The 55415-nt window shown below is 69.7% G+C and carries 53 protein-coding genes (1 of these 53 running past the window's edge); 27 read left to right on the top strand and 26 right to left on the bottom strand.

The genetic code is table 11. The features are described from left to right. Together AB4112_RS21445 and AB4112_RS21440 are read left to right on the top strand one after the other, a co-directional pair. Positions 1-59: the final stretch of a YciI family protein gene (locus tag AB4112_RS21445; protein ID WP_309801240.1), read on the top strand. 304 nt of this gene lie to the left of the window's left edge; 59 of the gene's 363 nt are visible here — the last part of the coding sequence; its start codon lies off the left edge, out of view; it ends in the stop codon at positions 57-59. A gap of 31 nt (positions 60-90) precedes the next feature. After that, on the top strand, positions 91-1365 hold the full coding sequence (locus AB4112_RS21440; RefSeq protein WP_309801242.1) for an RNA polymerase sigma factor: 1275 nt from the start codon (positions 91-93) through the stop codon (positions 1363-1365). A gap of 11 nt (positions 1366-1376) precedes the next feature. On the opposite strand, the gene AB4112_RS21435 is transcribed toward AB4112_RS21440, so the two are convergent. Further along, positions 1377-1598 carry a DUF1127 domain-containing protein gene (locus tag AB4112_RS21435; RefSeq protein WP_309801243.1) on the bottom strand — a complete coding sequence of 74 codons (222 nt, stop codon included), beginning with the start codon at positions 1596-1598 and terminating at the stop codon, positions 1377-1379. A 131-nt stretch (positions 1599-1729) separates the two neighbouring features. Here AB4112_RS21435 and gcvA point away from each other — a divergent pair, with 131 nt between their 5' ends. Both gcvA and AB4112_RS21425 read left to right on the top strand, forming a co-directional pair. Further along, a complete protein-coding gene (gene gcvA / locus AB4112_RS21430; RefSeq protein WP_309801245.1) occupies positions 1730-2662 on the top strand; it encodes a transcriptional regulator GcvA in 933 nt (310 codons plus the stop codon). Positions 2663-2737: 75 nt separating this feature from the next. Continuing rightward, the gene (locus AB4112_RS21425) at positions 2738-3448 is read left to right on the top strand and encodes a tellurite resistance TerB family protein (protein WP_309801247.1); all 711 of its coding nucleotides are present in this window, start codon (positions 2738-2740) and stop codon (positions 3446-3448) included. 126 nt (positions 3449-3574) lie between these two features. Here AB4112_RS21425 and purS read toward each other — a convergent pair whose 3' ends face one another. Further along, positions 3575-3817 (bottom strand): phosphoribosylformylglycinamidine synthase subunit PurS, encoded by a 243-nt coding sequence (gene purS, locus AB4112_RS21420; RefSeq protein WP_309801249.1) that lies wholly within the window; start codon positions 3815-3817, stop codon positions 3575-3577. A gap of 14 nt (positions 3818-3831) precedes the next feature. Then, the gene (gene purC, locus AB4112_RS21415) at positions 3832-4599 is read right to left on the bottom strand and encodes a phosphoribosylaminoimidazolesuccinocarboxamide synthase (protein ID WP_309801251.1); all 768 of its coding nucleotides are present in this window, start codon (positions 4597-4599) and stop codon (positions 3832-3834) included. Positions 4600-4815: 216 nt separating this feature from the next. Here purC and AB4112_RS21410 point away from each other — a divergent pair, with 216 nt between their 5' ends. Together AB4112_RS21410 and AB4112_RS21405 are read left to right on the top strand one after the other, a co-directional pair. Then, positions 4816-5145: a DUF1476 domain-containing protein gene (locus AB4112_RS21410; RefSeq protein ID WP_309801253.1), complete on the top strand. Its 330-nt coding sequence runs from the start codon at positions 4816-4818 to the stop codon at positions 5143-5145. 236 nt (positions 5146-5381) lie between these two features. Next, a complete protein-coding gene (locus AB4112_RS21405) occupies positions 5382-6080 on the top strand; it encodes a carbonic anhydrase (RefSeq protein ID WP_309801255.1) in 699 nt (232 codons plus the stop codon). 75 nt (positions 6081-6155) lie between these two features. Here AB4112_RS21405 and AB4112_RS21400 read toward each other — a convergent pair whose 3' ends face one another. The 8 genes from AB4112_RS21400 to AB4112_RS21365 all read right to left on the bottom strand — a co-directional run bounded on the left by AB4112_RS21400 (position 6156) and on the right by AB4112_RS21365 (position 13952). Continuing rightward, complete coding sequence (locus tag AB4112_RS21400) at positions 6156-6992, bottom strand: carbohydrate ABC transporter permease (protein ID WP_309801257.1); 837 nt, start codon at positions 6990-6992, stop codon at positions 6156-6158. Beyond that, a complete protein-coding gene (locus AB4112_RS21395) occupies positions 6989-7867 on the bottom strand; it encodes a carbohydrate ABC transporter permease (protein ID WP_309801259.1) in 879 nt (292 codons plus the stop codon). Before AB4112_RS21395 ends, AB4112_RS21400 begins: the two co-directional genes overlap by 4 nt. 95 nt (positions 7868-7962) lie before the next feature. Next, positions 7963-9348 (bottom strand): ABC transporter substrate-binding protein, encoded by a 1386-nt coding sequence (locus AB4112_RS21390; RefSeq protein WP_441722909.1) that lies wholly within the window; start codon positions 9346-9348, stop codon positions 7963-7965. Between the two features lie 80 nt (positions 9349-9428). Then, positions 9429-10490: a LacI family DNA-binding transcriptional regulator gene (locus AB4112_RS21385; RefSeq protein ID WP_309801264.1), complete on the bottom strand. Its 1062-nt coding sequence runs from the start codon at positions 10488-10490 to the stop codon at positions 9429-9431. A 313-nt stretch (positions 10491-10803) separates the two neighbouring features. Beyond that, on the bottom strand, positions 10804-12036 hold the full coding sequence (gene arsK, locus AB4112_RS21380; RefSeq protein ID WP_309801265.1) for an arsenite efflux MFS transporter ArsK: 1233 nt from the start codon (positions 12034-12036) through the stop codon (positions 10804-10806). Beyond that, on the bottom strand, positions 12033-13133 hold the full coding sequence (arsB, locus tag AB4112_RS21375) for an ACR3 family arsenite efflux transporter (protein ID WP_309801267.1): 1101 nt from the start codon (positions 13131-13133) through the stop codon (positions 12033-12035). Before arsB ends, arsK begins: the two co-directional genes overlap by 4 nt. Before the next feature lie 8 nt (positions 13134-13141). Continuing rightward, positions 13142-13600, bottom strand: coding sequence for an arsenate reductase (glutaredoxin) (arsC, locus tag AB4112_RS21370; protein ID WP_441722907.1), 459 nt, complete (start codon positions 13598-13600; stop codon positions 13142-13144). Further along, positions 13593-13952: an ArsR/SmtB family transcription factor gene (locus AB4112_RS21365; protein ID WP_309801269.1), complete on the bottom strand. Its 360-nt coding sequence runs from the start codon at positions 13950-13952 to the stop codon at positions 13593-13595. Before AB4112_RS21365 ends, arsC begins: the two co-directional genes overlap by 8 nt. A 47-nt stretch (positions 13953-13999) precedes the next feature. Here AB4112_RS21365 and AB4112_RS21360 point away from each other — a divergent pair, with 47 nt between their 5' ends. Then, positions 14000-14527: a DUF6428 family protein gene (locus AB4112_RS21360; RefSeq protein ID WP_309801271.1), complete on the top strand. Its 528-nt coding sequence runs from the start codon at positions 14000-14002 to the stop codon at positions 14525-14527. Positions 14528-14537: 10 nt separating this feature from the next. Here the strand turns inward: AB4112_RS21360 and AB4112_RS21355 are convergent, their stop codons facing one another. Then, positions 14538-15689, bottom strand: a complete 1152-nt coding sequence (locus tag AB4112_RS21355) for a trans-sulfuration enzyme family protein (protein ID WP_441722904.1) — start codon at positions 15687-15689, stop codon at positions 14538-14540. Between the two features lie 27 nt (positions 15690-15716). Continuing rightward, on the bottom strand, positions 15717-17015 hold the full coding sequence (purB, locus tag AB4112_RS21350; protein ID WP_309801275.1) for an adenylosuccinate lyase: 1299 nt from the start codon (positions 17013-17015) through the stop codon (positions 15717-15719). Between the two features lie 337 nt (positions 17016-17352). Here purB and AB4112_RS21345 point away from each other — a divergent pair, with 337 nt between their 5' ends. From AB4112_RS21345 to AB4112_RS21335, 3 genes are all read left to right on the top strand, one after another. Beyond that, the gene (locus AB4112_RS21345; protein ID WP_441722901.1) at positions 17353-17973 is read left to right on the top strand and encodes an FMN-binding negative transcriptional regulator; all 621 of its coding nucleotides are present in this window, start codon (positions 17353-17355) and stop codon (positions 17971-17973) included. 129 nt (positions 17974-18102) lie between these two features. Further along, positions 18103-18735: a LysE family translocator gene (locus AB4112_RS21340; RefSeq protein ID WP_441722900.1), complete on the top strand. Its 633-nt coding sequence runs from the start codon at positions 18103-18105 to the stop codon at positions 18733-18735. A gap of 92 nt (positions 18736-18827) precedes the next feature. After that, positions 18828-20096: an NAD(P)/FAD-dependent oxidoreductase gene (locus tag AB4112_RS21335; RefSeq protein ID WP_309801280.1), complete on the top strand. Its 1269-nt coding sequence runs from the start codon at positions 18828-18830 to the stop codon at positions 20094-20096. 2 nt (positions 20097-20098) lie between these two features. Here AB4112_RS21335 and AB4112_RS21330 read toward each other — a convergent pair whose 3' ends face one another. Further along, on the bottom strand, positions 20099-21094 hold the full coding sequence (locus AB4112_RS21330) for an aldo/keto reductase (RefSeq protein ID WP_441722897.1): 996 nt from the start codon (positions 21092-21094) through the stop codon (positions 20099-20101). 193 nt (positions 21095-21287) lie between these two features. On the opposite strand from AB4112_RS21330, the gene AB4112_RS21325 reads away from it, so the two are divergent. Beyond that, on the top strand, positions 21288-22259 hold the full coding sequence (locus AB4112_RS21325) for an arginase family protein (RefSeq protein ID WP_441722896.1): 972 nt from the start codon (positions 21288-21290) through the stop codon (positions 22257-22259). On the opposite strand, the gene AB4112_RS21320 is transcribed toward AB4112_RS21325, so the two are convergent. Together AB4112_RS21320 and AB4112_RS21315 are read right to left on the bottom strand one after the other, a co-directional pair. Next, on the bottom strand, positions 22253-23764 hold the full coding sequence (locus AB4112_RS21320) for an aminoacyl--tRNA ligase-related protein (protein WP_441722894.1): 1512 nt from the start codon (positions 23762-23764) through the stop codon (positions 22253-22255). The two genes, AB4112_RS21325 and AB4112_RS21320, sit on opposite strands and share 7 nt — an antisense overlap. 514 nt (positions 23765-24278) lie before the next feature. Next, positions 24279-25106: a universal stress protein gene (locus AB4112_RS21315; protein ID WP_441722892.1), complete on the bottom strand. Its 828-nt coding sequence runs from the start codon at positions 25104-25106 to the stop codon at positions 24279-24281. Between the two features lie 209 nt (positions 25107-25315). Between AB4112_RS21315 and AB4112_RS21310 the strand changes: the two genes are divergently transcribed. Further along, a complete protein-coding gene (locus tag AB4112_RS21310; protein ID WP_441722890.1) occupies positions 25316-25837 on the top strand; it encodes an aromatic amino acid lyase in 522 nt (173 codons plus the stop codon). 17 nt (positions 25838-25854) lie between these two features. Beyond that, positions 25855-27144 (top strand): aromatic amino acid ammonia-lyase, encoded by a 1290-nt coding sequence (locus AB4112_RS21305; protein WP_441722888.1) that lies wholly within the window; start codon positions 25855-25857, stop codon positions 27142-27144. A 180-nt stretch (positions 27145-27324) separates the two neighbouring features. Here the strand turns inward: AB4112_RS21305 and AB4112_RS21300 are convergent, their stop codons facing one another. Together AB4112_RS21300 and AB4112_RS21295 are read right to left on the bottom strand one after the other, a co-directional pair. Next, positions 27325-27642 carry a hypothetical protein gene (locus tag AB4112_RS21300; protein ID WP_309801292.1) on the bottom strand — a complete coding sequence of 106 codons (318 nt, stop codon included), beginning with the start codon at positions 27640-27642 and terminating at the stop codon, positions 27325-27327. 5 nt (positions 27643-27647) lie between these two features. After that, positions 27648-29000: an ABC1 kinase family protein gene (locus tag AB4112_RS21295; protein ID WP_309801295.1), complete on the bottom strand. Its 1353-nt coding sequence runs from the start codon at positions 28998-29000 to the stop codon at positions 27648-27650. A gap of 281 nt (positions 29001-29281) precedes the next feature. Here AB4112_RS21295 and AB4112_RS21290 point away from each other — a divergent pair, with 281 nt between their 5' ends. Together AB4112_RS21290 and AB4112_RS21285 are read left to right on the top strand one after the other, a co-directional pair. Next, complete coding sequence (locus tag AB4112_RS21290; RefSeq protein WP_309801297.1) at positions 29282-32776, top strand: indolepyruvate ferredoxin oxidoreductase family protein; 3495 nt, start codon at positions 29282-29284, stop codon at positions 32774-32776. A gap of 105 nt (positions 32777-32881) precedes the next feature. After that, on the top strand, positions 32882-33628 hold the full coding sequence (locus tag AB4112_RS21285) for a helix-turn-helix transcriptional regulator (RefSeq protein ID WP_441722886.1): 747 nt from the start codon (positions 32882-32884) through the stop codon (positions 33626-33628). Between the two features lie 99 nt (positions 33629-33727). Here AB4112_RS21285 and AB4112_RS21280 read toward each other — a convergent pair whose 3' ends face one another. Beyond that, positions 33728-34381: a TetR/AcrR family transcriptional regulator gene (locus tag AB4112_RS21280; RefSeq protein ID WP_309801300.1), complete on the bottom strand. Its 654-nt coding sequence runs from the start codon at positions 34379-34381 to the stop codon at positions 33728-33730. Positions 34382-34601: 220 nt separating this feature from the next. Here AB4112_RS21280 and mddA point away from each other — a divergent pair, with 220 nt between their 5' ends. Continuing rightward, a complete protein-coding gene (gene mddA / locus AB4112_RS21275; protein ID WP_441722883.1) occupies positions 34602-35360 on the top strand; it encodes a methanethiol S-methyltransferase in 759 nt (252 codons plus the stop codon). A 36-nt stretch (positions 35361-35396) separates the two neighbouring features. On the opposite strand, the gene AB4112_RS21270 is transcribed toward mddA, so the two are convergent. After that, positions 35397-35972, bottom strand: coding sequence for a manganese efflux pump MntP (locus AB4112_RS21270; protein WP_441722881.1), 576 nt, complete (start codon positions 35970-35972; stop codon positions 35397-35399). Between the two features lie 212 nt (positions 35973-36184). On the opposite strand from AB4112_RS21270, the gene chrA reads away from it, so the two are divergent. Next, positions 36185-37387 carry a chromate efflux transporter gene (chrA, locus tag AB4112_RS21265; protein ID WP_441722879.1) on the top strand — a complete coding sequence of 401 codons (1203 nt, stop codon included), beginning with the start codon at positions 36185-36187 and terminating at the stop codon, positions 37385-37387. A gap of 15 nt (positions 37388-37402) precedes the next feature. Here chrA and AB4112_RS21260 read toward each other — a convergent pair whose 3' ends face one another. After that, on the bottom strand, positions 37403-38314 hold the full coding sequence (locus AB4112_RS21260) for a LysR substrate-binding domain-containing protein (RefSeq protein WP_309801304.1): 912 nt from the start codon (positions 38312-38314) through the stop codon (positions 37403-37405). Positions 38315-38457: 143 nt separating this feature from the next. Here AB4112_RS21260 and AB4112_RS21255 point away from each other — a divergent pair, with 143 nt between their 5' ends. Both AB4112_RS21255 and AB4112_RS21250 read left to right on the top strand, forming a co-directional pair. Then, entirely contained in the window at positions 38458-39570 is a 1113-nt protein-coding gene (locus AB4112_RS21255) for a branched-chain amino acid ABC transporter substrate-binding protein (protein ID WP_441722876.1), read from the top strand. A gap of 29 nt (positions 39571-39599) precedes the next feature. Continuing rightward, the gene (locus AB4112_RS21250; protein ID WP_441722874.1) at positions 39600-40583 is read left to right on the top strand and encodes an agmatinase family protein; all 984 of its coding nucleotides are present in this window, start codon (positions 39600-39602) and stop codon (positions 40581-40583) included. Positions 40584-40711: 128 nt separating this feature from the next. Here the strand turns inward: AB4112_RS21250 and AB4112_RS21245 are convergent, their stop codons facing one another. The 5 genes from AB4112_RS21245 to AB4112_RS21225 form a co-directional block, all read right to left on the bottom strand. Beyond that, complete coding sequence (locus AB4112_RS21245) at positions 40712-41440, bottom strand: helix-turn-helix transcriptional regulator (RefSeq protein ID WP_309801308.1); 729 nt, start codon at positions 41438-41440, stop codon at positions 40712-40714. Between the two features lie 12 nt (positions 41441-41452). Further along, positions 41453-41695: a hypothetical protein gene (locus AB4112_RS21240; protein WP_309801310.1), complete on the bottom strand. Its 243-nt coding sequence runs from the start codon at positions 41693-41695 to the stop codon at positions 41453-41455. Between the two features lie 140 nt (positions 41696-41835). Then, a complete protein-coding gene (locus AB4112_RS21235) occupies positions 41836-43902 on the bottom strand; it encodes a DUF4139 domain-containing protein (RefSeq protein ID WP_309801313.1) in 2067 nt (688 codons plus the stop codon). A 98-nt stretch (positions 43903-44000) separates the two neighbouring features. After that, positions 44001-44468 (bottom strand): hypothetical protein, encoded by a 468-nt coding sequence (locus AB4112_RS21230; protein WP_309801314.1) that lies wholly within the window; start codon positions 44466-44468, stop codon positions 44001-44003. Positions 44469-44694: 226 nt separating this feature from the next. Next, a complete protein-coding gene (locus AB4112_RS21225; protein ID WP_309801316.1) occupies positions 44695-45141 on the bottom strand; it encodes a hypothetical protein in 447 nt (148 codons plus the stop codon). A gap of 218 nt (positions 45142-45359) precedes the next feature. Between AB4112_RS21225 and AB4112_RS21220 the strand changes: the two genes are divergently transcribed. From AB4112_RS21220 to AB4112_RS21185, 8 genes are all read left to right on the top strand, one after another. Continuing rightward, complete coding sequence (locus AB4112_RS21220) at positions 45360-46526, top strand: Re/Si-specific NAD(P)(+) transhydrogenase subunit alpha (protein ID WP_441722870.1); 1167 nt, start codon at positions 45360-45362, stop codon at positions 46524-46526. Between the two features lie 14 nt (positions 46527-46540). Continuing rightward, on the top strand, positions 46541-46948 hold the full coding sequence (locus AB4112_RS21215; RefSeq protein ID WP_441722868.1) for an NAD(P) transhydrogenase subunit alpha: 408 nt from the start codon (positions 46541-46543) through the stop codon (positions 46946-46948). A 63-nt stretch (positions 46949-47011) separates the two neighbouring features. Continuing rightward, positions 47012-48409 (top strand): NAD(P)(+) transhydrogenase (Re/Si-specific) subunit beta, encoded by a 1398-nt coding sequence (locus tag AB4112_RS21210; RefSeq protein ID WP_441722866.1) that lies wholly within the window; start codon positions 47012-47014, stop codon positions 48407-48409. Positions 48410-48780: 371 nt separating this feature from the next. Beyond that, the gene (locus AB4112_RS21205; RefSeq protein WP_441722864.1) at positions 48781-49470 is read left to right on the top strand and encodes a GntR family transcriptional regulator; all 690 of its coding nucleotides are present in this window, start codon (positions 48781-48783) and stop codon (positions 49468-49470) included. Between the two features lie 58 nt (positions 49471-49528). Continuing rightward, positions 49529-51232 (top strand): thiamine pyrophosphate-binding protein, encoded by a 1704-nt coding sequence (locus AB4112_RS21200; RefSeq protein WP_309801842.1) that lies wholly within the window; start codon positions 49529-49531, stop codon positions 51230-51232. A 75-nt stretch (positions 51233-51307) separates the two neighbouring features. Then, positions 51308-52537, top strand: a complete 1230-nt coding sequence (gene frc / locus AB4112_RS21195; protein ID WP_309801841.1) for a formyl-CoA transferase — start codon at positions 51308-51310, stop codon at positions 52535-52537. 271 nt (positions 52538-52808) lie between these two features. After that, complete coding sequence (locus tag AB4112_RS21190; protein ID WP_309801839.1) at positions 52809-54959, top strand: acetate--CoA ligase family protein; 2151 nt, start codon at positions 52809-52811, stop codon at positions 54957-54959. 61 nt (positions 54960-55020) lie between these two features. Beyond that, a partial coding sequence (locus AB4112_RS21185) for an ATP-grasp domain-containing protein (RefSeq protein WP_441722861.1) occupies positions 55021-55415 on the top strand: 395 nt, incomplete at its 3' end.

Genomic DNA, 55415 nt, shown 5'->3' with positions numbered 1-55415 from the left:
CGGGCTGGGAAGGGACCTGCGAGATCCGCGTCCTGGCCGAGGCGGCCGACTGCGCTTGACGCGACGGTCCGGCAGACGGTGTCGGCGGCCATGACGGCCGCCGACACCCATCGCGCGATCCTGGCCGTGTGGCGGATCGAGCAGCCCCGGCTGATCACCAGCCTGGCGCGGATGCTGCGCGACGTGCCGCTGGCCGAGGAGTCGACCCAGGACGCCCTGGTGGCGGCGCTGGAGCGGTGGCCCGAGACCGGCGTGCCGGAGCGGCCCGGCGCCTGGCTGATGGCGGCCGCCAAGCGCCGGGCGCTGGACCATCTGCGCCGCCGCCAGATGCTGGCGCGCAAGCACGATGTCATCACCCGGGATTTGGAGGAGGAGCAGCAGGCGATGCCCGATCTCGACTCCGCCCTGGACGACGACATCGGCGACGAGATGCTGCGTCTGGTCTTCACCGCCTGCCATCCGCTGCTGTCGCGCGAGGCCCGGGCGGCGCTGGCGCTGCGGATGATCTGCGGCCTGACTACCGACGAGATCGCCCGGGCCTTCCTGCTGCCGGAGGCGACGATCGCCCAGCGCATCGTGCGCGCCAAGCGGACGCTGTCGGAGTCCGGGCTGGCCTATGAGACGCCGCGCGGCGAGGAATTGTCCCAGCGGCTGTCCTCGGTGCTGGAGGTCGTCTACCTCATCTTCAACGAGGGCTACACCGCGGCGCGCGGCGCGGACTGGATGCGCCCCCAGCTGTGCCACGAGGCGCTGCGCATGGGCCGGGTGCTGACCGCCGTCGCGCCGCAGGAGCCCGAGGCCTTAGGGCTGCTGGCGCTGATGGAGCTGAACGCCTCGCGCACCGCGGCGCGCACCGATGCGGCGGGCGACCCGATCCTGATGCTCGACCAGAACCGCGCGCTGTGGGACCAGCTGCAGATCCGGCGGGGCCTGCGGGCGCTGGGGCGGGCGCGCGACCTGGGCGGGGCCGGCGGCTTCTATGCCCTGCAGGCCGCCATCATCGCCTGCCATGCCCGGGCGCGGACGGCCGACGAGACCGACTGGCCGCGCATTGCCGGGCTCTATGCCGAGATGGCGGCGCTGGTGCCCTCGCCGGTGGTCGAGCTCAACCGCGCGGTGGCCGTCGGCATGGCCGAGGGGCCGGGGGCAGGGCTGGCCATCGTCGACCGCCTGATGGGCGAGCCCGCGCTCAAGGCCTACCACCTGCTGCAGGGCGTCCGCGGCGACCTGCTGCACAAGCTCGGCCGCCATGCCGAGGCGCAGGCCGCCTTCGAGGCCGCTGCGGCGCTGGCCGGAAACCGGCGCGAGCAGGACTTCCTGAAACGACGCGCCACCGAGGCGGCCGACGCGGCGCCGCCGCCCTAGTCCCACGCCGGTCATTCGCGCCAGAACGGCTTGCGCTGCAGGGTCTCGACCTGGTCGCGGCGCAGGCCGAGGTCGCTCAGCGCGGCATCGTTCAGGCGCTGCATCCGGCTGCGCGCCACGATCCGGGCGCGCCACAGGGCGGGCAGGGCGGTGAGGCGGCGGAGCAGGGCGAAAGCGAGGTTCGGCCGCGCCGCCGGCGTGCGGCGGCGGTCGTCCATGCAGAAGCTTGTCATGTCCTGAAGTCCTGATCGGGGTGAAGGATCAGGGTCGACCCTTGCCCCTAAGATCGGTGCTGGCGGCCGCGGCGGCAAACGGGATAGTCTGGGCCTAGCCCAATAAAAACTTGGTCTGTAGGGAGTCGGGGATGGCGTGGCGTCTGCCGCCGCTGAACGGCGTGCGGGCTTTCGAGGCGGCGGCCCGGCACCGCAGCTTCACCCGGGCGGCGGCCGAGCTGTCGGTGACCCAGGCCGCGGTCAGCCAGCAGGTGCGCCGGCTGGAGGGCTGGCTGGACGTCCGGCTGTTCGACCGCCGCGAGAACAGCCTGGACCTGACCGAGGCGGGGCGCGCCTACCTGCCGCTGGTCAGCGCCGCGCTGGCCGGCATCGCCGACGCCACGGCCCAGATCGCGCCGGGCCGCTCGACCGGCATCCTGACCGTCAGCACCACCACCTCCTTCGTCGCGAAATGGCTGGGGGCCCGCCTGTCGGGGTTCATCGCCGCCCATCCCGATGTCGACGTCAACGTCACCGCGTCGCTGGCCCAGGTCGATCTCGATGGCGGCGAGGCGGATTGCGCCATTCGGTGGGGACGGGGCGGCTGGGATGGGCTGGTGGTCGACCGGCTGTTCGCGGATGACAGCTTTCCGGTCTGCAGCCCGGCGCTGCGCGACGGCTCGCCCGGCTTGCGCACGCTCGACGACCTGCGCCGGCACACGCTGCTGCACGACCAGTCCCTGGCGCCCTGGCGCGACTGGCTGCGCGCCGTCGGGATGGCCGATGTCGACTGGGTGCGCGGGCCGCGCATGAGCGATTCCTCCATGGCGATCCAGGCCGCGATCGGCGGCCAGGGCGTCGCCCTGGTGGTGAACTCCCTGGCGGCCGACGACCTGGCCGCCGGCCGCCTGGTCCGGCCGTTCGACCTCTCGCTCGCCAGCGACGCCGGCTACCACTTCGTGGCCCCCGCTCGGGCGCTGCGCCGGCCGATGGTGCGGGCGTTCCGGGACTGGATCCTGGCCGCCGCGGCGGAAACCGCGCTGGCGCCGCGGGAGCCGGTCATGGCGTCGCGCCCGGACGATTGAGGCCTGTCCGCGACTTGTCGACAGGTACCGGCCGGGCCATTTGCCTCCCAACGCAACCATCGGGAGGAGAGGCGCGTGATCGATCCGAAGAAGCTGTTCGAGGATTTCCTGGGCGGCGGCGCGAACAAATCCGGTGGCCCCGCTGCTGGTGGTAAAGGCTCCGGCTGGACGGACAATCTCGGCACGCTGGCGACCGGCGCGCTCGGCGGCGGCGTGATCGGCCTGCTGCTCGGTTCGAAGAAGGTGCGGAAGTTCGGCGGCTCGGCGCTGGGCTATGGCGGCGCGGCGGTGCTCGGCGGCCTGGCCTTCAAGGCGTGGCAGGACTGGCAGGCCAAGCGGGCACCGGCGCCGGCCCAGGCGCCGGTGCAGCAGCCTTTGGCGCTGCCGCCGCCGAGCAGCCCGTTCGACCTGGAGACGCAGAGCGCGGCGGGCGGCGGCGACGCGCGCATCGCCGTGGTGCGGGCGATGATCGCCGCGGCCAAGGCCGACGGCCATATCGACGCGACCGAGCAGCGGGCGCTGTTCGACCGGATCGGCCAGCTCGGCCTCGACACCGAGCAGAAGGCGTTCGTGATGGACGAACTGGCCAAGCCGCTCGATGTCGCGGCGATCGCGGCCCTGGCGGCGACGCCGGAGCAGGCGGCGGAAATCTGGCTGGCGTCGCGCCTGGCGGTCGACCCGGACGATCCGCGCGAAAAGGCCTATCTCGACGACCTCGCAGCCCGGCTCAAACTGCCGGACGGGCTGGCGGCCCATCTCGAGGCGCAGGCGTCGACGGTGGGGTAAGGACACTGCCATACCCACTTGGTGTCATTGCCCGGCTTGGCCGGGCAATCCAGGGCCGTCGAGAGCCGCTCTGGCCGCCCCTGGATGCCACGGTCAGGCCGTGGCATGACAGGAGAGGCAGCCGCCTCAGGCGACCAGTTCGATCGCGTAGCTCTCGGTCACCGGGTTGGCGAGCAGCTTCTTGCACATCTCGTCCAGCCGGGCCCGCGCCTGGGCGGCGTCGGCGGCGGCGATCTCGACCTCGATCACCTTGCCCTGGCGGACTTCGCCGACCTCGCCGAAGCCGAGGCCCTGCAGGGAATGGCCGATCGCCTTGCCCTGGGTGTCCAGGACGCCGGGCTTCAGCATGACGTGGATGCGGGCTTTCATGTCGGTGCCAGTCTTCAAGTGGGGGCCTGGGTCTCGCGGATGTCGACGACGCTTCCTTCCGGCAGGATGCCGAGGCGCCGGGCCACCTCCTGGTAGGCCTCGATGACGCCGCCCAGATCCTGGCGGAAGCGATCCTTATCGAATTTCTCGTTGGTCTGCACGTCCCACAGGCGGCAGTTGTCCGGGCTGATCTCGTCGGCCAGCACGATCCGCATCTCGTCGTTCTCGTCGTAGAGGCGGCCGAATTCGAGCTTGAAGTCGACGAGCTTGAGGCCGATGCCGAGGAACAGGCCGGTGAGGTAGTCGTTCACCCGCAGCGACAGCGAGACCATGTCGTCGAGGTCCTGGGCGTTGGCCCAGCCGAAGGCGGTGATGTGCTCTTCCGACACCATCGGGTCGTTGAGCTCGTCCGACTTCAGGTAGTACTCGATGATCGAGCGCGGCAGCGGCGTGCCCTCGGGCACGTTGAAGCGCTTCGAGAACGATCCGGCGGCGATGTTGCGCACCACGACCTCGAGCGGGATGATCTCGACCTCGTGGATCAGCTGCTCGCGCATGTTCAGCCGGCGCATGAAATGCGTGGGAACGCCGATCTCGGACAGCCGGGTCATGAGGTATTCGGAGATGCGGTTGTTCAGCACCCCCTTGCCCTGGATCACCGCCTTCTTCTGCCCGTTCTGCGCCGTCGCATCGTCCTTGAAGTACTGGACGATGGTGCCCGGCTCCGGCCCTTCGTACAGGACCTTGGCCTTGCCTTCGTAGATGCGCCTGCGGCGGCTCATATCGAAACGTCCATTGAACGGTGAAGCCAACAAAAAAGGATCGGGACGTCCCGGGAGGGACGTCCGCGTCCGGCAGCTTATAGCAAGCGCACATCCACTAAACAATTGCACGCTCCCAGTTGCCTCGGGGCGTGACCGCAGCGGCGAGAGACGCTATATCCTCGGCATGATGCGAATTGCGCCCGCGGCGGCGGGCAGGTGGAAGGAAGCGACAGGATGACGATCGAATCGCGGGGGCAGGCTTTCGAGGCGGAGTTCCAGCACGACCAGGAGCTTCTGTTCCGGATCCAGAACCGGCGCAACAAGCTGCTCGGCCTGTGGGCGGCCGAGCTGTTGGGCCTGACCGGCGATGCCGTCGATGCCTATGCGAAGGAGGTCATCATGTCCGACTTCGAGAAGCAGACCGACGAGGACGTGCACGACAAGGTCTATGCCGACCTCAAGATCCACGACGTCGACCTGTCGGACCACCGGCTGCGCAAGAAGATGGATGCGCTGCTGGCCGTGGCGCGGCAGCAGATCATGACCGAGGCGACGCCGAAGTAAGCGGCCGGTCCTCCGGCGAGCGGAAAGGGCGGCTTCGGCCGCCCTTCTGCGTTGTGCGGGAGAGCGAAATATCCATGCAAAATCTCGGCTTTTAATTTCTGCGACATATCAGAAAACTGTCCTCCAGGCCGAATCCCAGCGGAGTCAGCCTGCTTTTTTGAGTTCGACAATTTCTGAAGGGAAATTTCATGTGCGATCAGTGTTGCTCCGCCGGAGCGGAGCCATCGGTGCCGGCGATGTCACGCCGTGGCGTCCTGGCGGGCGCGGCGATGCTGCTGTCCGCCGCGGCGGCCTTGTCGAGATCCGGGGCCCGGGCGGCCGCCGCGCCCACCGCCGCGCCGCCGAACGCCATCTCCGGGGACGAGGCGCTGACGAAGCTGATGGACGGCAACGCCCGCTACGTCGCCAACACGCCGGAGCAGAAGGATTTCTCGGCCGGCCGAGCCGCGCGGACGCAGGCCCAGTATCCCCTCGCGTCCATCCTCAGCTGTTCCGATTCCCGGGTCTCGCCGGAACTGGCCTTCGACCAGGGGCCTGGTGATCTGTTCGTGGTCCGGGTCGCCGGCAATTTCCTGAACGACGACGGGCTCGCCAGCCTCGAATACGGGGCGCAGTTCCTGGGCGCGCCCCTGATCATGGTGCTGGGGCACTCCAATTGCGGTGCGGTCGACGCGGCGATCAAGGTGCTGAAGGACGGCGTCAAGCTGCCGGGTCATCTGCCGGGGCTGGTCAATTCGATCAAGCCGGCGGTGGAGGCGGCGAAGGCGAAGGGCGGGGCGGATCTCCTCGCCGACGCCATCACCGAGAACGTTCGCCGCAACGTCAGGCTCCTGGTCACCCGCGATCCGGTCGTCGCCGGGCTGGTCAAGGAGGGCAAGGTGAAGGTCGTCGGCGGGATCTACGATCTAGCGACCGGCCAGGTGGCGCTGGTCTGAGCGCTGAACGGGCGGGGTTTCGTGGGTTGGGTTCGCCCTTGCGAACCCAACCTACGCCCGGCAGCGGGGAGGGGCTCAGCCCTTCACCGCCCCCGCCGTCAGGCCGCTCGTCATGGTGTTGCGGAACAGGTAGTAGATCACGGCCGGCGGGATCGCGTAGATCAGCCCGGTCGCCATCAGCAGGTTCCACGGCGAATCATCGGCCGACAGGAACAGGCCGAGCCCGACCGACAGCGGCGCCGCCTTCTCGCTCGACAGCAGCAGGAAGGCGTAGAGGTACTCGTTCCAGGCCAAGAGCAGGGCGTAGATGCCGATCGCCACCAGCGACGGGCGCATCAGTGGCAGGTAGACCATGCGGAAGATCTGCATCGGCGTGGCGCCGTCCATCACCGCGGCCTCGTCCAGCTCGCGCGGCAGCTTGTCCGAGGCCTGCTTCAGCACCCAGATGGCGTAGGGCGAGGACAGGGCGACCATCGCCAGGATCAGCGCCAGCTGGGTGTTCAGCAGGCCGTAGGACCCCATCGTCTTGTACATCGGCACGGCCAGGAAGGCGGCCGGGATCAGATAGGTCGACAGCGCCAGGTTCATCACCGTGCGCCCGCCCGGCGCCCGCAGCCGGCTGATGGCGAAGGCGGCGCAGGTGGCGACGAACAAGGTCAGCACCCCGGTCGTCACCGCGATCACGAAGCTGTTGCCGAGCTGCAGCCAGAAGTTGCTGAGGTAGTAGTGCTGCTGCCGGAACACGGTGACGAAGTTGGACAGGGTCGGCTGGGCCGGCCACAGGTCGCCGGCCAGCACCGAATCCGGCGGCGAGATCGCCAGCACGAACAGATGGTACAGCGGCACCACGGTCCACAGCACCACCGGGATGGCGATCAGGACCAGCACCGCCTCGCCGAACCAGCGCTTCATGACTCGGTTCCCTTCGACAGCCGCTTGACCATGACGAACACCATCGGCAGGACCAGCGGCATGGCGACGATGATCGAGGCGACGCCGAGGTCGAGGCTGTTGTTGCGGAGGTAGCGGATGCCCAGCGTGGCCAGCACCTGGGTGCTGTCGGCCGGGCCGCCGCCGGTCAGGAGGTAGACGCTGTTGAAGTCGCCCAGGGTCCAGATCATCGACAGGAAGGTCGAGGTGACGTAGAGCGCGGCCACCGACGGCCAGGTGACGAAGCGGAAGCGCTGCCAGCGCGAGGCGCCGTCGACCGCCGCAGCCTCGTACAGGTCGCGGGCGATCGCCAGCCGGCCGGTCAGCAGGATCAGGGTCCAGAACGGCAGCGACTTCCAGATGTGGACGACGATGGCGCAGAAGAAGGCCAGCCAGGGGTCGGTCAGCCAGGGCGGGCCTTCGAAGATGCCGAACAGCCGGAACAGCTGCTGGTTGATCATGCCGTTCTCGGGGTTGAGCATGACCCGGAACGACAGGATGGTCGGGATCGACGGCACCGCCCAGGGCAGGATGAACAGCACCAGCAGCAGCCGGATCCAGCGGCGCGGCACGGCGAAGAAGCCGGACAGGCCGAGCGCGATCACCATCTTCACATTGACCGCGATCATCAGGAACAGGAGCGTGTTGACCACGGCGGTCAGGAAGATCGGGTCGGCGAACAGCCGCCGGTAGCTGGCCGGGTTGGCGCCGAGATACAGGCCGTAGCCGACCGGATAGGCCACCAGCACCAGCAGCACGGCGACATAGGGGGCCAGCAGGATCATGCCCCAGGCCGCCCAGGTCCGCCGGTGGCTGCTGCGGGCGGTCGGGATCGCGTCGATCGTGGTCGCTGTCATCGGCAGTGGTCCCGTCGAAAGGAAAGTCGATGCGGCCCGCCCGTTCCGGTCGGGGCGGGCCGCGGCTTTCTCAATGAGCCTGTTCTAGAATGGGCTCAGCCGGCGATCTCCTTGATCCGGGCGATCATCTCATCGACCGCCTGGTCGGGCGAGACCTTGTCCTGGACCACCCGGCTCATCGCCTTGGCCCAGACGTTCTCCGCATTCACCGTGGTGAAGTGGTAGTTGTAGACGAAGGGGAAGGGGATGGTGCCGTCGGTGAACTGCTTCGACACCACGGCGCGGTGCGGGTCCTTGCCGTCGGTCCAGAACGGCCGGGCGGCGCCGGATTTGGTCGCCGGATACCAGCGCCCGAGCGAGCCCTCGACGAACGGGGTCAGGTTCTCGTCCTTCAGCATGAAGGTCATGAACTCCTTGGCCCGAGGCTTGTTCTTGGCGTCGGCGAAGATCACCGCGGTCTTGGTCGCCGCCAGGTTCGGCAGGGTGCTGCCGTCCGGCTTCTTCGGGAAGTAGGCGGTGCGGATGTTCTCCTCGTAGTTCTTCTTGGCTTGGGCCCGCTGCTCCTCGGTCAGCGTCGGGTTGGTCGAATCGTCCAGGTGCTTGCCGGCGATCGAGATCGTGGCGTTGTGGGTCAGCACCGTGGTGCGGTTGTGGAAGTTGACGTTGTTGTCGGTGTCGAGCCAGTTGATCGACGATGGCGGGGTGCAGCCGCGGGTGAAGATCGAGGTGTAGCTCTTCAGCGCCGCGATCATCGCCGCCCGGTTCTCCGGCTGGTCGAGCACGATCTTGCCGCTGTCGTCGACGATCTTGACGTTGTAGGCGTTGGCGAAGGTCAGGAAGCTGAAGAAGGTGTCCGAGGCGGCGACGCTCATCGGGTTGCCGATGCCGTAGATCCGCTTGCCCTTGGCGCGCAGCCCGCCCTGGACCTTGTCGCACCAGAAGTCCCAATAGGCGTCCCAGGTGGTCGGAATGTCGGCCTCGGTGAAGCCGGCGTCCTGCAGCATGTCCTTCCAGTAGAAGATGTGCATGGTCTGGCGTTCGATCGGGAAGGCGTAGTAGGCCTTCTGCCCGGTCTTGCCGTTCATCAGGAAGGTGGTGGCCAGCGCGTCGGGCTGGAACCCGTCCTTGATCGGCGCGATGACGTCGGACACATCCTCCAGCCGGCCCTCGAAGGCCCATTGGCCGGTGGTGCGGAAGTCATAGGTGGTGCAGTAGCCGACATCGGGCGGCGTGCCGGCCTCGACCGCGGCGACCGACTTCACGATGCAGTCCTCGGTCGAATACAGCGACAGCTCGACCTTGACCCCGGTCGCCTGCTGGAACCGGTCGACCAGGGCCAGCAGGGCGTCGTCCTCGCCCTTGTAGAACCCCTTGGTGACCCAGACGGTGAGCGTTTCCTCTGCCTGGGCGGGCATGGTGAGCGCAAGGCCGAGGGCCAGGGCGCATCCCGCCGCGAGGGGGCGGAGACCGATTTTGGGCATGGGCTTCTCTCCCAGAGCTGATGTTGCGGATGACGGGGCGGCTTGTGCCGTCTTGCTGGTGGCGCCCGGTGGCCCGGGCGCTAGGTCGAAACGGGCCTTGGCGCGGTCGAGCCCCGCTCCACGATCTTGAAGCCGACATCGGTGACCGCGGTCGGCGTCGGGCCATGGTCGCCGGCGTCGCCGGGCAGCAGCCGCAGCAGCAGCTCGCCAACGCGGCGGCCGATGTCCTCGGCGTCGATGCCGATGGTCGACAGCGCCGGCACGCATTGGTCGCCGATCTCGAAATCGCCGAAGCCCAGGACCGACAGGGAGCCGGGCACCGCGATGCCGCGCCGCTGGCATTCCATCAGCGCGCCGAAGGCGGCGAGGTCGGAGATCGCGAACACGGCGTCGAGCGGCCCGGCGGTGTCGAGCAGATGGGCCATGGCCGCAGCGCCGCCGGCGAAGGACAGGGGCACGTCGCCGCGTTGGACGATGCGGTCGGTCGACAGCCCGGCCTCGCGCAGCACTTCGGTGAAGCCGGTCAGCCGGGCCTCGCCGCGGAAATCATGGGCGTCGTCGCCGATGGTCGGGCCGATCGCGCCGATGCGGCGGTGGCCCAGCGCGATCAGGTGCCGCGCCGCGGCCCGTCCGCTTTCGATGTTCGAGAAGCCGACGGCATAGCCGATCGGGTCGGCCTCGCCGCAATCCCAGATCTCGACCACGGGGATGCCGGCGCCGCGCAGCATCGTGCCGGCCGCCTCGGTGTGGCTCATCCCCGCCAGCACGATCGCCTCGGGCCGGCGCTCCAGCATCGTCCGGATCAGGGATTCTTCGTCGCTCATGCGGTAGCGGGTGTAGCCGATCAGCAGCTGGTAGCCGCTCCGGCGCAGTGCCTCGGTCAGGCCGTGCGCGGTGTCGGCGAAGGTCGAATTGGTCAGGGTCGGCACGATGGTGGCGATGAAGCCGGTGCGGCGCGACGACAGGCTGGCGGCGACCTTGTCCTCGACATAGCCCAGCGCGGCGATCGCGGCGTTGATGCGGTCCCGCGTCTCCGGCGCCACCAGCGCGCTGCCGGCCTGGACCCGCGACACGGTCATCGGCGAGACCCCGGCGAGGCGCGCGACATCGCGCATGGTCGGGCGCAGGGAACGTTTGGGCATGATGCGGTTCTCGCTCGGCGCGCCGGCGATCCGGCGACGCGCGCGGCATGGCGTCCGGCGGCAAAGTCTTGCAGCGGCGCGGCGAATGTTGGGTTGGGGTCGCGGATCCCCGTGTCGGGCCATGCGGCGCGGCATCGGTCAGGCCTGGGCGCGGCGTGCGGTCGGGCGGATGCGGTCGATGGCAAGCAAGACGGCGGCTCTCCCCATGGCCGAGACGATTTGTCCTTCTTATTTATGTGACCGGTAACATGAACAGCCCCGAAGAGGCAACATCCATGCATCGAGGACGAGGTGGCGAGGGGCGATGCGTCCGTCAGTCCTGCGCGCCCATGGCCAGGGGCTCGGGGTCGCCATGGCCCCGTCGATGCGACAGCTGGACAATCCCCAGGAAGGCCAGCACGGCAACGCTGCCGAAGATGGCTGTGACGAGGAGCGCCCAGCCGGTCCCGACGGTGTGCATCAGGAAGGCGAACGCGAACGGGGCGGCCGAGGAAACGACAAGCCGTACGGAGGTCACCCGGCCGAGGCGTTCGCCATACCCGTCGCTGCCGAACAGCTCCAGCGGCAGCGTGCCCTGGACGATGCTGTTCAGGCCGGAGCCGAGGCCGAACACGACGGCGAAGGCCAGGGCGCCGATGAGCCAGGGGGCGGTGCCGAGCAGAAGCAGGGCCGCGGCCGGCATCAGCGTGGCCGAGATCACCGCGAGCGTGACCTGGGGCAGCCCGCCGCCGAAGACCATGTTGGTCAAGCGGCTCAGCACCTGCGCCGGGCCGAACAGCGTCCCGACCAGGACGCTGGCCGCACCCAGGCCCAAGGCAGCCAGGAGCGGCAGCATATGGACCAGGATCGCGGCGTTGACGAAGCTCTCGAGCGCAAAGCCGGTCACCATCAGCGCGAAGGCGATCGGCCGTCTGCTCGGATGAAGGCGGCCTTCGACCGGGGTAGCGGGCGTCGCGACCGCCGTGGCCGGTCCGGGCCCTCGCGGCCGTCGCATGGCGCGTGAAAGCCAGGCATGGGCCGGCAGGCAGATGGCCAGGTTCAGGACCGCGAAGACCAGATAGACCTGCTGCCACGTCAGATGGGCGTGAAGGGCGGCGGTGATCGGCCAGAACAGGGTCGAGGCGAAGCCGGCGATCAGCGTCAGATGGGTGATGCTGCGCTGCGCGGCCTGCGGCCGGAGCTGGACCAGCAGCGCGAAGGCTGCGCTGTACTGGACGAAGGTCGACGCGACCTCGATGGCGATCAGGCCGAAGACGAACGCGATCCGGCCCGGCGCCAGCGCGCAGGCGACCAGCGCGGCCGCGGCGAGGACCGACCCGACGCTCATCACGCGCCCGGCGCCGTGCCGGTCGATCCGGCGGCCGACCCACGGCGCGGCAAGGCCGCCGATCAGCAGTGCGGCGGAAAGTGCGCCGAAGGTCCATTCGGCCGACCAGGCGAAGTCCCTGGACATCGCCGGCGCCAGGATGCTGAAGCTGTAGTAGAGCGTGCCGTAGCCGATGATCTGCGTCAGCCCGAGCGCCGAGACCACCAGCCAGGGCTTCACCTCGGATCGCCTTGAGCCGGATGCGGGTCGCATGACGGGTCTGGGTTCGTCGGCACGGGCATCCGGCTCGCGGCATTGCCTCGCTCGTACCAGCCCTTGGACCGGTTCACGATCGAGACGACGGACAGCATCACCGGGACCTCGATCAGCACGCCGACCACGGTGGCGAGCGCGGCGCCGGAGTGGAAGCCGAACAGGCTGATGGCGGCGGCGACGGCCAGTTCGAAGAAATTGGACGCGCCGATCAGGGCCGAAGGGCCGGCGACGCAATGCTGCTCCCCGGCGACGCGGTTCAGCAGGTAGGCCAGCCCGGCGTTGAAGTAGACCTGGATCAGGATCGGCACGGCCAGCAGCACGATGACCAGCGGCTGCGCGATGATCTGCTCGCCCTGGAAGCCGAACAGCAGCACCAGAGTCGCGAGCAGCGCCACCAGCGAGACCGGCCCCAGGACCTGCAGCAACCGCCCCAGCGCCGACTCTCCTCCCGTGGCCAGCACCCAGCGGCGCAGGCCCTGCGCCAGCATCACCGGAATGACGATGTAGAGCACGACCGACAGCACGAGCGTGTCCCACGGCACGGTGATCGCGGACAGGCCGAGCAGCAGGCCGACGATCGGGGCGAAGGCCACCACCATGATCGCGTCGTTGAGCGCCACCTGGCTCAGCGTGAAATGCGGCTCGCCCCTGGTCAGGTTGGACCAGACGAAGACCATGGCCGTGCAGGGCGCGGCCGCCAGGATGATCAGGCCGGCGATGTAGCTGTCGATCTGGTCGGCCGGCAGCCAGGACCGGAATAGCCAGCCGACGAAGAGCCAGCCGAGCGCCGCCATCGAGAACGGCTTCACCGCCCAGTTGATGAACAGGGTCACGCCGATGCCGCGCCAGTGCCGACCGACCTCGCCGAGCGCGGCGAAATCGATCTTCAGCAGCATGGGGATGACCATCAGCCAGATCAGCACGGCGACCGGCAGGTTGACCCTGGCGACCTCCGCGGCGCCGACCGCCTGGAAGGCCCCCGGCACGGCATGGCCGAGGGCGATGCCGGCGACGATGCACAGGGCGACCCAGAGGGTGAGATAGCGTTCGAAGATGGACATGGATCCGCCTATGTCGTCGCGACCCGGCGGCCGTGCCCGTCCACCACGCGTTCGCCGTCTTCCTTGACGAATTCCCCCTGCTGCGGCGGCAGCAGGTCGATCACCGCTTCGGATGGCCGGCAGAGCCTCACGCCCTTGGGGCTGACCACGATCGGCCGGTTGATCAGGATCGGATGCGCCATCATGGCGTCGAGGATCTGGTCGTCCGTCAGGTTGGGATCGGCGAGGCCCAACTCGGCATAGGGGGTGCCCTTTTCGCGCAGGACGTCACGGACGGAGACCCCCATCCGTTCGATCAACTGGCGCAGCAGCGGCCGCGACGGCGGCGTCTTCAGATACTCCACGACATGCGGCTCGATCCCGGCATTGCGGATCAGCGCGAGGGTGTTGCGCGAGGTGCCGCAATCCGGGTTGTGGTAGATGACGATGTCCATGGCGGGCCCGGGCTGGTGGGTACGATCAGGCATGGGCGGGTTCCTCCCCGGGGGCGCAGCAGGCGGACATCGCGGCCACGGCGGGGGTGCACACCTCCGGGCGCCCCTGGCAGCAGTCGCGCATCAGGAACTGGATCAGGCCGGACAGGGCCGGATAGGCGGCGGTGTAGACGATCGAGCGGCCCTCGCGGCGGGACTGGACCAGCCCCGCCTGCTCCAGATGGCTCAGGTGGAACGACATCCGCGACGAGGTCGCGCCCATCTCCTCGCCGATCGCACCGGCCGGCAGCCCGGCCGGTCCGGCCGTCACCAGAAGGCGGATGATCCGCAGCCGGGTCTCCTGCGAGAGGGCCGCGAAAGCATCGAGGGCTTGCGGTTCATCCATCTTTGTCTCAATCTCTCAAGAGATGTTGAGATGAAAGGTAGGCGACAATGAGCGAGCAGGCAAGCCTCTCGGCCACCGATTTTCACGGCGCCGATTTCCACGGCGACGGCTCTCTCGGTGCGGTTCTCGACGCCCTCGCGCCGCACGCCGGCAAGGCCCTCGTGATCGAATATGGCGGACGGCGGATCCGGCCGGGCTACCACGTGACCGAGGTCAAGGCGGGATCCTTCGTCACGCTCGATTGCGGCGGCAACCCCGACCAATGGCGCGAAACGATCCTGCAGGTGGAGGACCGGGCGTCGGACGACGGGCGGGCCTTCATGCCGGTCGCCAAGTTCCGGGCGATCCTGGACCAGGTCGCGCGCCGGATCGCGCTCGATCCCGATGCCCGGCTGACCTTCGAGGTCGGCCCGCCGGAAGCCCCGATGCAGGTGTTCGATGCGGAAGCGCTGCTGGCCGACGACGAGAGCGTCGTGCTCCGTCTCGTGGCCCGTGCCGCGATCTGCAAGCCCCGGCATCGCGCAACCCAAGCGGCCGCATCGGCCTCATGCTGCGGATCGACGGCCGGATCCTGAGGTTGAAGCCTTACGCGGTCGCTGCCTTCAGCGCCTGCTCCAAATCGGCGATCAGCTCGGACGGGTCCTCGATGCCGGCGGACAGGCGCAGCAGGTCGTCCGGCACCGGGCTGGTCGGGCCCTCGATGCTGGAGCGGTGCTCGATCAGGCTTTCGACCCCGCCCAGCGACGTGGCGCGCTTCCACAGTTCGACCCGGGCGGCCGTGCCGATCGCCGCGGCGGCGCCGGCCTTGACCCGGATCGACAGCATGCCGCCGAAGCCGCCCTGCATCTGGCGCGCGGCGATGGCATGGCCGTCGGCCGAGGGCAGGCCGGGATACAGCACGGCGGAGACCAGCGGATGGCCGTGGAAGTGCTCGGCGATGGCCATGGCACTGGCCGAGGCCTGGCGCACCCGCGGCACCAGGGTGCGCATGCCGCGCAGCAGCAGCCAGGATTCGAACGGCCCCAGGATGCCGCCGAGCTGGGCCCGGATGCGCTTGATCCGCTGCCACTGCTCGTCGTCGCGGGCGGTGGCCAGGGCGCCGGCGATCACGTCGGAATGGCCGTTCAGGTATTTGGTCGCGGAATGCATCACCAGGTCGGCGCGCAGCGCCAGCGGTCGGGTGAGCACCGGCGTTGCCACGGTGGAATCGACCGCCACCCGGGCGCCGGCGGCATGCGCGGCCTCGGCCACCGCGGCGATGTCGGTCACGGTCCACATCGAGTTGGACGGGGTTTCCAGCCACACCAGTTTGGTCTCGCCCGGCCGCAGCGCGGCGCGGACGGCGGCAATGTCGCTGGTCTCGACCAGCTCGACCTTCAGGCCCCAGCGGGTCGCCTCGGTCAGCAGCCAGTTGCGCAGCGACCAGTACATCACCGTCGGCGCCACCACATGGTCGCCCGGGGACAGCGACAGGAACACCGCCGTCGCCGCCGCCATGCCGGAGGCGAAGACCGCTGCGCCGGCCGCGCCCTCCAGCGCCGCCAGCACCGCCTCGACCTGGTCGAAGCTCGGGTTGTTGTCCCGCGCGTAGATCCGGCCGGAGGTGTACTGGTTGTCCGGGTCGCGGATATAGGTGGAGGAGGGGTGGATCGCCGGGGTCACCGCCTTGGTGATCGGGTCGACCCAGCCCAGCGCCTGGGCCGCGATGCTGGCCTGTGAGAGCTTGCTCTTGTCCATGGTCGCGCGCCCCCCGGGCTGGTGGTGTCAGGCCGCGGCGAAGACGCGGGTGAAGATGTCGTCGACGTGCTTGGTGTAGAAATCATAGGTGAAGGCGTGCGCCAGCTGCTCGCGCGGGATCGCCTTGGCCACCTCCGGGTCGGCCGCCAGCCGGTCCAGGAAGCTGCCGCCCTCGTGCCACACCTTCATGGCGTTGCGCTGGACCATGGCGTAGGCGTCCTCGCGGCTGACACCCGCCTGGGTCAGGGCCAGCAGCACGCGCTGCGAGAACACCAGGCCGCCGAGCGAGTCGAGGTTGGCCTGCATCCGCTCGGGGTAGACCAGCAGCTTGTCGACCACGCCGGTCAGGCGCGACAGGGCGAAGTCCAGCGCGATGGTGGCGTCCGGCCCCTGCACCCGCTCGACCGAGGAATGGCTGATGTCGCGCTCATGCCACAGCGCGACATTCTCCAGCGCCGGCACCACGGCGCCGCGCACCAGCCGGGCGATGCCGGTCAGGTTCTCGGTCAAGACCGGGTTGCGCTTGTGCGGCATCGCCGACGAGCCCTTCTGGCCGGGATGGAAGAACTCCTCCGCCTCGCGCACTTCCGTCCGCTGCAAGTGACGGATCTCGATGGCCAGGTGCTCGATCGAGGAGGCGACGACGCCGAAGGTGGCGAACACCATGGCGTGGCGGTCGCGCGGGATCACCTGGGTCGACACCGGCTCGACCTGCAGCCCCAGCTTGTCGGCGACATAGCGTTCGACGAACGGGTCGACCGAGGCGAAGGTGCCGACCGGGCCGGAAATGGCGCAGGTCGCGATCTCGCGCCGCGCCGCCACCAGCCGGTCGCGGTTGCGGCGGAAGGCGGCCCAGTGGCCGGCCAGCTTCAGGCCGAAGGTGGTCGGCTCGGCATGGATGCCGTGGCTGCGGCCGACGGTCAGGGTGTGCCTGTGCTCCTCCGCCCGGCGCTGCAGCGCGGCCAGCAGGCCGTCGACATCGGCCAGCAGCAGGTCGATCGCCTGGGACAGCTGGATCGACAGCGTGGTGTCCAGCACGTCCGACGAGGTCATGCCCTGGTGCACGAAGCGCGCCTCGGGCCCGACATACTCGGCCAGGTTGGTCAGGAAGGCGATGACGTCGTGCCGGGTCTCGCGCTCGATCTCGTCGATCCGGGCGACGTCGAAATTGCCGCGCTCGCGCACCGCCTTGACCGCGCTCTCGGGCACGATGCCCAGCTGGGACATCGCCTCCAGCGCCGCGACCTCGATGTCCAGCCAGATCCGGTAGCGGTTCTCGGGCTCCCAGATCCGGGTCATCTCGGGGCGGCTGTAGCGCGGGATCATGGCGTGGGTCCGTACAGGGCAGAGGAGGGCGGTCGGGACCGGCCTCTCTTTCCATGTCATTGCCGGGCTTGACCCGGCAATCCAGAAGATGTCGACAGCCTCTGGATGCCCGGGTCGAGCCCGGGCATGACAGGTTGAGGGAAACCCGTCCTGATGTTCTGGGCCGGTATAGCAGCATGCTGCGGCATGGCGGAAGCGCAGGGCCTTGCCGAAACTGCATGCCGCCGGTGCGCCGCCGCGGGAATTGGATCGGCCGATCCGCACGGATTGGCCCTGGCGGCCGGTCCGATTGGCCGCCATCTGTACCAGCATCCACTTCGCTGCCCCGGACACCGCCATGTATGTTCCGCCCGCCTTCCGGGAAGACCGGATCGAGACCCTGCACGCCGCCATCCGCGAGGCCGGCCTGGCCACGCTGGTCAGCCTCGGGGCCGACGGTCTCGTCGCCAGCCATGTCCCGATGCTGCTGGATGCCGGGGCCGGGCTCAACGGCACGCTCTACGGCCATCTCGCCAAGGCCAACCCGCATGCCGCCGGCGGCGTCGCCGGCACTCAGGCGCTGGCGATCTTCCAAGGCCCGGACGCCTACATCACACCGTCCTGGTACGAGACCAAGCGCCAGACCGGCAAGGTGGTGCCGACCTGGAACTACGTCGCCATCCATGCCAGCGGCCCGCTGGAGATGTTCGACGATGCCGACCGGCTGCTGGAGCTGGTGACGCGGCTGACGCAGCGGCACGAGGGCGGACGGGCGGCACCCTGGGCCGTGGCCGACGCGCCGGCGGATTTCGTGCGCGGCCAGCTCAGGGGCATCGTCGGCTTCGCTTTGCCGATCGCGCGCCTCGAGGGCAAGTGGAAGATGAGCCAGAACCGCCCGGCGGCCGACCGCGCCGGCGTGGCCGAGGGGCTGGGCGGCGAGGGGCGGGACGAGGTCGCGGCGCTGGTGCCGCAAGGGTAGCCACGATCCCGCATCCGGCCGGCCGGCACCACCCCGGGCCGGCGCAGGGCGACCTTGCGCGCGCCGGCGTGGCGGCCCGCCCGGGCGATCGATAGGGTCCAGGTCCGGCCTGACCATGGAGATCGCCTCATGCCGGACCTCGCCACCCTGACCCTGTTCGCCGCCGCCTGCCTCGCTTTGACCGCGACGCCGGGTCCCGACATGCTGCTGATCGCCTCGCGCAGCGTCAGCCAGGGCCGTGCCGCCGGCTTCGCCTCGCTCGCCGGCATCCAGGCCGGCACCTACTGCCACGCCTTGGCCGCGGCGCTGGGTCTGTCGCAGCTGTTCGTGGTCGTCCCGGTCGCCTACGACATCGTCCGCTGGGCCGGCGCCGCCTATCTGCTGTACCTCGCCTGGAAGACGCTGCGCAGCGAGGGCACGCTGCTGGCGCCGACCGCGACGCTGGCCCGCCACCCGGTCGGCCGCATCTTCCGCCAGGGGCTGATCACCAACCTGCTGAACCCTAAGATGGCGCTGTTCGTGCTGGCGCTGTTCCCGCAGTTCATCCAGCCGGGTGCCGGGCCGGTGACGGTGCAGATCCTGGTGCTGGCGACGGTGCTGAACCTGATCGGGCTGGGGGTCAACGGGGTGGTGATCCTGACGGCCAGCCGGCTGGGCCGCCGCCTGGCTCGCGGCGGCCGCTGGCAGCGCCTGCCGCAAGTTCTGCTGGCGACGGTGTTCTTCGGCCTCGCCTGCCGCCTCGCCATCGCCGACCGTCGCTAGCGGCGGACGCTGGCCGGGGCGCGACGCTGCCGCCCTTGCATGCTGCACCGCGATACCACACGGTAAAGCCATGCAACCGGCGAGGGATCATCATGACCGAACCCGAAGCGCGTCATCGCGTGGTCGTCATCGGCGCCGGCTTCGGCGGGCTGCAGGCGGTGCTGCGCCTCAAGGGCGCACCGGTCGACATCACCCTGATCGACCGGCGCAACCACCACCTGTTCCAGCCGCTGCTGTACCAGGTTGCCACCGCGTCGCTGTCGCCGTCCGAGATCGCCTGGCCGATCCGCCACCTGGTGGCGGGGCGGCCGGAGGTGCGGACCATCCTGGGTGAGGTCACCGGGGTCGACGTCGCCGGCAAGGCGGTGCAGTTGAAGGGCGAGCCGCCAGTGCCCTACGACACGCTGCTGGTCGCCACCGGCGCCCGGCACGCCTATTTCGGCCATGACGACTGGGAGCCCTTCGCCCCCGGGCTGAAGGACATCGACGACGCCACCGACATCCGGCGGCGGGTGCTGATGTCCTTCGAACGGGCGGAGGTCGAGCCCGACCCGGCGGTGCGACAGGCGCTGCTGACCTTCGTCATCGTCGGCGCCGGGCCGACCGGGGTGGAGCTGGCGGGCACGATCGCCGAGCTGGCGCACCACACCATGGCCCAGGATTTCCGCGCCCTGAACCCGAAAGAAGCCCGTATCCTGCTGGTCGAGGCCGGGCCGCGCGTGCTGTCCGCCTTCCCCGAGGACCTCTCGAACTACGCCCGGCAGGCGCTGGAGCGGCTGGGGGCGGAGATCCGCACCGACCACGCCGTCACCGCCTGCGACGCCGACGGCGTGATGCTGGGCACCGACCGGATCCCGGCCAAGACCGTGATCTGGGCCGCCGGCGTCCAGGCCTCGCCCGCCGCCGCCTGGCTGGGGGCGGAGGCGGACCGCGCCGGCCGGGTCATGGTGGCGCCCGACCTGACCGTGCCGGGCCACCCCGAGATCTTCGTGGTCGGCGACACCGCCCGGCTCGACGCCTGGGACGGCAAGCCGCTGCCCGGCATCGCCCCGGCCGCCAAGCAGCAGGGCCAGCACGTCGCCGACACCATTCGGGCCCGGCTGGAGGGCAAGGCGGAGGCGCGGCCGTTCCGCTACAAGCATGCCGGCAGCCTGGCCACCATCGGCAAGCGCGCCGCGGTGATCGATTTCGGCTGGATCAAGCTGCGCGGCTGGCTGGCGTGGTGGATCTGGGGCTTTGCCCACATCTACTTCCTGATCGGCCTGCGCAACCGCCTGACCGTGGCGCTGAGCTGGCTGTGGATCTACACCACCGGCCAGCGCAGCGCCCGGCTGATCACCGGGCGCCACAAGGAGGAATAGCCTCAGCCCCGCGGCGTCGGCGCGTCCGGCGCGATCAGGCCGCGGTCGCGCAGCGCCTGCCAGAAGGCGGCGGGGATCGGCGCCGCCGCCAGCGCCAGATTCTCGGCGCTGCGGCCCGGCCGGCTGGCGCCGGGGATGATCGCGGCGACGGCGGGATGCGCCAGCGGGAACTGCAGCGCCGCGGCGCGCAGGTCGATGCCGAACTCGGCCGCCACCGCCTTCAGCCCGTCGACCCGGGCCTGCATCTCCGGCGTCGCCGCCTGGTACTCGTAATGCGCGCCGCCGGCCAGGATGCCGGAATTGTACGGCCCGCCGACCACGATGCCGGCGCCGCGCTTCTCGGCCTTCGGCATCAGCCCGGCCAGCGCCGTGCGGTGGTCCAGCAGGGTGTAGCGCCCCGCCAGCAGGAAGCCGTCGGGGTCGGCGCGGTCCAGCGCGACCTCGCAGGGCTCGACCTTGTTGACGCCGAGGCCCCAGCCCTTGATCACGCCCTCCTCGCGCAGCCGGGTCAGCGCCTTGCCGGCGCCGTCCAGCGCCTGGTCCAGCACCTCGCGCCACTGCGCGCCGTGGAAATCCTCGGCCACGTCATGGATCCAGACCAGGTCGATGCGGTCGGTGCCCATGCGCTTCAGGCTGTCCTCGATCGACCGCAGCGTGCCGTCGGCGGAATAGTCGTAGACCCATTTGTTCGGCAGGCCGGCCTCGAACAGCCCGCCCTTCTCACCCTGGTCGCGGGTGCCGGTCTCGATCTCGTCGAGGATCAGGCGGCCGACCTTGGTGCTGAGCACGTAGTCGCCGCGCGGCCTGTCCTTCAGCGCCGCGCCCATGCGGATCTCGGACAGGCCGGCGCCGTAGAACGGGGCGGTGTCGTAGTAGCGGATGCCGGCGTCCCAGGCATCCTGGACCGCGGCGATCGCCTCGGCCTCGGGGATGGCGCGGAACATGTTGCCCAGCGGCGCGCCGCCGAAGCCCTGTGCGTGGTGGAAGGGGAGACGCATGGCGATGTCCTCGATGTCGTACGGAAACCGCGGATATGGCGAGGTCGCGGCGGCGCAGTAGGCGGCGCGCCGGCCCATCACCTTGGAAGTTCCTTCACAGCTGGCCGGACCGGTGTCGGTTTCCGCGCCCGGACGGTGGCCTTGGCGGCCTCGCAGTTTCGCGCATACTGGGCCGGACTGCAAAGAGGAGGAGATGGCCATGGGGGACCCGGTGTTCGCCGGCGGCATCGCCGGCACCGCGCTGATCCGGGCGCCGTCGAATCTGGGCCTGCGGCCGCTGCATCAGGGGCATGAGCCCGGCACCTGGCGGGCGCCGCAGGCGCTGACCGAGGCCGGGCTGGAAACCCGGCTGCGGCCGAGCCGGGTGGTCGACCTGGGGCGGCCGGACTACAGCACCGATCCGCAGCCCGGCACCGTGCTGCGCAACGGCCCGGCGATCCGCCGCTTCAACCAGCAGGTCGCCGATGCGGTCGATGCGGCGCTGCGCGACCGGCTGTTCCCAGTGGTGGTCGGCGGCGACTGCTCGATCCTGATCGGCGCCCTGGCGGGGGCCCGGCGGCACAGCGAGCTGGCGCTGGTGCATCTCGACGGCCACAGCGACTTCCGCCATCCCGGCAATTACGAGCCGGACTTCGCCCTGTATTCCGCCGCCGGCATGGATCTGGCGCTGGCGATCGGCCTGGGCGACCCGCTGATGCTGCGCTGGCCCGGCGCGCCCGACCCGCTGGTGCCGGCGGAGCGGGCGATCCAGATCGGCGAGCGCGAAGGGCGCGAGCCGGACTGGGGCTGGGAGGACATCGCCGACACCGCCATCACCCGGATCGACATGTTCGAGCTGCTGGAGATGGGCCTGGCGGAGGGGCTGCGGCGCAGCTTCGCGGTGCTGGACCGGACGCCGGAGATCCCGTTCTGGGTCCATCTCGACGTCGACATCCTCGACCAGGCGGTGATGCCGGCGGTGGATTCGCCCGGCAGCCCGGGTCTCGACTACGCCGGCCTGGCGACGCTGCTGCGCGGCTTCCTGGCCTCGCCGCGCTGCCTCGGCCTCAACGTCACCATCTACGACCCCGACCTGGACCCGGACGGCGCTTACGCCCGGGGCCTGGTCGGAATGCTGGCGGACGGGCTGGCGCCGCTGGCGTCAGCCCGTCGGGACGGTCAGTAGGCGCGGGCCAGGATCGCGCGGTCGGTGGTCTGCACCCCGGTGGCGGCGCAGGGGGCGGGGCGATCGGCCGGGACCAGGCAGCGTACCGTCACCCCGATATCGGCCAGCGCGGCCTCCTCGTCCTCCGATCCGCTCCAGGGCAGCCGCACGAAGCCGGCGCCGCTGCGGTAGCCATCGGCGCCGCCATCGCCGAGCAGGGCGCGGGCCTCGTCCAGGGTCGCGGCGTCGCGCAGCCGGGCGTCGCGCCAGGTCCGGGCCTCGGCGGCCAGCGTGGCCTGGATTTCGGACAGCAGGCCGGGCAGGGCGGCGATGAATGCCCCCAGCCCGACCTCCGTCTTGCGGTCCTGCAACCGGTCGCGGCGCCAAGTGATGACCGTGCCGCCAGCCAGATCGCGGGCGCCGAGTTCGACGATCACGGGCACGCCCTTGCGCACCCAGTCCCAGCGCTTGGCGGAGCCGCTGCCGGGGCGCCGGTCAATCGTTACCCGGATGGGCTCGCCGCTCCAGGACTCGCGTCGCAGTCGCGCGGCGATCTCGTCGCAGCGGGCCAGGACGGCGGCATCCTCGGGTGTGCCGCGCAGCACCGGCAGGATCGCCACCTGGTCGGGTGCCACGGCGGGGGGCAGCCGCAGCCCGTCATCGTCGCTGTGGGTCATGATCAGCGCGCCGATCAGCCGGGTCGATGCGCCCCAGGAGGTGGTGTGGGGCAATTTCACCGTACCGTCGACATCGGTGAACCGGATGCCGGCGGCGCGGGCGAAGTTCTGGCCGAGGAAATGGGAGGTGCCGGATTGCAGCGCGCGGCCGTCCTGCATCATCGCCTCGATGCACAGGGTGGTGACGGCGCCGGGGAACTTCTCCCGCCGGGTCTTGCGCCCGGCGATCACGGGCAGGGCCAGCGCCTGTTCCGCCACCTCGCGGTAGATGCCCAGCATGCGCTCAGTCTCCTCCAGCGCCTCGGCTTCGGTGGCATGGGCGGTATGACCCTCCTGCCACAGCAACTCCGAGGTTCTCAGGAAGATGCGGGGCCGCTTCTCCCAGCGCACCACATTGGCCCATTGGTTGATCAGCACGGGCAGATCGCGGTGGGACTGGATCCAGCGCGAGAACGCCTCGCCGACGATGGTCTCCGAGGTGGGGCGGACCACCAGGGGTTCGTCGAGGGGGGCGTCGACCTGCAGCCGGCCGTCGACATTGGCCAGGCGGTGATGCGTGACCAGCGCCACCTCGGCGGCGAAGCCTTCGACATGCTCGGCCTCCCGCTGCATGTACTGCAGCGGGATGAACAGGGGGAAGTAGCAGTTGCGGTGTCCGGTTTCCTTGAAGCGGCGGTCGAGGATCGCCTGGATGCGCTCCCAGATGCCGTAGCCCCAGGGCTTGATCGTCATGCAGCCGCGCACGGGTGCGGCCTCGGCCAGGTCGGCGGTCCGCACCACGGCCTGGTACCAGCCGGCATAGTCCTCGGCACGGGTGGGGCTGACGGCGGTCTTCATCGTCTTCGTCATCGGAGATGTCCTGTCGAGGGAGGGTGCCTTCGTGGGAAGGCGCGAGGACGGACGGTCCGGACGCAACGACGCACGGGACCGCGGCGCGGACCGGGCCCGGGAGCGTGCGAGACTGAAGAATGAAGCCTGGCTGGACGGTCCGGACGCGGTCAGCGCGTCGGGAACGGTCGCCCGATGGAGGGAACGAGGGCAGGCACAATCCGTCCGCCGCCGAAGGCGGTGGGGGCGTCGTGCTGCTGGGTGCCAGCGATGGTCACCGGGAATCCTCGTTCGTCGATGCCGTCATGGCTGACGGCGGCGCGAGACTAAACGAAGGAGCCTGCGAGTGGAAAGGGGCTTTGTCCCGCCACGGCCAAGGGAAGCGGGGCCCAAGGAGGAAAGGGAGACTGGCCTCTCCCACCTCCCCGTCATTGCGAGCGCAGCGAAGCAATCCATGCCAGGCGGCGCCATGGATTGCTTCGTCGGCTTCGCCTCCTCGCAATGTCGAAGGAGGAAGGCGCTGGGGAAGGACCGCTCAGTGAGCCATCAGCACCGGGCAGGGGGCGTGGAACAGCATGTGTTCGGTCACCCCGCCCAGGATCATCTCGCGGAAGCGGCTGTGGCTGTAGCCGCCCATCACGATCAGCCCGGCATTGGCGCGCTGGGCGGCGGCCGGGATGGCGGCGTCGACCGACTGCTTGGGGTCGTCGTCGGTCACCCGGTTCGACGGCGCGCCGTGGCGGCTCAGATACTTGACCAGGTCGGCCGCGGTGCAGCGGTCTTCGCCCTCGTCGCGGGTGTAGACGCTCACCGCCGTCGCCGCCTCCAGGAAGGGCAGGGCGGCGGCCACGCTGCGGGCCGATTCCTTGCCGCCGTCCCAGGCCACCAGGATGCGGTCGGCGAAGTCGGCGGGCGCCGGGCCCGGCACGATCAGCACGGCCCGGCCGGTCTCGAACAAAGCGGCCTCCAGCACCGCCCGGGTGGCGGTCGGGTCCAGGCTCGGGCCTGGGGTCACGATCAGGTCCGAGACCGAGCCGCGGCGGCCGACCACGGCGGTCTCGCTGCCGGTCTCCTCGCGGAACTCGACCTCGGGGCCGGACCCGGCCGCCGCGATGGCGGCCTCGTACACGGCGCGGTTGCGGGCGGCCACCTCGTTCGACGCCTTCTCCGCCCCTTCCAGCAGCATGCTGGTCGCCACTGCCATCTCGGCCCCGGTGTAGGCCAGGACGCGCTGCGGATCGGGGCGCAGCGCCAGCACCTCGACCGACGCGTCGAAGCGCTTGGCGAGGCCCAGGGCGGCATCGAGGGAGGCACGGTCGCCGGCATGGCCGCTGAGGGGGACGAGCAGGTGCTGGATGGACATGGAACCTCCTGGGGCTCAACGGTCTGGGACCCATTGTTCACCTGAAGAAACCCCCGATCCACCGTTTCGGTGCCCGGCATGGCTGCCGTGCGGCTTCGTCGGGCTGCGGCTGTGCCGGCAAGAGTCGGTCTCGGACGCCTTTTCAGGAAACTTTTTTTCTATATAGTGAAATCGTTCCCATAGATTTCAGCCGACAGCGGGAGAAGCTCATGCCGGACCGGTTTGCCTCCGTCTGCACGAAATTTCTGTTGCTTGCGTTGACGTTGCTCGCCGTCTCGATGGCGCCCCGATCCCTCCGCGCCTTGGAAGCGCCGGGGACCTATCAGGCGATCGTCGAAACCGCCGCGGACACGACGATCACGCTGACAGGCCATGACCTCACGATCGAGCAGGTGATCGCCATCGCCCGCGACGGTGCGAAGGTGAAGCTCAGCGACGAAGCCCTGCAACGCTCGGCCGATGCCTACGGGCTGCTGCTGCAGGGCGCGGCCGAGAACGTGACGATCTACTGGTTCAACCGGGGGGCCGGCGACCAGCGCGAAACGGTGATCTTTTCGGGCGACCCGACCACGCCCGAGAACACCAAGCTGCTGAAGGAGCAGCAGTTGGCGCGTTTCAGGAACGGGGTCGCCAGCGGCTTCGGCCCGGAACTGCAGGAGGAGGCGCTGATCCGCGCCATCATGGCGATCCGTGCCAACACCATGTCCTATGAGGCGCCAGCCCGCAGCTGACCCACATCCTGGTCGACATGCTCAATGCGCGCGTCACCCCGGTGGTGCAGTCGCGCGGGACGCTGGGCGAGGGCGACCTGCCCACCATGGGCAACATCGCGGGGGCCATGGTCGGCGAAGGCGATGCCTATTACCGCGGCGTGCGCATGCCGGCGGCCGACGCTCTTGCCAAGGCCGGCCTGAGGCCGCTGGAGCCCTTCGTCGCCGATGAAGCCGCCCTGATCAGCACCAACGCCTATGCCCAGGCCCAGGCCGTGCTGCTGGTGGCCGATGCGCGCAGGCTGCTGGAATGGACGGACCTCGCCCATGCCATCGACCTGCTCGGCATGAATTCCAGCGTCACGCCGATCTCCTCGCAGGTTCAGGCGATGCGTCCCTATCCCTGGCTGACCTGGGACGCTGCGCGGGTCATGGACATGATCCGGGGCAGCTATCTCTTCGACGAGGACCCGGCCCGCATCATCCAGGATCCCGAAAGCATGCGCGCCTCCAGCCAGCGTCAGGGCTCGGCCTGGCAGGCCTGGGCCGAGCTGCGCGATTCCACGCTGCTGTCGATCAACGCGTCCGATCACAACCCGGCCGTGCTGCCCGGCCTGACGCCGGAAAGCTCATGGGAGCTGAGCACGCCGCAATTCATGAAGTACTACGTCAAGGGCGGCCCGCTCAGCCACGGCCAGTCGGGCTACATCTTCTCCAACGCCAATTGGGATCCCTATCCCCTCGCCAATCAGGTCGAAGCCTTCACCATCGCCCTGACCAATATGGACGTGGCGGTCGCCCAGCGCATCGAGCGCTTCCGCAACCCCTTCTTCACGTTGGTCAAGCCGGCCGACATCCTCAGCGCCGACATGCGCAGGAACGCGCCTAGGCTGGACGGTTACCTGCCGACCGATCTCTGGCTGGAGCTGTCGGGCATGGGCACGCCGGTCACGCCGGCCGGACAGGCCATCGTCGCCACGGTCGAGGACCTGCAGGCGGAAACCCGCCTCAAGACCCAGCGGGCCCGCGACGCCGTCGACCTGTCCTTCCAGCTCCTGGCCCAGGACCTGCTGACGGGGAGCTTCTGGACGGATGTGCGCAAGGTCCAGGCCCCCGGGCGCAACTTCGGAGCGGTGCCGACCGCGGCGCTGGCGGCGCTGCGCGAGGTCGTGCCGTGGCAGCAGGCGCCATCCGAGCGGCAGAAGCGCCCGCTCGGCGCGGTGGTCTATGACTTCATGCAGGCCAATCCCGCCGCGAAATTCTACCCGGGCGGGCCGACGCCACCGCAGGGCCAGCCGACCCCCAAGGCAGGGCCGTCGGTAAACTGAGGCGGGGTGCGGACGGCCTGAGAAGGCGCCCGCCTCTCATCCGTCATTGCGAGGAGGCGAAGCCGACGAAGCAATCCACGGGTCAGCACGAGCGGCCCGATGGATTGCTTCGCTGCGCTCGCAATGACGATGTGGGGAATTCTCGCAGACGGGTGAGCAACGCCCCCTATCCGCCGGGACTCAGCCTTCCTTTGCCCCGGGCTCCTGGGGGAATCGCCGCCAGGCGGGGTCCTTGATCTTCATCCGGACCACCTGCAGCAACTCGTCCCGCACGCCCTTGGTGGCGGCGAAGGGGATGTCGAAGTTCAGGCTGTGATAGACCAGCGACAGGATGCCGTCCCGGTCGTCATCGACGATCTCGCCATCGATCAGCCGCATGATCCAGTGATGGACGATGCTGTGGTCGCTGCCATTCGCATCGTCCTGGAGCACGACGCGACCGCCCTCGGCCCATTCCCGCCGCAGGGCGGCCCACTCGTCCGGATCGCTTGGAGCCATGGGCGTCAGGCGCCGGCCACCGGTAGCGGGATATCGTGCTTCTTCAGGATGTCGCTCTGCCGCCTGGTCAGCGACGCCAGGTCGAAATCGGCGATCAGGTCGTTGAACAGGGTGTGCCAGTTCACCTTGGCCTTGAGGTGGATGAACACCGAGCCCAGGCCCAGCGCGGCGCGGTCCATGAACACGAATTCGCGCGGCACCTCGATCCCGCCGACGCGGCGCAGCTCCTTGTGCACCTGCTCGGCGGTCTCGCGGCCATAGACGCCGTTCTTGGCCTCGCCGATCAGCCGCACCTTGTTCTCCAGGATCGGGCCGTACAGGAAGCCGGCCCAGACGTTCAGCACGTCGGCCAGCTCGTTGGTCATGTTCTTGAAGCCCCAGGTCTTGTAGGCCGCCACCGCGCGATCGCGGTCATTGGTCTCCAGGGCCCGGTACAGTTCGATCACGCCGCCGACGAAGCTGGGCGGGAACACCCTGATGCAGCCGAAATCCATCAGGTTGATCGAATCGTCGTCCCGCACCGAGTAGTTGCCGAGATGCGGGTCGCCATGGATCACGCCGTAGAAATACAGCGGCACGTACCAGGCGCGGAACATGTTCAACGCCAGCTGGGCCCGCTGCTCCTCGCTGCCTTGGACGAAGGTCAGGATCTTCTTGCCGTCCTGCCAGGTGGTGGTCAGCAGCCGCTTGGTCGACAGCTCCGGCACCACCTCGGGCACATGGACGTTGGGCTCGTTCGCCAGCATGTCGGCGTAGAGCCTGGAATGCTTGGCCTCGAGCGAATAGTCCAGCTCCTCGCGCAGCCGCTCCGAGATCTCGGCGTGGATCTGCTTGGTCGACACCGTCTTGTCGTAACGTTCGAAGATGCCGAGGATCAGCTTCAGCTGCTTGAGGTCGGCCTCGACCGCCGACTGCATGTCGGGGTACTGCAGCTTGCAGGCCAGCCGCCTTCCGTCATGGCCCACCGCCTTGTGCACCTGGCCCAGCGACGCCGCGGCCGCCGCCTCGTGCTCGAAGCTCTTGAACCGGCCCTGCCAGTCCAGCCCCAGCTCGCTCGCCATCCGCCGCTTGACGAAGGGCCAGCCCATCGACGGGGCATCAGCCTGCAGCTGCTGCAGCTCCTGCGCATATTCCTTCGGCACCGCCTCGGGGATGGTGGCCAGCATCTGCGCCACCTTCATCAGCGGGCCCTTCAGCCCGCCCAGCGCGACTCGCAACTCGCTGGCATGGGCGTCGCGGTCGACCTTCAGGCCGAGATAGCGCTCCCCCGCCACCCGGGCCGCGAGGCCGCCCATCGCGCCCGAGACCCGGGCGTAGCGGCGCAGCCGTCCACCGAAACTGTTTTCTTCGTCAGCCATGATCCAAACCGGATGTCGCGAGCGGGGGCGCCCGACCTATCTAGGGCTTGCCCTGCCATCCGTCACCCCCGGGCGATGTCGCGGCCCTCGCGCGGTGACCGGCGGGTTCGTTTCCATCCCGATTTCCGGAAAGCCCGTAATCTTCCATCAAGGACAGTAAGGCTGTCCGGTTTGCCGTTGCTTTCTGTCGCCGCGGCCTCCCGGCCGATTGTCCAGAACGCGAAAGAAGATTACCTTTTTGCAGCAGCCGGACTGAAACCGGCCGCCTTCGGGAGGCGTCGATGACGGCAGTGGCCCTTGCACCCGTGAGCCTCGAGGACAAGTACGCCCTCGACTCCGGCCGCATCTATCTCACCGGCATCCAGGCGCTGGTCCGCCTGCCCCTGATGCAGCGTCAGCGCGATGCTGCGGCGGGGCTGGACACCGCCTGCTTCATCTCCGGCTACCGCGGTTCGCCGCTCGGCGGCTACGACCAGGCGCTGTGGTCGGCGCGCAAGTTCCTGCAGAAGCAGCACATCGAATTCCAGCCCGGGGTCAACGAGGACCTCGGCGCCACTGCGGTCTGGGGCAGCCAGCAGGTCGGGCTGTGGCCCGGCGCCAAGCATGACGGCGTGTTCGGCATCTGGTACGGCAAGGGCCCCGGGGTCGACCGCACCGGCGACGTGCTGAAGCACGCCAACTTCGCCGGCACCTCGAAATACGGCGGCGTCCTGGCCCTGGCCGGCGACGACCATGCCTGCAAGTCCTCCACCGTGCCGCACCAGTCCGAGCACGCCTTCATCGCCCATATGATGCCGGTGCTGAACCCATCGAACGTCCAGGAGATCCTGGACTACGGCCTCTACGGCTGGGCGATGAGCCGCTATTCCGGCCTGTGGGTCGGCTTCAAAACCATCGCCGAGAACGTCGACAGCTCGGCCTCGGTCCATGTCGATCCGAACCGCGTCGGCATCGTGCTGCCCGAAGATTTCGCCATGCCTGCGGGCGGGCTGAACATCCGCTGGCCCGACCCTCCGATGGTGCAGGAGGAGCGGCTGATGCGCGACAAGCTGTACGCAGCACTCGCCTTCGCCCGCGCCAACAAGCTCGACCACCTGGTCTATGACAGCGGCCGCCACCGCTTCGGCATCGTCACCACCGGCAAATCCTATCTCGATGTGCGCCAGGCGCTGGACGACCTCGGCATCGACCGGGCGCTGGCGGCGGAGCTCGGCATCTGCATCTACAAGGTCGGCATGCCCTGGCCGCTGGAGCCCAGCGGCGTGCGCGCCTTCGCCGAAGGCCTCGACGAGCTGATCGTGGTCGAGGAGAAGCGGGCGCTGATCGAGAACCAGCTGAAGGAACAGCTGTACAACTGGCGGGCGGACAAGCGGCCGGTGATCGTCGGCAAGTTCGACGAGGGCCGCGACTGGATCCTGCCCTCGACCGGCGAGCTGACCCCGGCCCAGATCGCCGTGGTCATCGGCAAGCGGCTCTTGAAGTACCTCAACCACACCGGCCTGGCCGAGCGGGTGCGCTATCTCGAGGAGCGCGAGGGCCAGAAGAAGATCGTCAAGGCCGCGGTCGACCGGGTGCCGTATTTCTGCTCCGGCTGCCCGCACAACACCTCGACCCGGGTGCCCGAGGGCAGCCGGGCGCTGGCCGGCATCGGCTGTCACTACATGGCGACCTGGATGCCGGACCGGAAGGCCGAGACCTTCAGCCAGATGGGCGGCGAGGGCGCTGCCTGGATCGGCCAGGCGCGCTTCACCGAGACCAAGCACGTCTTCGTCAATCTCGGCGACGGCACCTATTTCCACTCCGGCAGCCTGGCGATCCGCGCCGCACTCGCGGCCGGGGTCAACGTCACTTACAAGATCCTGTTCAACGACGCCGTGGCCATGACCGGCGGCCAGCCGGTCGACGGCACCATCAGCGTGCCGATGATCGCGGCCCAGCTGGCGGCCGAGGGCGTCAAGACCATGGTGGTGGTCACCGACCGGCCCGAGATCTACGGCGGGGCCGGGATGCCGAGCAAGCTGCTGCCCCACGGCGTGCCGGTCGAGCATCGCGACGAGCTGGACCACGTCCAGCAGCGGCTGCGCGACACGCCCGGCGTCTCGGTGATGATCTACGACCAGACCTGCGCCGCCGAGAAGCGCCGTCGCCGCAAGCGCGGCCTGATGGAGGACCCGGCCCGGCGGGTCTTCATCAACGAGGCGGTGTGCGAGGGCTGCGGCGACTGCTCGAAGGTGTCGAACTGCCTGTCGGTGGTGCCGGTCGAGACCGAATTCGGCCGCAAGCGCGCGATCGACCAGTCCAGCTGCAACAAGGACTTCTCCTGCGTCAACGGCTTCTGCCCATCCTTCGTCTCGGTGCTGGGCGGAAGCCCGCGCAAGCCGAAGCCGGCCGCCCAGGGCGCGGCCGACCTGTTCCCGGTGCTGCCGGAGCCTGACCTGCCGTCGCTCGACCAGCCCTACGGCATCATGATCACCGGCATCGGCGGCACCGGCGTCATCACCATCGGCGCGCTGCTCGGCATGGCCGCGCATCTCGAAGGCAAGGGCGTCTCGGTGCTCGACCAGGCCGGCCTGGCCCAGAAGGGCGGGGCGGTGGTCAGCCATGTCCGCGTCGCCCGGACGCCGGAGGACATCCACGCCGTGCGCATCGCCGCCGGCGGCGCCCGGCTGATGCTGGGCTGCGACCTGGTGGTCGCGGCCTCGGGCGAGGCGCAGTCGAAGATCCATCCCGGCCTGACCCGCCAGGTGGTGAACAGCAACGAGGCCATCACCGGCGCCTTCACCCAGAACCCGGACTTCGTCATCCCCGGCAAGGCGATGCTCGACACCGTGGCCAAGAACGGCGGCGACCCCGCTCTGCTCGACACCGTCGACGCCACCCGGATCGCCACGGCGCTGCTCGGCGACAGCATCGCCACCAACCTGTTCATGCTCGGCTACGCCTGGCAGAAGGGGCTGGTGCCGGTGTCGCACGAGGCGCTGGAGAAGGCGATCGAGCTGAACGGCACCGCCGTTCCGATGAACAAGGCCGCGTTCCTGTGGGGCCGCCGCGCCGCCCACGACCTTGCCCGGGTCGAGCGCCTGGTGGCGCCGGCGCCGGACGCGGTGCGCAAGCTGTCGCGGACGCTGGACGAGGTGCTGGCCCGCCGGGTCGAGCAGCTGACCGCCTACCAGGACGCCGCCTATGCCGCACGCTTCACCACGCTGGTCGGCAAGGTGCGGGCGGCCGAGGCCAAGTTCGGCCGCGAGGATCTGACCGACGCGGTGGCGCGCAACTACTACAAGCTGCTGGCCTACAAGGACGAGTACGAGGTCGCCCGGCTCTACACCGACGGCACCTTCCTGAAGCAGCTCGAGGCCCAGTTCGAGGGCGACTACAAGCTGCAGTTCCACCTGGCGCCGCCGTCCTTCTCCGAGAAGGACCCGGAGACCGGGCACCTCAAGAAGCGCACCTTCGGCCCCTGGATGCTGAAGGCCTTCAGGCTGCTGGCGCGGATGAAGCGGCTGCGCGGCACCGCCCTCGACCCGTTCGGCCGCACCGCCGAGCGCAAGGGCGAGCGGCAGCTGATCGCCGATTACGAGGCGGTGGTCGAGGAGCTGCTGGCCCGGCTCGGCCCGGACACCCATGCGGTCTGCGTCGCCCTCGCCCGGGTGCCGGAGCAGATCCGCGGCTATGGCCACATCAAGGACGAGGCCCTTGCCAAGGCCAAGGCGCGCGAGGCGGAACTGCTGGCCTCGCTGCGCACCCCGGCGGCGCCGAAGCTGGCGGCGGAGTAGGCCGGGGCGGACCGGCTGTCCGTGCCCGCCAAGGAAAGGACATGAATCCGACTATGCTGCTGGTGGGCCGGAGACTCCGCCGGCTCGTGTGACCGGACCATTCCCATGCCCGATGACCACCAGCTCGCCGGCCTGATCGGCCAGACCTACGACGCCGCCATCGGCGACGAGGATTGGACCCGGGTGCTCGACCGGCTGCTGGGGCTGTTCGACGCCCGCACCGGGTTGCTGGCCCGATCCTTCGTGCCGATGCACGACCTGGTCATCATCGGCATCGACGAGGCCTGCATCCCGCAGTATCGCGCGCATTACCAGCAGCGCGATCCGATCCGCCCGATGATGCCGGCGCCTGATGGTTCGGTCTTCACCAATTTCATGCTGGTGCCGGAAGCGGCCTACATGCGGTCCGAGTTCTACAGCGACATGCTGGCGCCCCGGGACATGCATGCCGGCCTCTTCTGGATGGATCCCGCCGGCAGCGACCGCACCGACACGCTGTCGATGTGGCGGCCGCGGTCCCGGCCCGCCTGGGACGAGGCGCAGGTCCGGGCCCTGCGCGCGATCGCGCCGCATCTGCGCCGGGCCATGGGCATCGAGCGGCGCATTGCCGGCGCGGCGGCGAGGCGCACCGCCGTGCGGTTGGCGCGGGGGCCGTCGCCGCTGACCCGGCGCGAGCGCGAATGTCTGGCCCGAGTGGCCCGCGGCGTGTCGAGCAAGGGCATCGCTCGCGAGCTCGACCTGTCGACCTACACCATCAACGAATATGTCGAATCGGCGATGCGCAAGCTGCGGGCGTCCAGCCGCACCGAGGCGGTCGCCACCGCCATGGTCCTCGGCCTGCTCGACACCTGACGGCGCCTGCGAGGTTCACGCTCCAGGAAACCTGTCAAGGTCCCCTGTTTTGAGGGGTTGCCCGGGTCGCGGCCGGCCTGAGATCCTGGACGCATGTCATCAACGGGCTGGGGCCGCCGCCTGCGGGCGCGGCGTTTCCTCGATCTGCCGGAGCAATCCGCCGAAGCGGCGCAAGGCCTGCCGGATGGGCATGGCCTCGCTCTCGAAGCCCAGCAGCAGCTTCGCCTCGCTGCCGAGAAAGGCCGCGCCGACGAGGCAGGCGACCTCGGCCGGCGAAAACGGCCCGAGGCCGCCGAGGCTTTCGCCAGCCTCCCTGGCCAGCGCATTCAGGAGGGCGTACCAGCCGCGCAGGCTGCGGCGCACGGCTTCGGCAATCTCCGGGTCCGACCAGCCGGCCGCCATCATGTCCTGCAGGATGCGCACATAACCGGACGACAGATCCTCATCGAGAAAGTCGCAGGCCCGCTCCCACCGGCGCCACAGGGGCATCGGCTCGGCGAACGTCGCCGACTGGCGCTCCAGCAGGCGCTCGTTCAGGTGGTCGAGCAGCGCCAGCACCAGGCCTTGCTTGGATTTGAAATGATAGTGGATCTGGCTGAGCGGCACGCCCGCGGTCTCGGCCACGGTCCGGGTCGACAGGGCGGCATGGCCGTCGCGGCGCAGGCAGGTCTCCGCCGCCGCCAGCAGCTCCTGGCGCGTGTCGCGCTTTCCCGGCTTCGAGGCCACGGCGTCATCACCGGATCCACGCGTCATGCGGGGCGGCCGGAGCCGGCAAGGGGACGCGTCGGATGGCCCATGATCTGCTCTCCCTGGCCGAAACGATGAACCCGCATCCTAAAGTCGGTCGGTCGATCGATCAAACTGATGCCTCGCTTCAACCGAGACGTTTTGTGCGAATTTCGGTCGGTCGACCGAATTATCGAGCCCAGGGCCCGGTCGGGCCATGGGACATTTCAACCACAGGAGGACAGCCATGGCCGGCATAGCCGCGCTTCTCTACGGCATCGTCGCCTACGCGATCTTTCTCGGCACCCTGCTCTACGCGATCGGGTTCGTCGGCAACCAGGTGGTGCCGAAGTCGATCGACACCGGGGCAGGGGGGCCACTGCTCGAGAGCCTGGTGGTGGACACCCTGCTGCTCGGGCTGTTCGCCGTGCAGCACAGCGTCATGGCGCGGCAGGGCTTCAAGCGCTGGTGGACGCGGTTCGTGCCCAAGTCGATCGAGCGCAGCACCTATGTGCTCCTCGCCAGCCTCGTGCTGCTGCTGCTGTACTGGCAGTGGCGGCCGATGCCCGATCCGGTCTGGACGGTGCAGGATCCGGTCGCCGTGGCGGTGCTCCACGGCATCTTCTGGCTCGGCTGGGCCCTGCTGGTGCTCAGCACCTTCCTGATCAGCCATTTCGAGCTGTTCGGGCTGACCCAGGTGTTCGCGCGGCTGCTGGGCCGGGACCTGCCGGCCCCAAGGTTCCACACGCCGTTCCTCTACCGGCATGTCCGCCACCCGCTCTATCTCGGCTTCCTGCTCGCCTTCTGGGCCACCCCGGCGATGACGGTCGGCCACCTGCTGTTCTCGGTGGCGACCACGGGCTACATCCTGATCGCGATCCAGCTGGAAGAGCGCGACCTGATCGGGCTGTTCGGCGACCAGTACCGCCGCTACCGCCAGCAGGTCGGCATGCTGCTGCCATGGCCGGGCCGCAGGGCCGGCGCGCGCGACCGCACTCCCCTCTGACTGGGACAGCCCGGCCATGGCGGCGTCATCGTCGTTTCAGGCGCCGCCGAGGTGCTCGACCAGGATCCGGGCACCGACCAGGACCAGGCCGAAACCGCCCAGGATCTCGGCCAGCCGTCCCAGCCGGGCGCCGGCGCCGCGGCCCAGCCCGAAGCCCAGCAGGCACATGGCGAAGGTGACGGCGCCGATGGTCAGGCTGGCGGTCCAGATGTCGATCCGGACGAAGGCCAGGCTGACCCCGACCGCGGTCGCGTCGATGCTGGTAGCGATGCCGGCGACGGCCAGCGCCGCCAGGCTCGACCGCCGGTCCGGCGCCGGGCCAGTCCCCGGCCGCAGCCCATGCCAGGCCATGCGGCCGCCGACCAGGCCGAGCAGGACGAAGGCGACCCAGTGGTCGACCGCCGCCACCGCCTCGGCGAAGGCGATGCCCAGCGCCCAGCCCAGCAGCGGCATCACCAGCTCGAACCCGCCCAGCACGGCGCCGACCCGCACGGCCTCGGCGGCCTGGGCGCGCACCGGAATGCTGCGCGCCGCGGCGCCCTTGCCGATCGCGGCGGCGAAGGCGTCCATCGACAGGCTGACGGCGAGGCCGAGGGTGGTGGCAAGGGGCACGGCGGTGTTCCAGAAGCGGGCAAGGGGCTCTGCATAGGCCCCCGGAATCGATGGGTCAACGGCGCAAGTCTTTGGTTCGTAACGGATATTTCGATCGTGCTGCAGAGTGCAGCCGAGGCTGAATCCTGTGCCTCGGTGGTGCGTCTGCGCCGCGCTTGCGGATGCCGTGGGGCCATGGCAGAAGGCGGATCCAGCCGGAAGGAAAGGTCCCCATGGCCGACGCCGTCACGCGACCGCGCGGATCGCCGCTCGAAGTCCTGCTGGTCTTCCTCCGGCTCGGCCTGACCTCCTTCGGCGGCCCGATCGCCCATCTCGGCTATTTCCGCGACGCCGTCGTGGTGCGGCGGCGCTGGCTGGACGAGGCGGCCTATGCCGATCTCGTCGCCCTCTGCCAGTTCCTGCCCGGCCCGGCTTCCAGCCAGGCCGGCATGGCCATCGGCCTGCACCGCGCGGGGCTGGCCGGCGCGCTGTGCGCCTGGCTCGGCTTCACCCTGCCATCGGCCGCGGCCATGATCCTGTTCGCCTACGGCACGGATTGGGTGGGCGTGGGCGGCGCCTGGCTGCACGGGCTGAAGGTGGTCGCGGTCGCCGTCGTCGCCCAGGCGGTCTGGGGCATGGCGCGCAGCCTGTGCCCGGACCGTGGGCGGGCCAGCGTCGCGGTGGCGGCGGCGCTGCTGGCGCTGCTGGTGCCGACCGTCTTCGGCCAGGTCGGCGCCATCCTCATCGGCGGGCTGGTCGGCTGGCGGCTGCTGCCGGCCGGCGCGACCGGCGGGGCTGGGGCACCGCTGGCCGGCGACGTCGGGCGGCCCGTCGCGGTCGCCTGCCTGATGCTGTTCGTCCTGCTGCTGGCCGGCCTGCCGCTGCTCGCCGCCGCGACCGGCAGCCCGTCGCTGCTGCTGTTCGACAGCTTCTACCGCACTGGGTCGCTGGTGTTCGGCGGCGGCCATGTCGTGCTGCCGCTGCTGCAGGCCGAGCTGGTGCCGCCCGGCTGGGTGGCGCCGGATCGCTTCCTGGCCGGCTACGGCGCGGCCCAGGCGGTGCCGGGACCGCTGTTCACCTTCGCCGCCTATCTCGGCGCCGCAGCCGGGATCGGGCCGGGGGGCTGGCGCGGCGGGCTGCTGTGCCTCGGCGCGATCTTCCTGCCGTCCTTCCTGCTGGTGGTCGGCGTCCTGCCGTTCTGGGAAGGGCTGCGCCGGCGCGGCGCGGTGCAATCGGCGCTGCGTGGCGTCAATGCCGCGGTGGTCGGCCTGCTGCTCGCCGCGCTCTACACCCCGGTGTGGACCAGCGCGGTCCTGGCGCCGGCGGATTTCGCCCTGGCGCTGGTCGCCTTCCTGGCCCTGGCGCTGTGGGCGGTGCCGCCCTGGCTGGTGGTGCTGCTGGGCGCCGTGGCGGCGGAGGGGCTGGCGCGGTCCTGAGGTCGGCCGACCGACTCAGCCGCGCGGCCGGGGCCGCGGCTCGGGGGCCTCGAACTGGGCGGTCAGCCAGGCCAGGAACACCCGGATCGCCGGCAGGTCGATCCGGCGCGGGTCGCACAGCACGCACCATTGCCCGTCGGCCGCGATCCGGGTCGGGAAGGGGCGGACCAGGGTGCCGTCGCGGACATGCTGGGACGACAGCACGTCGCTGGCCAGCACCATGCCGCCGCCATGCAGCGCCACGTCGATGGCGACGCTGATGTCGGAGAAGTGCATCTGCCGGCCGGCCGCGGGCGGCTTCACTCCGGCGGCGGCGAACCAGCGCCGCCATTCGGTGCCGTCGTCCTGGTGCAGCAGCGGCACCTCGCCCAGCGCCGCCGGGTCGGGGATGACGCCGCCGCGGTCGCCGAACAGCCGTGGGCTGCAGGCCGGCGACAGCGCGACCTCGGCCAGGACCCGTGACCATCGCCCCGGCCAGGGGCCGCTGCCGAAGGCGATGCCGATATCGGCCTCCGCCGCTGCGACGGCGTCGTTGTCGACGACCCGGACGGTGCATTCGATCGCCGGATGGCTGCGCGCGAACTCCGCCAGGCGCGGCGCCAGCCATTTGCTGGCGAACATCGGCGGCGCGCCGATCGCCAGCGGGCCCGCCGCCTCGCCGGCACGGGACGCCAGCTCCGCCGCCGCGGCCGCCATGGTCTCCAGGCTGTCATGCACCGTGCGGTGGAATTCCCGCCCGGCATTGGTCAGGACGACGCGCCGGCCGCGGCGTTCGAACAGCGCGAAGCCGACCGCCGCCTCAAGCCTGCGCATCTGGTGGCTGACCGCGCTGTCGGTCAGATGCAGGGCCTGCGCCGCCCGGGCGAAGCTCTCATGCCGCGCGGCCAGGTCGAAGGTCCGCAGCGGGCCGAGGGGAAGCCGCTGCATGGCGCGCCCTTCATGACATCAGTTCATCCATTTCCTGATATTTGATCATTTCATGTCAAGTCCCGGTCACGATACCGTTGCCGCAATCACCGGACGCAGCAAGACGGCCGGATCAGCAGCGGGGCGAAATCATGGGATGCGCGATGCGAAAGATGGCAGCCGCCGGGATCGTCCTGGCGGCCACCCTGTCGACCGGGGCCAGCCTGTCGGCGGCGGAGCTGCGGCTGGGCGCGGCGGGGCCCTTCACCGGGCCTGAGGCCTCGTTCGGCGAACAGATGGCCAGCGGCGCCGAGCTGGCGGTGGCGGACCTCAACGCCAAGGGCGGCATCCTCGGCCGCCATGTCACGCTCGAACTCGGCGACGACCAGTGCGATCCGCGCCAGGCGGTCAGCGTCGCCAACGACCTTGCCGGCCGCGACGTGGCGGCGGTGGTCGGGCATTTCTGCTCGTCATCCTCGATCCCGGCCGCCGCGGTCTATCACGACAGCGGCATCCCGATGATCACCCCGGCCTCGACCAACCCAGCGCTGACCGACGACGCGGCGGCCAAGGGCTGGCAGGAAATCTTCCGGGTCTGCGGCCGCGACGACGCCCAGGGCGCGGTCTCCGGCCGCTACCTCGCGGCGCATTTCAAGAAAGTCGCGATCGTCCATGACCGCTCCGCCTTCGGCACCGGCGTGGCCGAGGAGACGCAGAAGGCGATGGCCGCCGCCGGGCTGCAGGCCGTGGTGTCGGAGAGCATCAACCAGGGCGAGCGCGACTTTTCCGCCGTCGTCAGCAAGCTGAAGAACGCGGGCGTCGAGGCGGTGTATTACGGCGGCTACCAGACCGAGGCCGGGCTGCTGATCCGGCAGGCGCGCGAGCAGGGGCTGACTGCCGTCTTTGTCGCCAGCGACGGCATCCTGGCCGACGACTTCTGGGCGATCGCCGGCGATGCCGCCGCCGGCACGCTGATGACCCATCCGCCCGACCCGCGCAGCAACCCCGCCGGCAAGGCTGTCGTCGAGGCGCTGAAGGCACGGGGCAAGAGCCCGGATGGTTTCGCCCTCTACAGCTATGCCGCCTTCCAGGTGCTGGCCCAGGCCGCCGAGACCGCGGGCGGCGCCGACCCGGCCGCGATCGTCAAGGGGCTGCGCAGCGGCAGGCCGTTCGACACCGTGATCGGCACCATCCGCTTCGACGTCAAGGGCGACGTCATCGACCCGTCCTACGTCATGTACGCGTGGCGCGACGGCACCTATGCCGAGCTGAACTGACCGGCCCTTCCCGAAACCGGAGCTTGTCCATGTCCGCACCGATCGATCCCGGCCTGATGCCGCCCGGCCTCGTGGTCAACACCATGAAGGGCGACCCGGCCGAGCACCGCGCCGGCAGCTGGCTGGAGTGGGACGGGCGCTGGGACGGGCTGCAGGCGGCGCTGCTGGGCATCCCGTTCGACGGCGCCTCGGTGGTCCGCACCGGCTCGCGCCACGGGCCGGACGCCGTGCGCCGGTCGATGATGTACTACACCACCTACAGCAGCGGCGACGGCCGGGCGATGACCGGGTTCCGCGCCGCCGATGTCGGCGACGTCGCCACCGTCATCACCGACCTGCCGGGCAGCCACGACCGGATCACCACGGCGATCGCGGCGCTGGTCGGCCGCGGCATCGTGCCGGTGTCGATCGGCGGCGACCATTCGATCTCCTTCCCGATCATCCGCGGCGTGGTGCAGGGGCTGGGGGCCGGCAAGCGGCTGGGCGTGATCCATTTCGACGCCCATCACGATCTGCGCAAGGCGCATCTCGGCGCCGAATCCAGCGGCGTGCCGTTCCGCAAGTCGCTGGAACTGCTGGACGGCGCCCTGTCCGGGCGCAACCTGGTGCAGATCGGCATGGCGGAATTCGCCAACTCGCCCCAGCTCGCCGGCTATGCGGCGGAGCAGGGGGTGACGGTGATCCCGGCGCTCGAGGTCCGGCGCCGCGGCATGGCCGAGGTGGTGGAGCAGGCGCTGGCCCTGGCGACCGATGGGGTCGACGCGCTCTACGTCTCGGTCGACATCGACTGCATCGACCAGAGCCAGGCGCCCGGCACCGCGGCGCCCAACCCCGGCGGGCTGGACGCGCGCGACGTGCAGGATGCGCTGCGCCGGATCGGCAGCCATCCGAAGACGGTCGGCTTCGACCTGGTCGAGATCGCGCCGCCCTTCGACCATGACGACATCACCGGCCGCACCGGCGCCGCCCTGGTGCTCAACGTCCTGTTCGGGCTGGCCGGCCGGCCCGGCTGACGCTCTGGTTCAGTGAAACAGCAGCCAGATGACGATGAGCAGGGGGATCGGGATCCCGAGCAGCCAGAGCAGGATGTATCTCACGGGGCCATCTCCGGTGGTTCGGCGGCCGCCGTCGCCGGCGGCCTCTAAGCACCGGAACGGGGGCTCCGCAGCTTCGGTTCCGCCGTGGTTTCCTGGTGCATCCGCTCGTCGCGCACCCGGCTGAGATAGTCGGCCAGGGTGCGGCCGGAGACCGGCTGGAACCGCTCCTCCAGCTGCTCCATCGTCTCGATCCGGTCGAGGCGGAAGCTGCGGAAGTCCTGGCGCAGCTCACACCAGCCGGTGGCGGTCCAGCGATTGCCCCAGAAGAACAGGCCCAGCGGATGGATGATCCGCTCGCTGGTCGCGTCGGGCGCGCTGTAGTGCAGCCGCATCTTCCAGCGCTCGGCGATCGCGGTGCGGAACGGCTCCAGCAGCTCCACCGGATAGGGCCGCTGGCTGGGCGCGTGCATCGGCGCCTCGTCGAGCGAGGCGGCGCTGGCCTCCGGCAGCACGCCGGAGATCTTGCGGGCGGCCGAGGCGGCGGCGCGGGCCAGGGCCGGGTCGGTCCAGGCCCCGACCATGCGGGCGCCCAGGCTCAGCGCCAGCAGCTCCTCGGCGGTGAACTGCACCGCCGGCGGAGTGAAGCCACGGCGCAGCCGGTAGCCGACGCCGGCCTCGCCGTCGATCGGCGTGCCGCTGGCCAGCAGGTCGGCCATGTCGCGATAGATCGTGCGCTCCGACACCTCCAGCGCCTCGGCCAGCTGCAGCGCGGTGACCAGGGCGCGGCCCCGCATCAGCAGCAGGATCTGGATCAGGCGGTCGGCGCGGCGCATCGGCGGGGACGGTCAGGCGGAGCGGCAGAGCGGGGGGCAGGCCGGCGGGTCTTCGATCACCGCTTGGCGGTCGCAGGGCCACACGTTGGCCGCCCCGGCGGCGATCCGGGCGCCGGCCCGGTCGCGCCAGCGGATGATGTCGCCGAACCCACCCGCGATGCTGACGCAGGAGTCCGGCGCGGCATCCGCGCTCACGGTCTCGACCGCCATGCCGGGCCGGGCGCGAAAGAACACCAATTCGGTCACGAATGCCATCGCTTCCACTCCTCTGCCGACCCACGCTGCGCAGCGTCGATGGCAGAACAATACGCTACCCCTCCTGACAACATGGTGTCAGGAGGGATTCACCAAAAAAGGGATGGGGCGGCGACGCCCCATCCTGCATCAGACCTGGATCACGACACGCTGAGCTTGCGCACCGCCTGGCGGAAGGTGGCCCGGGAGTCGTCGATCGCCTTGCGTGCCTTGGCCAGGTCGGCGCCGGTCTTCTCCAGCTCGCTCTCGCTGTCGTTCAGCTTGCCGATGTAGCGCTGGAACAGGTCGCTGTCCTTCGGCACGGCGCCGAGGTTGTCGCGCAGCCGCGCCTGCTCCTCGCCGATCTCGGACTGGCGCTGCTCCAGCCGCTCCGCCTCGGCCTCGTGGTCGTGGATGGTGGCCAGCTGCCCGGCCAGGCCCGACAGCGCCTTGCGCACCTTGTCCGGAACCGTGGTGGCCGAGGCCCAATAGCCGATCTGGTCGTCGGCATCGGCGCTCAGGTCGATGGTCTGGGCCGAGGGCTGTTCCTGCGTCACCGTCACCGTCTCGGTCTTGCCGGCCGCCACGGTGCGGCGGATGCGGTACTGGCCGCCGACGATCTCGACCTTGCCCTTGTCCGGCTCGGTCAGGGTCCAGCCCTCGAAGCGCGGCGTCTCCAGCAGCACCGTGCGGTCCTCGCCGGCGGCGCCGGTGACGGCGTAGGTGGTGGTGCTGCGCTGGGTGGTGGTGATCTCCAGCACGCCGTCGACGATGCGGGCCCGGGCCAGCGTGTCGTCGCGCTTGTCCTCGCGATCGACCATCACCTTCTGGTCGACGGCGAAGCTGACCAGCCGGTTCTCGCCGGTCGGCAGCGCGCCCAGCCGGGCGTCGCCGACATAGGTGACCACGCCCTGCGCGCCGCGTTCGTACAGCGTCAGCACGCCCGGGGGCAGGCCGGTCTCGCCGTCGTTCTTGAGGTCGACCGAAGCCAGCGGATGCTTCGGCTCGGTGTCCGGCAGGTACAGGTCGACCCGGTTGGCCGGGATCTCGCGGTTGACGATCGGCACCAGCAGCGAATGGCCGGCGGCAACGGTCACCGGCTCGGGCAGGTGGAAGGTGACCTGGGTCGCGCTCTCGCCCGACTCGGCCGCGGTCAGCTGGGCGTATTGCCGGGGCGCGTCCACGACCTGGTCCGCATATCCATCCGCACCACCGACCGGCGTGGCCGTCGCCCGCTGCATCATCATCATCGGCGCGGGCGGCGGCGCGGGCGCGATCTCAGCGGCGCCGTTGCCGAGGGATTTGCTGTCGAGGTCGCGGGCCCGCTCGTCGACTGGCGGCAGCACCCGGCCCAGCACCTCGACCGGCACGTCGGGGCGGGAGACGTAGTAGCTCTGGTACAGCGCCTGGCGGAAGGTGACGGGGTTGCCGGACACCACGGTCAGGTCGACGCCCTCCCAATCGGTGCCGCTCATGTTCTCCAGCACCGCCCAGCCCTGCAGGGCGGCCTTGTCCGCCTTCGGGTCGGCGGCCAGGGTCAGGCGGTAGCTGGTCTTCCACAAGGGCGCGCCGACGACATAGCCGACGCGCAGCGTGCGGTCGCCGCTGCCGGTCGAGCGGATGGCGAAGGTGCGCCGGTCCTTGGCCGAATCCCGGGCCAGGGCGGCCAGGGCGGCATCCAGCTTGGCCTGCAGCGCCGGGTCGGCGAATTGCAGCCCGTCGGCCTCCTCCAGGATGAACTGGCGCACGCCGCCCGCGGTCATCAGGCTGACCCGGTGGCGGGTGATCTCGGCGCCGTCCTTGGTCGCCGACTTCTCCTCCACCACCGACAGGATGCGGCCGTCGACGGCGCGGGCACCCTCGACCTTGACCTCGGCGCCGCGCAGCGCGTTCAGCAGGTCGGCCGGTGAGGACAGCGCCTCGGGGCCGAACGGCATCTCGCGGAAGGCGGCGGCCAGCGGCTCGCGCCCGGGCAGGCTGATCTCGCCGACCCCGCCCTTGTCGTCATAGACGACGATGCTTTTCATCACGTCGTCGACCTGGTCGAGCGGCACGGCGAGGTCCAGCGTCTCGTTGCCGCTGACCTTGGCCTCGTATTCGAAATAGCCGACGCCGCCGGTCGACAGCAGCACGCGCTTCAGCGCCAGCGAATCGGCGGCGAAGGCGGGAACGGCCAGCATCGCCACGGCCGCGGCAGCCGCAGGCAGGGCAAGGCGGATCGGTGTCATGCAAGTCCCCTCATGGTCGGTCACGTGGCCCGACCATGGGGGGCGATCGTGGCGAAGCCGCGGCCATCTGTCGCCAAGCGTGGCGGAAAGGTGCCGGTTCAGTCGAACGGCCAGCCATTGTTGTTGTTGTTGCGCCGGCCCCCGCCGCGGCTGCAATCGGCCGTGTCGGTGCCGTCGGTGCAGCGGTTGGTGCCGCCGTAGCGGCCTTCGTCGCAGACGCCGTTATAGGCGCGGCGGCAGCTGTTCGGGCCGTGGTCGCGGTCCCGGCTGGAATAGCCGCGGCAATCGGCGGTGTCGGTGCCGTCGTCGCATTTGTTGGTGCCGCCGTAGCGGCCCTCGTCGCAGACCCCGTTATAGGCGCGGCGGCAGCTGTTGCTGCGGTCGTTGCGGTCGCCGCGATAGCGGTCGTCGATCCGGGTGTAGCCGCCGTCGCGATAGTTGCTGCCATCGTAATAGCCGCTGTCGGCGTAGCCGCCGCCATTGCCGTAATACCCGTCCTGCGGCACGCAGGCGATGGCGCCGACTGCGGCGGCGGTGAGGACGAGGGTGCGCAGGAAGGTGGACAAGGGGTGGTTCCTCGAAGGCGTTTCTGTCCGGCCGCGATCCTTTGCAGGGCGGCGGTGCGGACTCAAGGCACAACCCCCCGTCCGGGTTCCGTTGTTTCAGATGGAAGGATCGCGGACAGCACCTCTCGCGGAGGCGGCGGCCGGCGGCTCGCCGATACCGCCCCCTGCCGTCGCTGGACCAACTCTGCGGCCGGCGTGGCCGGCGGCGGGTGGAGACAGGATCCGGCTAATTGCCGAACAGGCCGCCGAACGGCTGGTCATCATTGTTGTTGCGGCGGCTGTAGCCACCCTGCTGTCCACCGCGACAATCGGCGGTGTCGGTGCCGTCGTCGCATTTGTTGGTGCCGCCGTACTGGCCTTCGTCGCAGACCCCGTTGAAGGCCCGGCGGCAGCTGTTGCCGCGGTCTTGATCCTGATTGCGACCGGCATAGCGCTGGCAGTCATTGGTGTCAGTGCCGTCGTCGCATCGGTTCGAGCCGCCATAGCGGCCTTCGTCGCATTCGCCGTTGTTGGCGCGGCGGCAGGAATTGGCGTTGCGATCGCGCTGGCTGGTTTGATAGCCACCGCCATTGCCGTAACCGGAGTTGCCGTTGTAGCCGCCATCCTGGGGCACGCAGGCGATGGCGCCGACGGCGATGGCGGTGAGGGCGAGGGTACGCAAGAAGGTCGACACGGAGAGTCCTCCAGACCGTTTCTGCGCGACGTCCAACCCCGATCACTCAAAGCGAGACGGCGTGTGATGACCCAATGGGCAATCCCCGCTTTCGGTTCCTCTGTTTCAGGTGGAAGGATCGTTGCCAGTGGGCACGGCCTGTTGCATGGTCGCTCGTTGCGTCGCCGCGGGGAAAAACTTGCGGATCCATCGCCGGGAACGCGAAGGGAGAACGATCCATGCGGATAGGTGTGTTGCGGGAGCGGCGGGATGGGGAGCGCCGTGTGGCGGCGACGGCGGACAGCGTGAAGAAGCTGGTGGGCCTGGGCGCTACGGTGGTGGTGGAGTCGGGCGCGGGGCTGGGCAGTGCGGTGACGGACGAGGCGTACCGGTCGGCGGGGGCCGAGGTGGTGCCGGACGCGGCGGCGGCGCTGGCGGGCGCGGATGTGGTGCTGAAGGTGCGGCGTCCGTTGCGGGCGGGGGAGGGCGAGCTGGACGAGCTGTCGCTGATCCCGCGCGGCGCGACGCTGATCGGCATCCTGGAGCCCTATGACGACGCGGAGAGCCTGACGGCCTATGCCGCGGGCGGGATCGAGAGCTTTGCCTTGGAGCTGGTGCCGCGGATCACGCGGGCGCAGTCGATGGACGTGCTGTCGAGCCAGGCGAACCTGGCGGGGTATCGGGCGGTGCTGGAGGCGGCGTCGGTGTTCGGGCGTGCGTTCCCGATGATGATGACGGCGGCGGGCACGGTGCCGCCGGCGCGGGTGCTGGTGATGGGCGCGGGCGTGGCCGGCCTGCAGGCGATCGCGACGGCGCGTCGGCTGGGGGCGGTGGTGTCGGCGACCGATGTGCGTCCGGCGGCGAAGGAACAGGTGCAGTCGCTCGGCGCCAGCTTCGTGGCGGTGGAGGACGAGGAGTTCAAGGCGGCCGAGACGGCGGGCGGCTACGCCAAGGAGATGTCGGCGGAATACCGGGCGAAGCAGGCGGCGCTGATCGCGGAGACGGTGAAGAAGCAGGACATCGTGATCTGCACCGCGCTGATCCCGGGGCGCAAGGCGCCGGTCCTGGTGGACGAGGCGATGGTGCGGTCGATGAAGCCGGGCTCGGTGATCGTGGACCTGGCGGCGGAGCGGGGCGGCAACTGCGCCCTGACCCGGCCGGGCGAGGTCGTCGAGGACCAGGGCGTGACCATCGTCGGGCACCGGAACGTGCCGGGGCGGATCGCGACGGATGCGTCGGCGCTGTACGCCCGCAACCTGGTGGCGTTCCTGACGCCGCTGGTCGACAAGGAGAGCAAGGCGCTGAAGGTGGACGGGACGGATGCGATCGTGACGGCGACGCGGCTGACCTCGGGGGGCCGGGTGGTGCATCCGGGCTTCGGCGGCAGCGCCGAGCAGGCGGCGTAAGGGAGAGCGGGATCATGGCGGCGGACGGGATCGCGCAAGGCGCGGAAGGCTTGGCGACGGCGGCACGGGCGCTGTCGGACCAGGCGCAGGCCCTGGCGGCACAGGCGCATGCGGCGGCGGCCAGCGTTCCGGCGGAGGGCCAAGGGTTCTTCCTGACCGGTCTGACGGTGTTCGCGCTGGCGTGCTTCGTCGGCTACTACGTGGTGTGGCGGGTGACGCCGGCGCTGCATTCGCCCCTGATGAGCGTGACCAACGCGATCTCGTCGGTGATCGTGGTGGGGGCGCTGATCGCGGCGGGCCCCGCGGTGATCGGGGCGTCGAGCCTGCTGGGGGCGCTGGCGGTGCTGCTGGCGTCGGTGAACATCTTCGGGGGCTTCCTGGTGACGCGGCGGATGCTGGCGATGTACCGGAAGAAAGCTTAGGGCCGTCAGGCCATCCAGAGACATCGGCCCTGAGACGGCCTCCGAGACTGAGGGGATAGAGGCATGACGAGCCTGGCGGTGCTGGCCTATCTGGTGGCGGCGATCTGCTTCATCATGGCGCTGCGGGGCCTGTCGAGCCCGGTGACGAGCCGTGTGGGGAACCTGTACGGCATGGTGGGGATGGCGATCGCGGTGGCGACGACGCTGATCCTGCTGCCGCAGGTTCGGAACTACTGGCTGATCGTGCCGGCGATCGCGATCGGCGGCGGCATCGGSTAYGTGGTGGCGCAGCGGATCAAGATGACGGCSYTGCCGCAGCTGGTGGCGGCGTTCCACAGCYTGGTGGGYCTGGCGGCGGTGTGCGTGGCGGCGGCGGCGTTCCTCGACCCCGAAGCGTATGCGATCGGGACCAAGGGCGCGATCCATGTCGGCAGCCTGATCGAGATGTCGCTGGGGGCGGCGATCGGSGCGATCACCTTCACCGGGTCGCTGGTGGCGTTCGCGAAGCTGCAGGGKCTGGTGACGGGCAAGCCGCTGGTGTTCCCGCTGCAGCACCCGATCAACGCGGCGCTGGGCRTCCTGATCGTGCTGCTGATCGTGTGGATGTGCGTCGGCCAGTCCGGCGCGGCGTTCGCGCTCTTGATCCTGGTGGCGCTGGCCCTGGGCTTCCTCTTGATCCTGCCGATCGGCGGGGCGGACATGCCGGTGGTGGTGTCGATGCTGAACAGCTATTCCGGCTGGGCGGCGGCGGGCATCGGCTTCACGCTGCAGAACAACCTSTTGATCATCACCGGTGCGCTGGTGGGCTCGTCGGGCGCGATCCTCAGCTACATCATGTGCAAGGGGATGAACCGCTCGATCATCAACGTGATCCTGGGCGGGTTCGGCGGCGATGCGGCAGGGGCATCCGCCGCGGGTCCGGCGGGCGACCGCGCGGTGAAGCAGGGGTCGGCGGAGGACGCGTCCTTCGTGATGAAGAATGCGCGGTCGGTGATCATCGTGCCGGGCTACGGCATGGCGGTGGCGCAGGCGCAGCACGCGCTGCGGGAGATGTCGGACCTSYTGAAGAAGGAGGGGGTGGAGGTGCGCTACGCGATCCACCCGGTGGCGGGCCGGATGCCGGGGCACATGAACGTGCTGCTGGCGGAGGCCAATGTGCCCTACGACGAGGTGTTCGAGCTCGAGGAGATCAACCGGGACTTCGCGCAGGCGGATGTGGCGTTCGTGATCGGGGCGAACGACGTGACCAACCCGGCGGCGAAGACGGACCCGGCGAGCCCGATCTACGGGATGCCGATCCTGGATGTGGAGAACGCCAAGACGGTCTTGTTCGTCAAACGCTCGATGGCGTCGGGCTATGCCGGCGTCGAGAACGAGCTGTTCTTCCGCGACAACACCCTGATGCTGTTCGGCGACGCCAAGAAGATGTGCGAGGACATCGCCAAGTCCCTCGCCGCCTGACGCAAGGCCGCCGCCTCATTCCATTCCTGTCATGCCAGGGCTCGACCGTGGCATCCAGGGGCAGCCAGAGCGGTTCTCCGTGGCCCCTGGATTGCCCGGTCAAGCCGGGCAATGACAGGAAGGGGACAGGGCAGAAGCAAGGCAACCCATTCGGCGCCTGACGCCGCAAACCGTTTCCTCCCGACTGGGCCGTGTCACCGCGTGGCACGGCCATTTTTTGCGTTGCAACATAAAATTCCGCGAACCGGTCATCAAAAAGAAGTTCGCATCGTCTTTCTCGTCTTGCCGGACCGATTCTTCTGGTATACAAAATTCTAAATTCAGTCGACCAAAGAGCCTCAAGGCCGGTCGCACGATCTGGGACGGAACGCATGCTGGTGGATGGGGTGACGCTCGATGTCGCGCCGCTGGCCGAGAAGGCCAGCTACAAGGCCAAGGCCTATCAGGCCCTGCGTGACGCCATCGTGCGCATGAACATCTACGGCCACAGCCGCCCGATCCGGATCGACGAGCGGCAGCTGTGCGAGGCGCTCGGCATCAGCCGGACGCCGGTGCGCGAGGCGATCGCGCTGCTGGAGCAGGAGGGCCTGGTCCGGTCGATGCCGCGGCGCGGGGTGTTCGTGGTCCGCAAGACCAAGGACGAGATCCGCGAGCTGATCATCGTCTGGGCCGCGTTGGAGGGCATGGCCGCCCGGCTCGCCGCCGGCCAGGCCACGACGGCCGAGATCCAGGGCCTGCGGGCGATGATCGCGGGCCAGGCGGCCGACGCCGAGTCACCCGACCGCTTCGCGGCGGCCAACATCGATTTCCATCAGGCGCTGATCCGCCTCGGCGGCTGCGCCCTGATCACCGAGATGACCGAGACCCTGTTCCTGCACATCCGCGCCATCCGCTGGACCCTGATCGGGCGGCCGGAGCGGGCCGAGCGGTCGGTGGCGGACCACGCCACCATCGTCGAGGCGCTGGCGCGGCGCGACGGGGATCTTGCCGAGACGCTGGTCCGAAATCATGCCCTCGACCTGTCGCGGTCGATCGAGCGGCACGGACACGGCTTAGAATGACCGCGCCGGGGCCAAAAGGCACCGCGCATCCTAAGGCTGGTGAAGGGAGCAGGCTCAAATGCCCGATACTGCAGTGAAGGAAGCCGCCACGACGGAGGAGGTCATCTCCGGCGGGCACCTCGTGGCCAAGGCCCTCAAGGCCGAGGGGATCGATACCATCTTCACCCTGTGCGGTGGCCATATCATCGACATCTATGATGGCTGCCTGGACGAGGGCATCCGCATCATCGATGTCCGGCACGAGCAGGTCGCGGCCCATGCCGCCGACGGCTATGCCCGCGTCACCGGCAAGCCCGGCTGCGCCGTGGTCACCGCCGGCCCCGGCACCACCGACGCCATCACCGGCGTCGCCAACGCCTTCCGCGCCGAGAGCCCGTTCCTGCTGATCGGCGGCCAGGGCGCGCTCGACCAGCACAAGATGGGGTCGCTGCAGGACCTGCCGCATGTCGACATGATGCGGTCGATCACCAAGTTCGCCGCCAATGTGGTGACCACCGAGCGTGTCGCCGACATGTGCTCGATGGCCTTCCGCGAGGCCTTCGCCGGCGCCCCCGGCCCGGTCTATCTCGAGATCGGCCGCGACATCCTCGACGGCCATGTCCCGGTCAAGAAGGCGGTGTTCCCGAAGGCCGGCCAGTACCGCTGGTCAACCAAGAGCATCGGCGACCCGCGCGACATCGAGAAGCTGGCCGACATCCTGGTCCACGCCAAGAAGCCCTGCGTGCTGCTGGGCCAGCAGGTCTGGACCTGCCGGGCGGCCGAGGACGCGATCAACTTCGTCCGCACCCTCAACATCCCGGCCTTCATGAACGGTGCTGGCCGCGGCACCCTGCCGCCGGGCGACCCGCACCACTTCCAGCAGACCCGGCGCTACGCCTTCGACAACGCCGACGTGATCCTGATCGTCGGCACGCCCTTCGACTTCCGCATGGGCTACGGCAAGCGCCTCGGCCGCAACGCCACGGTGGTGCAGATCGACCTCGACTACCGCACCGTCGGCAAGAACCGCGACGTCTCGCTCGGCCTGGTCGGCGATTGCGGCGCCATCTTCGCCGCGGTCACCCAGGCCACCTCCGGCCGGGTCGACAACGGCGCCAAGGGCCGCGAGAGCTGGCTCGAGGAGCTGCGGGTCGAGGAGGCGAAGATGGAGGCGGCGCGGCTGCCGAAGCTGCGCTCCGACGCCTCGCCGATCCACCCGCTGCGCCTAGCCTATGAGCTGAACGAGTTCCTGACCGAGAACACCGTCTATATCGGCGACGGCGGCGACGTCGTCACCTTCTCCGGCGGCGTGGTCAAGCCGCGCGCCCCGGGCCATTGGATGGATCCGGGCCCCCTCGGCACCCTCGGCGTCGGTGTGCCCTTCGCCATGGCGTCGAAGGTGGCGCAGCCGGAGAAGGAGGTGCTCTGCCTGTTCGGCGACGGCACCTTCAGCCTGACCGGCTGGGACTTCGAGACCATGGTGCGGTTCGACCTGCCCTTCATCGGCGTGGTCGGCAACAACTCGCACATGAACCAGATCCGCTACGGCCAGATCCAGAAATACGGGCCGGAGAAGGGCAATGTCGGCAACAAGCTCGGCGACGTCCAATACTCCAAATTCGCCCAGATGCTGGGCGGCTATGGCGAGGAGGTCCATGAGGCCAGCCAGATCCGCCCGGCGCTGGAACGCGCCCGGGAATCGGGCAAGCCGTCGCTGATCAATGTGTGGATCGACCCCGACGCCTACGCCCCGGGGACCATGAACCAGACCATGTACAAGTAGCCGGGTCGCGGGCGCGGGCCATTCAAGTCCGCCCGCGTCCGCCCCTTCGCCGCCAAGAAACACGGGAGAGAGACCATGGGTAAGGCCCTGGATGGGGTGCGCGTTCTCGACATGACCCACGTGCAGTCGGGACCCTCGGCGACGCAGATCCTGGCGTGGTTCGGGGCCGATGTGATCAAGGTCGAGATGCCGGGACGCGGCGACATCACCCGCTCGCAGCTGCGCGACAAGTCGAATGTCGACAGCCTCTATTTCACGATGCTGAACAGCAACAAGCGCAGCATCACCATCAACATGAAGTCGCCGCAGGGCCAGGATGCCTTCATCAAGCTGCTCGAGCAGTCCGACGTGCTGATCGAGAATTTCGGCCCCGGCGTGCTCGACCGGCAGGGATTTCCGTGGGAGCGGATCCAGGAGATCAACCCGCGGGTGATCTACGCCTCGGTCAAGGGCTTCGGCCCCGGCCCCTATGTCGACTGCAAGGCCTATGAGACGGTGGCCCAGGCGATGGGCGGGTCGATGAGCACCACCGGCTGGCTCGACGGCCCGCCGACCTCGACCGGCGCGCAGATCGGCGACAGCGGCACCGGCATGCACCTGGTCGCCGGCGTGCTGGCGGCGCTGCTGCAGCGGACCCAGACCGGCAAGGGCCAGCGGGTCGAGGTGGCGATGCAGGACTGCGTCCTCAACCTTGTCCGGGTCAAGATGCGCGACCAGCAGCGCCTCGGCCACGGCCCCTTGCGGGAATATCCGAATGCCGAGTTCGGCGAGGCCGTGCCGCGCTCCGGCAACGCGTCCGGCGGCGGCCAGCCCGGCCAGGCGCTGGTTTGCGCCCCCGGCGGCGAGAACGACTACGCCTATGTCATCATCCAGCCGCAGGGCTGGGCGCCGCTGATGCGCCTGGTCGGCCGCGAGGAGCTGATCGAGGATCCGGCCTATGCCACGCCGGAGGCGCGGCTGAGCCATCTGCCGGATTGCTTCGGCATCATCCAGGCCTGGACCAGCCGGCGCAGCAAGATCGAGGTGATGCAGGCGCTGAACGAGATCGACGTGCCCTGCGGCCCGATCCTGAGCATGAAGGACCTGATCGACGACCGCTCGATGTACGACCGCGGCATGCTGGTCGAGGTGCCGCACCCGGAGCGCGGCAACTACATCCAGGTCGCCTCGCCGATCCGCCTGTCCGACAACGACGTGCCGGTCGAACGCTCGCCGCTGCTGGGCGAGCACACCGAGGAGATCCTGGCCTCGGTCGGCTTCGACGCCGACGCTATCGCCGCGATGCGCACCGCCGGCGCGATTTGAGGAAGGCCTATTGCGTGACCTCTCCCGCCTGGCGGGAGAGGTCGGGCGTCCGCAGGACGACCGGGTGAGGGCTGGCCCAGGCCTCGACAAAATCCCCTCACCCGGAGCCGCTTCGCGTCTCCGACCTCTCCCGCAAGCGGGAGAGGCACTACGAGAAACGACCGATTGATCCGACGGCGCTGCCGTCGACCTGAACCGATTTCGACACCCGACCGGGCAGCCTCAGGTGGGTCCGGTCCTCCCCCACATCCTTTGCTGAGCGAGGACCGCCATGAATGGCCATGTTGACGTCCTGGACGATGCCAGGACGATCGCCCGCAGCATCCTGGAAGTCGTCAAGCGCGAGGGGCGCACCAGCCTGACCGCGCCCGAGGCGCGCGAGCTGTGCGAAGCCTGGCGCATTCCGATCCCGAAGGAGGCGCTGGCGACCACCGCCGACGAGGCCGCCGCCCAGGCCCAGGCGATCGGCTTCCCGGTCGTGCTCAAGATCGTGTCGCCGCAGATCCTGCACAAGACCGAGGCCGGCGGCGTGCTGGTCGGGGTCAAGACCGCCGACGACGTCCGCGCCGGCTTCAAGCGCATCGTCGAGAGCGCCGGCCGCTACGATTCGAAGGCCGAGATCCTCGGCGTCCAGGTCCAGCAGATGCTGGTCGGCGGGCAGGAGGTGATCGTCGGCGCGGTCACCGACCCGAGCTTCGGCAAGCTGGTCGCCTTCGGCCTCGGCGGCGTGCTGGTCGAGGTGCTGAAGGACATCACCTTCCGCCTCGCCCCGGTCGACCGCACCGAGGCGCTGTCGATGCTCGACGGCATCCAGGCCGCCGCGATCCTGAAGGGCGTGCGCGGCGCGGCGCCGGTCGACCGCGAGGCGCTGTCCGACCTGATCGTCAAGGTCTCGCAGCTGGTGGATGCGGTGCCGGAGATCGTCGAGCTCGACCTCAACCCGGTGTTCGCCCGCACCGACGGCGCCATCGCCGCCGATGTCCGCGTCGTCGTCGACTTCGAGCCGAAGGAGGCCCGGCCGCGGCCGTCGAGCGACGAGATCCTGGCCAAGATGAACCGGATCATGCGGCCCGACGCGGTCGCGGTGATCGGCGCCTCGGCCGAGGACGGCAAGATCGGCAATTCGGTGATGAAGAACCTGATCAACGGCGGCTACAAGGGCGCGATCTACCCGATCCACCCCAAGGCCGACGAGATCCTGGGGCTGAAGGCCTACAAGAGCGTCAAGGATGTGCCCGGCGCCATCGACATCGCGGTCTTCGCCATCCCGGCCAAATTCGTGCCCCAGGCGCTGACCGAGGTCGGCGAGAAGAAGATCTCCGGCGCGATCCTGATCCCCTCCGGCTTCGCCGAGACCGGCGACCATGAGGCGCAGGAAGAGATCGTCGCCATCGGCCGCAAATACGACGTCCGGCTGATGGGCCCGAACATCTACGGCTTCTACTACACGCCGAAGAACCTGTGCGCGACCTTCTGCACGCCGTTCGACGTCAAGGGCCGCGCGGCCCTGTCGTCCCAGTCGGGCGGCATCGGCATGGCGATCATCGGCTTCAGCCGGTCGACCAAGATGGGCGTCTCGGCGATCGTCGGCCTGGGCAACAAGTCCGACATCGACGAGGACGACCTGCTGACCTTCTTCGAGCAGGACGATGCGACCGACGTCATCGCCATGCACCTGGAGGACCTGAAGGACGGCCGGGCCTTCGCCGACGTCGCCAAGGTGGTGTCGAAGAAGAAGCCGGTGGTGGTGTTGAAGGCCGGGCGCACCTCGCTCGGGGCGCGGGCGGCCAGCTCGCACACCGGCGCGCTCGCCGGCAACGACAAGGTCTATGACGACGTGCTGCGCCAGTCCGGCGTGATCCGGGCGAAGAGCCTGCAGGACCTGCTGCAGTTCGCCCGGGGCATCCCGGTGCTGCCGACGCCGAAGGGCGAGAACGTGGTCATCATCACCGGCGCCGGCGGCTCGGGCGTGCTGCTGTCCGACGCCTGCGTCGACAACGACCTGTCGCTGATGGCGATGCCGGCGGATCTCGACGCCGCCTTCCGCAAGTTCATCCCGCCCTTCGGTGCCGCCGGCAACCCGGTCGACATCACCGGCGGCGAACCGCCGACCACCTACCGCAACACCGTCAAGCTGGGGCTGGAGGATGACCGCATCCACGCGCTGATCCTCGGCTACTGGCACACCATCATCACCCCGCCGATGGTGTTCGCGAAGGTGATTACCGAGGTGGTGGACGAGATGCGGGCCAAGGGCATCAACAAGCCGATCGTGGCCTCGCTGGCCGGCGACGTCGAGGTCGAGGAGGCGGCGCAGTACCTCTACGACCACGGCATCGTCGCCTACCCGTACTCGACCGAGACCCCGGTCGCGGTGCTGGGCGCGAAGTACCGCTGGGCCCGCGGCGCCGGGCTGCTGTGATCTGACAAGACGAAGGTCGGCCCCGTCCTCGGGCGGGGCCGGCCGAGCGGAAGGGCAGGGCATGAACATCCACGAATATCAGGCGAAGGCGCTGTTGGGACGGTACGGTGTCCCGGTGCCGCGCGGCGGGGTGGCGTACACGCCGGAGGAGGCGGTTCGCGTGGCGGAGGGTCTCGGCGGCGGTGTTTACGTCGTGAAGTCCCAGATCCATGCGGGCGGCCGCGGCAAGGGCCATTTCAAGCAGGATCCGGCGGGCAAGGGCGGCGTCCGGGTGGTGAAGTCGGTCGAGGCGGTGAAGGCCGAGGCCGAGGCGATGCTGGGCCGGACGCTGGTGACGGTGCAGACCGGGCCGGCGGGCAAGGAGGTCGGCCGGGTCTATGTCGAGGAAGGCTGCGACATCGCCCGTGAGCTGTATCTGTCGCTGCTGGTCGACCGCAAGAGCGGCCGGGTGACGGC

Origin of the sequence: Inquilinus sp. 2KB_23 (assembly GCF_052115705.1) — a bacterium.
Classification (GTDB): Bacteria; Pseudomonadota; Alphaproteobacteria; order DSM-16000; family Inquilinaceae; genus Inquilinus; species Inquilinus ginsengisoli_A.
This window is presented reverse-complemented; position numbering and strand designations above follow the sequence as displayed.

Bases quoted from the DNA above. Each gene is read 5' to 3' on its own strand.
- AB4112_RS21410 (WP_309801253.1), top strand. From the start codon at position 4,816: ATGACGATCGAATCGCGGGGGCAGGCTTTCGAGGCGGAGTTCCAGCAC.
- AB4112_RS21240 (WP_309801310.1), bottom strand. From the start codon at position 41,695: ATGGCATTCGTGACCGAATTGGTGTTCTTTCGCGCCCGGCCCGGCATG.
- AB4112_RS21290 (WP_309801297.1), top strand. From the start codon at position 29,282: ATGACGGCAGTGGCCCTTGCACCCGTGAGCCTCGAGGACAAGTACGCC.
- AB4112_RS21300 (WP_309801292.1), bottom strand. From the start codon at position 27,642: ATGGCTCCAAGCGATCCGGACGAGTGGGCCGCCCTGCGGCGGGAATGG.
- AB4112_RS21330 (WP_441722897.1), bottom strand. From the start codon at position 21,094: ATGCGTCTCCCCTTCCACCACGCACAGGGCTTCGGCGGCGCGCCGCTG.
- gcvA (WP_309801245.1), top strand. From the start codon at position 1,730: ATGGCGTGGCGTCTGCCGCCGCTGAACGGCGTGCGGGCTTTCGAGGCG.
- AB4112_RS21310 (WP_441722890.1), top strand. From the start codon at position 25,316: ATGCCGGACCGGTTTGCCTCCGTCTGCACGAAATTTCTGTTGCTTGCG.
- chrA (WP_441722879.1), top strand. From the start codon at position 36,185: ATGGCCGACGCCGTCACGCGACCGCGCGGATCGCCGCTCGAAGTCCTG.
- AB4112_RS21405 (WP_309801255.1), top strand. From the start codon at position 5,382: ATGTCACGCCGTGGCGTCCTGGCGGGCGCGGCGATGCTGCTGTCCGCC.
- AB4112_RS21200 (WP_309801842.1), top strand. From the start codon at position 49,529: ATGCCCGATACTGCAGTGAAGGAAGCCGCCACGACGGAGGAGGTCATC.
- AB4112_RS21390 (WP_441722909.1), bottom strand. From the start codon at position 9,348: ATGCCCAAAATCGGTCTCCGCCCCCTCGCGGCGGGATGCGCCCTGGCC.
- AB4112_RS21215 (WP_441722868.1), top strand. From the start codon at position 46,541: ATGGCGGCGGACGGGATCGCGCAAGGCGCGGAAGGCTTGGCGACGGCG.
- AB4112_RS21400 (WP_309801257.1), bottom strand. From the start codon at position 6,992: ATGAAGCGCTGGTTCGGCGAGGCGGTGCTGGTCCTGATCGCCATCCCG.
- AB4112_RS21235 (WP_309801313.1), bottom strand. From the start codon at position 43,902: ATGACACCGATCCGCCTTGCCCTGCCTGCGGCTGCCGCGGCCGTGGCG.
- AB4112_RS21335 (WP_309801280.1), top strand. From the start codon at position 18,828: ATGACCGAACCCGAAGCGCGTCATCGCGTGGTCGTCATCGGCGCCGGC.
- AB4112_RS21355 (WP_441722904.1), bottom strand. From the start codon at position 15,689: ATGGACAAGAGCAAGCTCTCACAGGCCAGCATCGCGGCCCAGGCGCTG.
- AB4112_RS21395 (WP_309801259.1), bottom strand. From the start codon at position 7,867: ATGACAGCGACCACGATCGACGCGATCCCGACCGCCCGCAGCAGCCAC.
- AB4112_RS21220 (WP_441722870.1), top strand. From the start codon at position 45,360: ATGCGGATAGGTGTGTTGCGGGAGCGGCGGGATGGGGAGCGCCGTGTG.
- purC (WP_309801251.1), bottom strand. From the start codon at position 4,599: ATGAGCCGCCGCAGGCGCATCTACGAAGGCAAGGCCAAGGTCCTGTAC.
- AB4112_RS21305 (WP_441722888.1), top strand. From the start codon at position 25,855: ATGCTCAATGCGCGCGTCACCCCGGTGGTGCAGTCGCGCGGGACGCTG.
- AB4112_RS21190 (WP_309801839.1), top strand. From the start codon at position 52,809: ATGAATGGCCATGTTGACGTCCTGGACGATGCCAGGACGATCGCCCGC.
- mddA (WP_441722883.1), top strand. From the start codon at position 34,602: ATGGCCGGCATAGCCGCGCTTCTCTACGGCATCGTCGCCTACGCGATC.
- AB4112_RS21245 (WP_309801308.1), bottom strand. From the start codon at position 41,440: ATGCGCCGCGCCGACCGCCTGATCCAGATCCTGCTGCTGATGCGGGGC.
- AB4112_RS21295 (WP_309801295.1), bottom strand. From the start codon at position 29,000: ATGGCTGACGAAGAAAACAGTTTCGGTGGACGGCTGCGCCGCTACGCC.
- AB4112_RS21255 (WP_441722876.1), top strand. From the start codon at position 38,458: ATGCGAAAGATGGCAGCCGCCGGGATCGTCCTGGCGGCCACCCTGTCG.
- AB4112_RS21435 (WP_309801243.1), bottom strand. From the start codon at position 1,598: ATGACAAGCTTCTGCATGGACGACCGCCGCCGCACGCCGGCGGCGCGG.
- purS (WP_309801249.1), bottom strand. From the start codon at position 3,817: ATGAAAGCCCGCATCCACGTCATGCTGAAGCCCGGCGTCCTGGACACC.
- AB4112_RS21440 (WP_309801242.1), top strand. From the start codon at position 91: ATGACGGCCGCCGACACCCATCGCGCGATCCTGGCCGTGTGGCGGATC.
- AB4112_RS21260 (WP_309801304.1), bottom strand. From the start codon at position 38,314: ATGCAGCGGCTTCCCCTCGGCCCGCTGCGGACCTTCGACCTGGCCGCG.
- AB4112_RS21385 (WP_309801264.1), bottom strand. From the start codon at position 10,490: ATGCCCAAACGTTCCCTGCGCCCGACCATGCGCGATGTCGCGCGCCTC.
- AB4112_RS21365 (WP_309801269.1), bottom strand. From the start codon at position 13,952: ATGGATGAACCGCAAGCCCTCGATGCTTTCGCGGCCCTCTCGCAGGAG.
- arsB (WP_309801267.1), bottom strand. From the start codon at position 13,133: ATGTCCATCTTCGAACGCTATCTCACCCTCTGGGTCGCCCTGTGCATC.
- frc (WP_309801841.1), top strand. From the start codon at position 51,308: ATGGGTAAGGCCCTGGATGGGGTGCGCGTTCTCGACATGACCCACGTG.
- AB4112_RS21360 (WP_309801271.1), top strand. From the start codon at position 14,000: ATGAGCGAGCAGGCAAGCCTCTCGGCCACCGATTTTCACGGCGCCGAT.
- AB4112_RS21285 (WP_441722886.1), top strand. From the start codon at position 32,882: ATGCCCGATGACCACCAGCTCGCCGGCCTGATCGGCCAGACCTACGAC.
- AB4112_RS21320 (WP_441722894.1), bottom strand. From the start codon at position 23,764: ATGACGAAGACGATGAAGACCGCCGTCAGCCCCACCCGTGCCGAGGAC.
- AB4112_RS21280 (WP_309801300.1), bottom strand. From the start codon at position 34,381: ATGACGCGTGGATCCGGTGATGACGCCGTGGCCTCGAAGCCGGGAAAG.
- purB (WP_309801275.1), bottom strand. From the start codon at position 17,015: ATGATCCCGCGCTACAGCCGCCCCGAGATGACCCGGATCTGGGAGCCC.
- AB4112_RS21325 (WP_441722896.1), top strand. From the start codon at position 21,288: ATGGCCATGGGGGACCCGGTGTTCGCCGGCGGCATCGCCGGCACCGCG.
- arsC (WP_441722907.1), bottom strand. From the start codon at position 13,600: ATGCCTGATCGTACCCACCAGCCCGGGCCCGCCATGGACATCGTCATC.
- AB4112_RS21250 (WP_441722874.1), top strand. From the start codon at position 39,600: ATGTCCGCACCGATCGATCCCGGCCTGATGCCGCCCGGCCTCGTGGTC.
- AB4112_RS21340 (WP_441722900.1), top strand. From the start codon at position 18,103: ATGCCGGACCTCGCCACCCTGACCCTGTTCGCCGCCGCCTGCCTCGCT.
- AB4112_RS21345 (WP_441722901.1), top strand. From the start codon at position 17,353: ATGTATGTTCCGCCCGCCTTCCGGGAAGACCGGATCGAGACCCTGCAC.
- AB4112_RS21205 (WP_441722864.1), top strand. From the start codon at position 48,781: ATGCTGGTGGATGGGGTGACGCTCGATGTCGCGCCGCTGGCCGAGAAG.
- AB4112_RS21315 (WP_441722892.1), bottom strand. From the start codon at position 25,106: ATGTCCATCCAGCACCTGCTCGTCCCCCTCAGCGGCCATGCCGGCGAC.